Origin of the sequence: Oligoflexus sp., assembly GCF_035638955.1 — a bacterium.
In the GTDB taxonomy this organism is placed as follows: domain Bacteria; phylum Bdellovibrionota_B; class Oligoflexia; order Oligoflexales; family Oligoflexaceae; genus Oligoflexus.
On sequence record NZ_DASQYZ010000245.1, the window covers coordinates 1 to 54,609 of the forward strand.

The 54,609-nt window shown below is 52.4% G+C and carries 41 protein-coding genes; 13 read left to right on the top strand and 28 right to left on the bottom strand.

The features are described 5' to 3' along the window. Positions 1-196: 196 nt before the first annotated feature. The 3 genes from VE954_RS22645 to VE954_RS22655 all read left to right on the top strand — a co-directional run bounded on the left by VE954_RS22645 (position 197) and on the right by VE954_RS22655 (position 2,423). Positions 197-337 (top strand): hypothetical protein, encoded by a 141-nt coding sequence (locus VE954_RS22645; RefSeq protein ID WP_324957054.1) that lies wholly within the window; start codon positions 197-199, stop codon positions 335-337. A 640-nt stretch (positions 338-977) separates the two neighbouring features. After that, positions 978-1,889, top strand: coding sequence for a hypothetical protein (locus VE954_RS22650; protein WP_324957056.1), 912 nt, complete (start codon positions 978-980; stop codon positions 1,887-1,889). Positions 1,890-2,078: 189 nt separating this feature from the next. Then, positions 2,079-2,423, top strand: a complete 345-nt coding sequence (locus tag VE954_RS22655) for a hypothetical protein (RefSeq protein WP_324957058.1) — start codon at positions 2,079-2,081, stop codon at positions 2,421-2,423. A 141-nt stretch (positions 2,424-2,564) separates the two neighbouring features. On the opposite strand, the gene VE954_RS22660 is transcribed toward VE954_RS22655, so the two are convergent. Together VE954_RS22660 and VE954_RS22665 are read right to left on the bottom strand one after the other, a co-directional pair. Beyond that, positions 2,565-5,381, bottom strand: coding sequence for an Hpt domain-containing protein (locus VE954_RS22660; protein ID WP_324957060.1), 2,817 nt, complete (start codon positions 5,379-5,381; stop codon positions 2,565-2,567). Between the two features lie 156 nt (positions 5,382-5,537). Next, a complete protein-coding gene (locus VE954_RS22665; RefSeq protein WP_324957062.1) occupies positions 5,538-7,007 on the bottom strand; it encodes a hypothetical protein in 1,470 nt (489 codons plus the stop codon). Positions 7,008-7,226: 219 nt separating this feature from the next. Between VE954_RS22665 and VE954_RS22670 the strand changes: the two genes are divergently transcribed. Continuing rightward, positions 7,227-8,312 (top strand): hypothetical protein, encoded by a 1,086-nt coding sequence (locus VE954_RS22670; RefSeq protein ID WP_324957064.1) that lies wholly within the window; start codon positions 7,227-7,229, stop codon positions 8,310-8,312. Between the two features lie 60 nt (positions 8,313-8,372). Here the strand turns inward: VE954_RS22670 and VE954_RS22675 are convergent, their stop codons facing one another. Then, the gene (locus VE954_RS22675) at positions 8,373-9,539 is read right to left on the bottom strand and encodes a hypothetical protein (protein WP_324957066.1); all 1,167 of its coding nucleotides are present in this window, start codon (positions 9,537-9,539) and stop codon (positions 8,373-8,375) included. A gap of 260 nt (positions 9,540-9,799) precedes the next feature. After that, positions 9,800-10,657, bottom strand: a complete 858-nt coding sequence (locus tag VE954_RS22680; protein WP_324957068.1) for a trypsin-like serine protease — start codon at positions 10,655-10,657, stop codon at positions 9,800-9,802. 624 nt (positions 10,658-11,281) lie between these two features. Here VE954_RS22680 and VE954_RS22685 point away from each other — a divergent pair. Beyond that, positions 11,282-12,673 carry a hypothetical protein gene (locus VE954_RS22685; protein ID WP_324957070.1) on the top strand — a complete coding sequence of 464 codons (1,392 nt, stop codon included), beginning with the start codon at positions 11,282-11,284 and terminating at the stop codon, positions 12,671-12,673. A gap of 68 nt (positions 12,674-12,741) precedes the next feature. Here VE954_RS22685 and VE954_RS22690 read toward each other — a convergent pair whose 3' ends face one another. Both VE954_RS22690 and VE954_RS22695 read right to left on the bottom strand, forming a co-directional pair. Then, positions 12,742-13,464, bottom strand: coding sequence for a DUF6748 domain-containing protein (locus tag VE954_RS22690; protein ID WP_324957072.1), 723 nt, complete (start codon positions 13,462-13,464; stop codon positions 12,742-12,744). 255 nt (positions 13,465-13,719) lie between these two features. Next, positions 13,720-14,328, bottom strand: a complete 609-nt coding sequence (locus VE954_RS22695) for a hypothetical protein (RefSeq protein WP_324957074.1) — start codon at positions 14,326-14,328, stop codon at positions 13,720-13,722. A gap of 129 nt (positions 14,329-14,457) precedes the next feature. On the opposite strand from VE954_RS22695, the gene VE954_RS22700 reads away from it, so the two are divergent. Beyond that, on the top strand, positions 14,458-14,595 hold the full coding sequence (locus VE954_RS22700) for a hypothetical protein (protein WP_324957075.1): 138 nt from the start codon (positions 14,458-14,460) through the stop codon (positions 14,593-14,595). A gap of 13 nt (positions 14,596-14,608) precedes the next feature. On the opposite strand, the gene VE954_RS22705 is transcribed toward VE954_RS22700, so the two are convergent. The 3 genes from VE954_RS22705 to VE954_RS22715 all read right to left on the bottom strand — a co-directional run bounded on the left by VE954_RS22705 (position 14,609) and on the right by VE954_RS22715 (position 18,803). After that, the gene (locus tag VE954_RS22705; protein WP_324957077.1) at positions 14,609-15,361 is read right to left on the bottom strand and encodes a hypothetical protein; all 753 of its coding nucleotides are present in this window, start codon (positions 15,359-15,361) and stop codon (positions 14,609-14,611) included. Positions 15,362-15,410: 49 nt separating this feature from the next. Next, on the bottom strand, positions 15,411-18,230 hold the full coding sequence (locus tag VE954_RS22710; RefSeq protein ID WP_324957079.1) for a 7TM diverse intracellular signaling domain-containing protein: 2,820 nt from the start codon (positions 18,228-18,230) through the stop codon (positions 15,411-15,413). A 126-nt stretch (positions 18,231-18,356) separates the two neighbouring features. Beyond that, complete coding sequence (locus tag VE954_RS22715) at positions 18,357-18,803, bottom strand: hypothetical protein (protein WP_324957081.1); 447 nt, start codon at positions 18,801-18,803, stop codon at positions 18,357-18,359. A 174-nt stretch (positions 18,804-18,977) separates the two neighbouring features. Between VE954_RS22715 and bla the strand changes: the two genes are divergently transcribed. Further along, positions 18,978-19,964, top strand: coding sequence for a class A beta-lactamase (gene bla / locus VE954_RS22720; RefSeq protein WP_324957083.1), 987 nt, complete (start codon positions 18,978-18,980; stop codon positions 19,962-19,964). Here the strand turns inward: bla and VE954_RS22725 are convergent. The 4 genes from VE954_RS22725 to VE954_RS22740 form a co-directional block, all read right to left on the bottom strand. Further along, positions 19,936-20,661 (bottom strand): formylglycine-generating enzyme family protein, encoded by a 726-nt coding sequence (locus VE954_RS22725; protein ID WP_324957085.1) that lies wholly within the window; start codon positions 20,659-20,661, stop codon positions 19,936-19,938. The two genes, bla and VE954_RS22725, sit on opposite strands and share 29 nt — an antisense overlap. A gap of 35 nt (positions 20,662-20,696) precedes the next feature. Further along, entirely contained in the window at positions 20,697-22,010 is a 1,314-nt protein-coding gene (locus VE954_RS22730) for a sodium:proton antiporter (RefSeq protein ID WP_324957087.1), read from the bottom strand. Positions 22,011-22,082: 72 nt separating this feature from the next. Next, the gene (locus tag VE954_RS22735) at positions 22,083-22,952 is read right to left on the bottom strand and encodes a YsnF/AvaK domain-containing protein (protein WP_324957088.1); all 870 of its coding nucleotides are present in this window, start codon (positions 22,950-22,952) and stop codon (positions 22,083-22,085) included. A gap of 68 nt (positions 22,953-23,020) precedes the next feature. After that, positions 23,021-24,385 (bottom strand): adenylate/guanylate cyclase domain-containing protein, encoded by a 1,365-nt coding sequence (locus VE954_RS22740; protein ID WP_324957090.1) that lies wholly within the window; start codon positions 24,383-24,385, stop codon positions 23,021-23,023. 258 nt (positions 24,386-24,643) lie between these two features. On the opposite strand from VE954_RS22740, the gene VE954_RS22745 reads away from it, so the two are divergent. Continuing rightward, complete coding sequence (locus VE954_RS22745) at positions 24,644-27,481, top strand: hypothetical protein (protein WP_324957092.1); 2,838 nt, start codon at positions 24,644-24,646, stop codon at positions 27,479-27,481. A 147-nt stretch (positions 27,482-27,628) separates the two neighbouring features. Here the strand turns inward: VE954_RS22745 and VE954_RS22750 are convergent, their stop codons facing one another. The 13 genes from VE954_RS22750 to VE954_RS22810 form a co-directional block, all read right to left on the bottom strand. After that, complete coding sequence (locus VE954_RS22750) at positions 27,629-29,059, bottom strand: DUF1554 domain-containing protein (protein WP_324957094.1); 1,431 nt, start codon at positions 29,057-29,059, stop codon at positions 27,629-27,631. Between the two features lie 213 nt (positions 29,060-29,272). Next, positions 29,273-30,112 (bottom strand): hypothetical protein, encoded by an 840-nt coding sequence (locus tag VE954_RS22755; RefSeq protein WP_324957096.1) that lies wholly within the window; start codon positions 30,110-30,112, stop codon positions 29,273-29,275. 31 nt (positions 30,113-30,143) lie between these two features. Continuing rightward, the gene (locus VE954_RS22760; RefSeq protein ID WP_324957099.1) at positions 30,144-31,022 is read right to left on the bottom strand and encodes a hypothetical protein; all 879 of its coding nucleotides are present in this window, start codon (positions 31,020-31,022) and stop codon (positions 30,144-30,146) included. 21 nt (positions 31,023-31,043) lie between these two features. After that, positions 31,044-31,838, bottom strand: a complete 795-nt coding sequence (locus VE954_RS22765; protein WP_324957101.1) for a hypothetical protein — start codon at positions 31,836-31,838, stop codon at positions 31,044-31,046. 279 nt (positions 31,839-32,117) lie between these two features. Further along, a complete protein-coding gene (locus VE954_RS22770) occupies positions 32,118-33,617 on the bottom strand; it encodes a hypothetical protein (RefSeq protein ID WP_324957102.1) in 1,500 nt (499 codons plus the stop codon). 15 nt (positions 33,618-33,632) lie between these two features. After that, entirely contained in the window at positions 33,633-34,283 is a 651-nt protein-coding gene (locus VE954_RS22775; RefSeq protein ID WP_324957104.1) for a hypothetical protein, read from the bottom strand. Beyond that, positions 34,273-35,772, bottom strand: coding sequence for a hypothetical protein (locus tag VE954_RS22780; RefSeq protein ID WP_324957106.1), 1,500 nt, complete (start codon positions 35,770-35,772; stop codon positions 34,273-34,275). Before VE954_RS22780 ends, VE954_RS22775 begins: the two co-directional genes overlap by 11 nt. A gap of 8 nt (positions 35,773-35,780) precedes the next feature. After that, the gene (locus VE954_RS22785) at positions 35,781-37,079 is read right to left on the bottom strand and encodes a hypothetical protein (protein WP_324957108.1); all 1,299 of its coding nucleotides are present in this window, start codon (positions 37,077-37,079) and stop codon (positions 35,781-35,783) included. 295 nt (positions 37,080-37,374) lie between these two features. Further along, positions 37,375-37,821, bottom strand: a complete 447-nt coding sequence (locus VE954_RS22790; protein WP_324957110.1) for a DUF2141 domain-containing protein — start codon at positions 37,819-37,821, stop codon at positions 37,375-37,377. Further along, positions 37,818-38,225 carry a hypothetical protein gene (locus VE954_RS22795; RefSeq protein ID WP_324957112.1) on the bottom strand — a complete coding sequence of 136 codons (408 nt, stop codon included), beginning with the start codon at positions 38,223-38,225 and terminating at the stop codon, positions 37,818-37,820. The genes VE954_RS22790 and VE954_RS22795 overlap by 4 nt, the downstream gene beginning before the upstream one ends. 19 nt (positions 38,226-38,244) lie before the next feature. Next, positions 38,245-39,492 carry a DUF1302 family protein gene (locus VE954_RS22800; protein WP_324957114.1) on the bottom strand — a complete coding sequence of 416 codons (1,248 nt, stop codon included), beginning with the start codon at positions 39,490-39,492 and terminating at the stop codon, positions 38,245-38,247. 9 nt (positions 39,493-39,501) lie between these two features. Then, the gene (locus tag VE954_RS22805) at positions 39,502-40,194 is read right to left on the bottom strand and encodes an outer membrane lipoprotein-sorting protein (protein ID WP_324957116.1); all 693 of its coding nucleotides are present in this window, start codon (positions 40,192-40,194) and stop codon (positions 39,502-39,504) included. Between the two features lie 12 nt (positions 40,195-40,206). Continuing rightward, complete coding sequence (locus VE954_RS22810; RefSeq protein WP_324957118.1) at positions 40,207-46,797, bottom strand: SDR family NAD(P)-dependent oxidoreductase; 6,591 nt, start codon at positions 46,795-46,797, stop codon at positions 40,207-40,209. 292 nt (positions 46,798-47,089) lie between these two features. Here VE954_RS22810 and VE954_RS22815 point away from each other — a divergent pair, with 292 nt between their 5' ends. The 3 genes from VE954_RS22815 to VE954_RS22825 all read left to right on the top strand — a co-directional run bounded on the left by VE954_RS22815 (position 47,090) and on the right by VE954_RS22825 (position 50,744). After that, positions 47,090-47,875 carry an ABC transporter ATP-binding protein gene (locus tag VE954_RS22815; protein ID WP_324957120.1) on the top strand — a complete coding sequence of 262 codons (786 nt, stop codon included), beginning with the start codon at positions 47,090-47,092 and terminating at the stop codon, positions 47,873-47,875. Further along, positions 47,865-49,070 carry an ABC transporter permease gene (locus VE954_RS22820; RefSeq protein WP_324957122.1) on the top strand — a complete coding sequence of 402 codons (1,206 nt, stop codon included), beginning with the start codon at positions 47,865-47,867 and terminating at the stop codon, positions 49,068-49,070. The genes VE954_RS22815 and VE954_RS22820 overlap by 11 nt, the downstream gene beginning before the upstream one ends. 369 nt (positions 49,071-49,439) lie before the next feature. After that, entirely contained in the window at positions 49,440-50,744 is a 1,305-nt protein-coding gene (locus tag VE954_RS22825; RefSeq protein WP_324957124.1) for a hypothetical protein, read from the top strand. An 86-nt stretch (positions 50,745-50,830) separates the two neighbouring features. Here the strand turns inward: VE954_RS22825 and VE954_RS22830 are convergent, their stop codons facing one another. Together VE954_RS22830 and VE954_RS22835 are read right to left on the bottom strand one after the other, a co-directional pair. After that, complete coding sequence (locus VE954_RS22830) at positions 50,831-51,448, bottom strand: hypothetical protein (RefSeq protein ID WP_324957126.1); 618 nt, start codon at positions 51,446-51,448, stop codon at positions 50,831-50,833. A gap of 83 nt (positions 51,449-51,531) precedes the next feature. Continuing rightward, positions 51,532-52,275 carry a hypothetical protein gene (locus tag VE954_RS22835; RefSeq protein ID WP_324957128.1) on the bottom strand — a complete coding sequence of 248 codons (744 nt, stop codon included), beginning with the start codon at positions 52,273-52,275 and terminating at the stop codon, positions 51,532-51,534. Between the two features lie 252 nt (positions 52,276-52,527). Between VE954_RS22835 and VE954_RS22840 the strand changes: the two genes are divergently transcribed. Further along, positions 52,528-52,971 carry a hypothetical protein gene (locus tag VE954_RS22840; protein WP_324957130.1) on the top strand — a complete coding sequence of 148 codons (444 nt, stop codon included), beginning with the start codon at positions 52,528-52,530 and terminating at the stop codon, positions 52,969-52,971. A 351-nt stretch (positions 52,972-53,322) separates the two neighbouring features. Continuing rightward, a partial coding sequence (locus VE954_RS22845; RefSeq protein ID WP_324957132.1) for a hypothetical protein occupies positions 53,323-54,609 on the top strand: 1,287 nt, incomplete at its 3' end.

Sequence of the window (54,609 nt, forward strand, 5' to 3'; positions counted from 1 at the left end):
AAAATGAACTTTTTGCCAAAAAGCGGAGAAGGTTCAACTCTGGTCAGCCTTCCTGCATGAATTTTAAAGCTATCGCAATCCAGTGAAGCAGACCCGCACAAGGCCTGGATTAATTCCTAGGCATTCTTTCCGGGGCCCTGGTCCCTTGGCCGCGTATTACCCTCAGAACCTGTTCATGTCGTCTCGAGACTACGGCATGCTGGTCGCGCGCGAGGAGTTCACCCGATGGCGCCTCGCCAGCGATCGATCAGACGCCTGGCAGATGAAGGTAGCTGCGCCGGTGCTCGACTACACGGTGGTCGCTGGAAACCACTACCAAGTCGTCATCATCAGTTGAGGGCACAGACGTTCCGTCAAGGTCGGCCAAAGCGCTGTCCACTGGAGACAGAACTGACGAGAGTTCGACTTCGCACCAATGAAGTGATTACATCTCTGTCTGACGCGTTCTAACGTCGCGTATCTCAAACTTTTGGCCAGGGAAGCAAAGATGCGTCCCTGGCCTTTTACGTACGTTCAAACATGGTTTTTTGGATCGATCAGGAAAGTTGAAAGATATACATTGATAGCAAAGTCGATGGCGAATCTTGGATAAGATTAAGTAGCACACGACCGCGAGATTGTTATTGGAATAAGGTTGGGCGATATCAGCCAGCATTTACTCTCTGACCTTTATGATTTACTCGATGCAAAACAAAAATAACCATGCTTAAGAAGAGAGCATGGACTGACTCACGGGAAGCTTTCAAAAATATAGATTGTAATTCTCCCCTTCGACAAGATGATAAGGAGTTGGCATTCCAACAAATAAAGAGGAGGAGTCTTACCTGAAGAGGTCTTTGCAGCGTCTGCGTGTAAAATACGGAGTCGGCGTTTCGTGTCTATTTTTATGGCAAATGGGTGACTTTATTTTCAGAGGAACGGGCGCATATGCGTTTTCGAGATCAGGGCTCGATGCACCTCGCCATCAAGTCGAACTCTTGCAAGTTGATGAACTGGATTTGGATCCGGACGGTGTAGCCTATGATATTGTCACAACAGGAAATAGAGCTCTGGTTGGTATACTCTTCGGAAGAGGAGGAATACATTCGCTGGAAGTCTCAAAGGCAGGGAAACTTTCACATCGAGGCTATGGCGCCGCGGGAGATTCTGTTAGGGATATTGTGCAGTCCGAGGACTCGCTTTACATCAGCATGGACTCACTCGTCAGCGGTGGAATAAAAAAATTCAACTCGACAAACCCCGACGCGATTGTGGAAATTGGCGCAAACTCCGAAGTAGGACCCGAAAACAGTCAAGTAGGCGTCGCAGAGGAATTCATTTATGCAGCAAAGTTCGAATATGAGGTCCCAGGTCAGGAACTTCAACGTCTCAATAAAAAAACCCTCACGATCGAGAAAGCTGTCCCCACTGCGGGATACGGCGAAAAGGTTCTGACAAAGGACGGCTATACAATGGTCCTGGAATCTGGCGCGTTCAATGGTATCGAACTTTTCGATGCGACGATGTCCTTAAAAACCAGCCTTGAATACAAGGGGTATCCCTATCGCGCTTCACTCTTTGAAGGGGACCTGTTTGTTAGTACTGATTTCGGAATATATGTATATGACGTCAGTTCCTTACCCGCGATAAATCTTAGGACCGTTATAAGTGTGCCGAACGCCGAGGTTGTTACCGGCATGGCTCGAAGCGGTGATCTCCTTTTTGGCTTAACCTGGGAGGGCAGTTTATATTCATTTCATATGCTTGGCTGGGATAATGTAATTCCGGGAGCGAGTCTTTCATTTCCAATGAATGGCAGTTCACTCGCCCTTTTGAATGACAAGCTGCTGGTCGGAGGATCCGACTCAGGCGAACGAGCCAAGGTTTATTCGGTTGCAATTGAACGATAAGTTGACGAGGTTTCACAACATGAAGCTAGGCTTTCGCCTATGAAAAAGGGCAAAAGCCGAGCTAAGTGATTTTATCGCAGTTTTTCCACAAAACGGCTCGCTCGCTTCTCCTATCTCCCATCCTTTTATTTCTTTGACAACTGGTGAAAACTTTGTTCGCAGATATCGCAAAAGAGTGCGATCCAAAATTTGGTGACAGAAACATTTCCTGGGTATACAACCAAATACAATCTAGCGAACTTAAGAGAAATTTACGTGGAATTCATACGAATTGAATGGGCACGTCGCAGCCTTTATTTTGCGATTTTGGAAATGAGACATTTGTTATTGTTCACTGTTTCTCATCGGGATGAAATTAAAAAAGCCAGGGCGCTGCTGATGCTGGCCCTATCTGATTATGTTGAGGCCATGCGGGAACTGGAGCAAACTGATCCTTTACTTGCCAGAGCTTATGAGGAGCTGGGCAAGGAACTATTCAGTAGTGCCACGGAGCTTTTAGGATCGACAGCTGCGGATCTTAACCCGATATGCTGATGAGCCCGCAGCTGCAGAAAACCTGGCCATAAAGTGGCTCAAGCTTGCTGAAAATTTGAATCTGGGTCTGGAATATCTAGTGACGGATCCGGGTTAATCCTGGTGATGTTCAGGTTTGGTTCCTGTCCATCGGTTCGGCGATTAGGCAGCTCGGGAAACATTCAGAGGCAACCGAACCACAAGGCTGCTTCCCTGACCCATAGGATTGGGGCGGAAATTGACGGTGCCATGCATATCGAGAATTGTGTGCTTCAGAGCGGACATGCCCATGCCCCGTCCGCTGCTGGTCGAAACCTGATCAGCGGTTGATGCACCGTCCATAAAAACAACATCCGCCACGGTCTCATGAGGTTCCGGGACAAACGCCAACCGTTGCGCCAGCTCGCTGAGTTTTTCCAAATCCACCCCAACTCCATCATCACTCAGCTCAATATGCAACGCGTCTGCAGTTTGAAAGGCTTTGATAGAAAGAGCAGCCTGGCGTTTGACATCCCTTCCTCGACGTCGAGGCAGGATATACCCGTGATCCGCACAGTTGGTCATCCCATGCAGAAGCAGGATCTGCACAGCGTCCAACCACTCGCGAGGCCAGTTGCTGACATGATCCTGAACATTCACCTGGGCCAATTCCATGCCGGCACGTTCCAGCATGCTCCGGATGGGAACGATACTGGTGGCAACCAGGTCCACCAGCGATAAGGCACGCGCACCCGCGGCTTCGCTCTGCCTGAAATAGACTTTTTCTATGATCTCACTGTATTCCTGAACCGTGTGCTCGATCTCGCTCAATATCTCGAGAGCTTTGGTCTTTTGTTTGATGCTTCTGGCATCGAGGTCGACCTGATCTTCCATGGCATGCACCAAGGAACTCATTTCCTTAAAGCCCAGCGATCGCGCCATACCTTTCAGAGTATGCAGCTGCCGATACGCCATGGCCAGCTCCCGATTGCCCTCAATTTTCGGCCTCAAACTGGGCAGAATGCCACGAGCCTCATTGACAAAGGACTCTGCTGCCCGAGCGTCGATCTGGAGAATATCAGCCAGCCTTTGTTCCAGGCGCGACGCATGTTCCCGTGCCTGCAGAACCTCATTCTGCAGCTTGAGCTTGGCACTGATGTCACGCACTGTGATCAAAACATTTTGAATGCGATTGTGGTCATCATAAAGGGCCTGCCATTCCAAAGATAATTGCTTGGCGCCGCTTTGAATGGACAGTTCCTGCGGCAGCTGGGACAGGTTCAGTTCCCAGTTCAAAGCGTCCTCTCCCAGGCAAGCGCCTAAAGCCGCTCGGATGATGGCTCTGTCGTCGCCGCTGAGGTCTGCGACTTCCAGGAGGTGAGCGAACATATCCACGGGTTCTTTTTGGGTATCATCCACACCCAGGAGGCGGGCCAGATAGGGTGATAGATCAGCTTCCACCCGCATGCCCGTGCCGATCGAGAGAATCCCCTCTTCGATATGCTCCAGGATCCGATGCACGCGTTCGCGGCTCTTTTTAGCTTTCAAAGTCTGCTTGAGGGCGACCCCCAGGAGCAGAATAACCAGACCGGCCAGAACCATCATCGCGTAAAAAATTCGCTTCATGATCTCGCCGGTGCGCAGTTTCTCCTGTTGGGCTTTATTTTGTTCCGTCAGAAGACTATTCTTTTGCTCCTCGAGCTCGAGTCCCATGGATATTTTCAGTTTGCTCAGTTCCTCGGCCTTCTCAGCGCTTCTGATTTCATCGGCCAGGGCCGTTACGCGCCTGGAATAGTGCAGCGCTTGCGTGATGTTGCCAAGGCCAGCATAGGCATCCACCCGATGCGACTGCAGTCCTTTTTCCCAGGCTATATCCTGCATGGCAAGGGGTTCGGATTCAGCTATCTCCACAGCCTTGAGAGCCTTCTGCCATAACCTGGCCTTGTTGTAACTCGCTGCCAGCAACTTGTATGTATCAGCAATGGCCACCGGATCTTCCTTGGCTGCTTTCATCAGCACAAGGCTCCTGGTATAGGAATCAATAGCCTGGGTTTGCTGATCCAGACGGTACTGTGCGAAACCCAGACCTTTGAGCGCGCGTCCCTGGAGCAAATCAGATTTCAAAGCTTGACCCGCCTCAGCAACTTCGCGAAAAGCTTTTTGAGCGTCCCGATACTTCTTCATATTCATCAGGAGGACGCCATAGTTAAAGCTGGCATCGGCAATGGACCAGCGTAACTTCTTCGCACGAAAAACCTGAAGAGCCTCCTCATAAACCTGCTGACTCTTTTCCCTATCCTCGACATATTCCAGAAACATGGCCACGTGAGTTTTCACCTGGAGGTACTGCATATCATCGCGCGGCACCTTCTGATCAAGCCAGTGCAGCCCTTTTTGGGTCAAGGTCAGCGCTTCGGTCATGGATCCGGCATTATAGGCGTTAAAGGCCCTGCTTATGGCCATGGCAACGGCAAAACGGATGAGGCCCTTTTTTTCGGCCCGATCAATGTATTCATCAAACAGCTTATTATAGGCGTCGGGGTCCGCTTTTCGCTTTTGCAGGGCCATATGATGCTTGGAGAATTCGAGTTGCATCCGTATCTTTTCATTCCCTTGGGAACGGGCCACGTCGATCAACTTATTGATAAAGTCCTCCGTCTGCATCTCAGGCGGCAGGTGCGAGGCATCATCGGTTTTTAGGAAGAGATAGAGCTGGAGCCAACGGGAATCGGCATGATTTCCACCGAGCGATTGAAGCTGAGACAAAGCCTCCGCCTTGGCCAGGCTCGGATCGTCACCTGCTCTCACAGTAAGATCGCGATAGAGTTCCATCCCGGCATCCAATGGTTCTGCGGCCGTCACTTGCCCCAAAACGAAAGACGGCGTTAAACCAAGGATAAGAATCAGAAGGCAAAAACACATGCGGGGCCAGGCCGCGATCGCAACCAATCCAGTTTGCTTTTTGGGTCTGAGCAGGTTCAGCACACTGTTTCTCACCATGTCCCCAGACATCTCTGGGCGGGGTCGGCTGACCCAACCTTGAGTCGGGTAGCCTTGCTGATCCATCGGATCTGATTAGGATAAATTAAGGAACACAGGTGATATGATGGCAATCCTGACAAAACTTTACAGAGATGTATGGACACTATGTGGGGGTTATTGATAAGCGGCGTCAAGAGCCGCCTGGACGTGTGCCGTGACAGACGCGCTATCATAGGTAAAGACGATTTCCGTGCTGGCCGCAAGGCCCGTCTGCAGTCCATTCATAAAATGAGTGCCGACCACCTCACTTTGTTGCCGAGAAAATTGATGCCCCACCAGGGGCTTGAAGGCCGAAGCAATCATATCGTCCAGGAAATCAGTGATTTCAGCATTATTAAATCCAACCTCCGATAAACCTTCCATGGTCGCAACGGTAATATCAGCCATGACGTCACCATAGGCTTCGACGTGCTCCGTGTTGAAGCCTGCCCCATCCATGGACTCGATTGCCGATAGAACGATCTCTTCCATGACAGTTTCTGTTTCCTCGTGACTGACCCCCAGATTGTCCACATGCTGAACGGTTTTTTTCACGATAATCCCGATGACTTCATCCATTTGCTCCAGAGTGAGGCTGCTATGGGCGAGGCTTTCAACCGCACCTCGCACGCAAAATCCGAGGGCTTTTTCAATGTCGGCGGGATCGCTCACGCCGGCCTCTCGTTTCAAAGCGTCAATTGTTCCATGCAAAGCGGCGCCAATCGGTAGACTCAATGCCTCGACCTTGAAGCCAAGTTCATCAAATCGACTCAGAGCGGCAAAGATAACGTGGGCTATGCTATCGTCGATTTCCTCCAGGGAAAATCCGGCATCATCCAAAGACCCAACTGCACCATAAAGCAGGTCATCGATCACAAGGCTATATTCCGTGGCCTTATTGGTGGACCGTGCCAAAGGACTCTCCGCAAGACCTTGGATCGTTCCACTCACAATCGCCACCAGGATGTCACGGCCATTGCTTGGGGTCAGGACCCCTGCATCATCAAGTCCACCAATCGCCGCAGACGCGATCGTCCTTGCCCCCTCGGCCATCGATTGAATACTATAACCCGCTTCATCGAGATGCTGCATGGCACCCTCGGCCAGCAGGTAGAGCATGGTTCCAAGACCGACACTATCCAGATGGTCGGTGCGATTTTCCAGCGATTCCATGATGCTGGCCACGATCTCTTCCAGCACCTTGTTCACCTGCCGCTGATGGACATTCTCCAATTCATCCAGAGCACCCAATGCACCTTCGACCAGTTCATCGGCAAATTCTTCAATACGATCTTCGTAGGTTTCCGCATTGGTCACACCGGCAAGACGAAGCTCGATTTTGGCAATTTCCAGGGCCCCTGCGGCACGAGTTGCAACCATGCGAGCCTGCTCCTCGGTCAAGGGCGTGCGATGAACAAGGTTTTCGTTCAACTCATTGACGATTTCAATCGCAAGGGAATTGGGATTGATGTTAGCCGGAGCGCTGATACCGTCCGATCCAGACGTCCGTTTGGTATCCTCGCCCCCCGAGTCCTGGCACCCGGGACTGATCATGCCGACACAAGCCATAAAACCTAAGGCGACAAGCTGGGGCAAGGTTCGCATGGTGCCATCCTCTTGATTTGAATACTTATAACCTAGCGTATTTTTTAAATATTTCAAATCACATTCACCGCAGGCTGGGCCGGCACCCTCACCATCTTTTAAAAACTCAGTAATAAATATAAATAAGTCAAAAGAATTAAGATTTTAGAAATTGAACTGGCCGGCCAACCAGTTATCTTAGGGAATATTAACAATACCTAAGAAGAGTGAAGGGAATTGATGATGCGTGCACGCTTAACATCAGCAGCTTTAGCGGGTCTCATAGTGACCTCGTTCCAGGCCAAGGCGGATTTTTTGCCACCGAATGACCTGTGGAAAGAAGATGGTCTTCTACGCGCAGCAGGCATCACTCAAGACGATTTCAACGAGGCTATTGATGCCGCCGAAGCTTATTACAAACCCATCGTGGCCAGCTTTGGCGGAACTTTGAAAGTGAACCGTTTGTGGTCCGATAGCACGGTGAATGCAAGCGCCATGCAGTCGGGTTCCAGTTGGCAGGTGAACATGTACGGTGGCTTGGCCCGCCGTCCCGAAATCACACGCGATGGCTTTGCGCTTGTGCTCTGTCATGAAATTGGCCATCACCTCGGCGGCTATCCTTATGCCTCATCATGGGCGGCCAACGAAGGCGCTTCGGATTACTTTGCCACGCTCTCCTGCGGACGCAATCTATGGAAGGACGATCTGGAGCTGAACGCCACTTACCGCGATACGGTGGAAGCGATTCCCAAGGCTCTTTGTGATAAGGCCTGGGCCAGTGAAGATGATCAGAACCTTTGCTATCGCATGACCGCCGGTGGTCATTCGCTGGCGAACCTGTTGGCCGCTCTCGGCGGAACCCGGGCTGATTTCTCGACGCCTGATAAAAGTGTGGTGAAGAAGACCAATAACTCCCATCCCGCTGGGCAGTGCCGACTGGATACCTATACAGCAGGCGCCATCTGTACCAAGGATTGGGACGTTAAGGTGATTCCAGGTCGGGATCTTGGCAGTCAACGCAACAGCAAGGATGCTGAGCAGGATGCCGTAAGCTACACATGTAATCAGTCAGAAGGTTTAACCTATGGGTACCGTCCCCTGTGCTGGTTCAAGCCTTATTTGACTGCGGAAAATCCAACACCGACACCAACACCGACTCCGACGCCAACACCAACTCCTACGCCGACACCAACTCCGACACCAACTCCGACACCAACTCCGACGCCGACGCCGACGCCGACGCCGACGCCGAATCCTACTCCAGAACCCTGTCCTTATCCATGGCCATGGAGTGTCATTCTCTGTCGCACAATTCAAACACGCTAATTTAATCTCCTGCGGATCAAAGGTCATCCTCGACCAGGGGGTGACCTTTTCCTTTTCCAACTAATAACCGGCCGGCAGCACGAAACCACCCAACGTCGTATACCAATTCACGGGACTTTCGGGGTCTTCATCATCCTCTTTCCAGGCAAACTGATCTTCCAGATAGCTGCGATCGAAAAGGGTAATGCCATCCTTGATCCCGCGATCGGGGCGATTCACTCCCCACGAGTTTTTAACGATGATGTGATCCAGCGTTCCCAGGAGGGCCTGCTCCTGCAGTTCCTCGCTCACATCACCGCGGCCAATGAATCCTAGTCCGGGCACATCCTTCACCGTGTAATCCTCGAGCACAGTCAGGTGTCCTCCCTGTTTCCCGACTCCCTTTTCGCGTAAAAGATCGCCTTTAAAGGTCCCATCATGATTATCCAGCCCATTGAAATCGATCATCAGCCGCATCACCACCGGCTGCCGATCATTCAGTGCACGGAATACGCGCGTCCAAAGCATCCGACGCGCGTCATGGACATTGGCGCCGATGACCGCACCTTCTCCAAAAACCCGTGGGAACGAAACTTCTGTCCACGCAAACCGTGATCGCTGATCCAAAAGGTCCCGCAACGTCAAAGGCTGACCACTGGGGAGATAAGTTATAATCTTCTGATTGGCAGGCAGAGCCCTCGTCTCCGCTTCAGCCATATTGGAACCAAAGGCTTCGTCCAGCACCTGACGGATCAACTCGGGTGTGCGCGTCGCAGGATCCTGCAGAGCACCCGCTGTCAGCTGTTCATTGATGTAAGTCATCGCCTGTTTCTGTCGCAAAGACATTTCCACAGCGGTTTCCTCGCCGATAAAATCACCTTCACTGACGAAACCGCGCTTCAGTATGATGGAGCGTGCCGCCGCCCAGCTGCCGCCGATGGTAATCTCGTCCAGAACAGAGTTTCTGATGAGCTGATCATGGAAGTACCACCAGGTCCAGTAGGATTCCGAAACATCGAGCGTTTCGTTCTGATAACTTAGAGCCATTGATTCCATCCAAGTGGAGGCCGCATACAGCCAACAGTTTCCAATCGATTGCCTCTTGGCAATCGTATGCGAGATATCGGTGACAAGCGGGGACGACGTCGCAATCTTCGGCTGGGAACTGGGTCCACAGGAAGTCAGACCGCCGACGCCTAACGTGATTCCCAAACATAAATTCAATCCATGGGGCATCCATCGATTCATATGAGATCTCCTTGACAGCATCAGCTGCAAAATAACAGCACACGCAGATTTGCAGAAACTGTTCCTAAACAGCAACAGAACGAAGGCTCACAGAACAGAAAGTGAGCAGACCCAAATGCCACTTATTATGCGTGCGATTTTGTGCAAATGGGGAAGCTTGTTGCGTTGGCGTGGGATGAAACATCCAGGAGGCATCTGCATAAAAAAACAGGCCCGCTTGAAGCAAGCGGGCCTGACTTCGAGGTATGGATGAGCTGGTATTATTGCACTTGAACGTTGGTCAAAGTCGTCATGAGAAATTGTTTGTTGGACTCTTCATTGAGGTCCACGTAATTGGAAATTTTCACAGTCACGGACTCACCGTTTTCAAGAGCCCGACCTAGTGCTCCACCCGCGGTCACAGCCGCCAAAGCACCGTTGATCAGCATGGGTCCACCGGAATCACCTGATCCGCTGGCAGCGTCCTGACCTTGAGGTTTTTCGGCGTCGCTTGCGGTCGGCACGCCTTCGAAGCGAATCATACCGTTACTCACGGCAGAAATCTCGTTGACACCCTTGCGCTTGATACCGGAGCCTGCTGTCCCTGTCTGCTGACCAGAGGAATCATAACGATAATCATTCACGCCATAACCCACGATGGTAAACTTCTGCCCCACATTGGGTGTATTGGGATAGAGTTTGGTCGTCGCGGGTGCTGAATACCGAGGAAACGTCACGACTGCAAGATCATGATTGCTGAGTCGTCCGGGAACTACGGTATAACCCTGATGATGCTCCAGATCGATAGCCACAACTTTTTCTGTCGTGCCATCGGCCAATTTTTTCTTAAACGTCATCGACGATGCCGTGTGACCGGCCTTAAGAATATCGTAAACACAGTGGGCGGCTGTCACCACCTGCGCATCGTTCACAAAGGTTCCCGTACAAATCGAATGACTGGCACCGACGCTGAACTGGAGCAGAATCACAGACGGAAACTCGCGCGACGCTTGCAGACCGTTGGTAACTTTGGTTTCACTGGATTCCTGCATTTCATCATTTTGACCGCAGGCAAAAAGACTGAACAACAGGGTGGAAGCGAATACGTGAGCGGCTCTGTGTTTCCAGATTTTCAGCATCGAAGCTCCTTTTCTGCTAGTGAAAAAACTGTAGCCGATCACTGGCTGGGCAGCCAGTTAAAAATTCAATAATGAGAAATTTATTTTTTTTGTTTTTCGTATTCAGGATGTTACAACCCTTGGCGCTGTTATGTATACGCGCTTAAGGTACAAGGATGGGCTGAGACCATGGAAGGAGCTGATCGCGGCGTACGAGTGTTACGCGAGCGCCACAAACCCTACGCTGGAGCCAGATCAGGGCCCTGGCCAGACGTATGCGGCTCCCCAGGAAGCTTCTGCAAAGCATCCAAATTGCCGGGTCGAGCCAGGGCCTCACTCAATTTGAACCTGCACGTTCATCTTTTGACTCTCGATGGGCTTTAACAGGTCGCCTGTCAGCGGAAGGCCAGGAAGTGTATCTGAAAAATGAGAGCGAGGACAGCGACCTTGTTTTGTCGCACATAAAAATAGCGTCCATGAGTCGCCGCGCGTATGGAGACACCCTCGTATCTAGCCTACAAGCCATCAAAAGCCATCGCGCAGAGATTCAAACGGTCGAAATGAGTGCTAGCCTTGATAAGATCTCGTTTGATGTAACATCCACCTGGGGTTCGGATGCTGATTCCGTGAAAAGAGAGATCGAACGTGTGGTGGGAAGCGTTACCCACTCTGGCGCAGGAAAAACCGGACGCGGCACGTGGTTACTCCTACCTGGTTAATGGTGGATACGTCGGCTGCGGTGTCCCTGTCACGGTCATGAAGCGAGCCGTGTTGTCGAAAAGCCTCGTGCCGGCTTCAGTCATTGCCACATTCATTCCCATGGCCGGTGAGGATATTTTCAACAGTGGCACGCAGCTACCCGAGCGAAACAGCGACAATGCCTTGCTGATACCGTCCATGAATATTTTCGAAACCAAACGCGGCAACAAGGTCATCAATTTCAATTGCCTCTCCTGTCACGGCGAATCCATCGACGGGAATTTCATAGTCGGGCTTGGCAACCGAACACGCGACTTTACGCAGGAGATCAGTCGATTCGCCAAAGTCCTTCCCCTCCTGGCTTGGACTGCGGAGGAACGGGAAGAAGTCAGAGCCTTTCAACGAGCTACCGAAACGATCAGCCCTTACATTCAAACGAACACCGTTGGCGTAAATCCCGCCATCAACCTCACATATGCACTCTTTTCACAGCGCCATGCCGAAGATTACACCTGGAGCGAAACGCCGACTCTTGAGCCGCCGGCGACCATCTTCCCGCCCGTCGATGTTCCTCCCTGGTGGCGCATGGGAAGAAAGTCGTCCATGTTCTATAGTGGCGAATTTCGTCATAGCCATCATCGCATCATGATGCTGGCCTCGACTCTCTGTGTCGAGAATCAAAAGGAAATGCGGGCTCTGGAAAAGCCTTTTTACGACGTGGAAGCTTTCGGCAAGAGTCTGAGAGCGCCGCGATACCCGGCACCCATAGTCAGGGAAACTGCCGAGCGCGGACGGCTCGTCTTCAATCAGAATTGCAGCAGCTGTCATGGTACCTATGGTGAAAACGGTTCCTATCCGGACCGGATCGTGCCCATCGAGGTCGTGGGAACCGACCCCTGGTTGATGGAACATCAGACAGGCATCGAGACCCAACGGTTCTGGGAATCGGGTGAGGAAGCTTCGCAGGCGCTCTATGGGGAGAAATTCGGATTTCATGCTTTGCGCGGTTATAGTGCGCCACCTCTCGATGGCATCTGGTCAACCGCCCCTTTCTTCCACAATGGGTCGGTGCCGAACCTGGAAGCGGTGCTCAATTCAAGCTCACGTCCGACGTATTGGTGGAAAAGCAATACCCATCAAAGTCAGGATTACGACGTGGCTCAAGTCGGTGTGAAATTCGAGCTTTTGAATTATGGCTATTATCAGGGTTTTCCTTTCACACGTCGATATATCTATGACACGACCTTGCCAGGATACGGCAATCAAGGGCATACCTTCGGCGATCACCTCACCCATGACGAGCGGTCGGCTGTTATTGAATATCTGAAAACACTCTGAACTCTGGCAAAGGACTGGCGTCCAAGGGGGTATGATTCCCCTTGAACGGCATGGCTCCTGCGATTGATTTATTCGACTTCAAGAGCAGGTGTGGGGAGTTCCACTTTTTTCGTCACCTGGCTGTAAAGCGAGCTCACCGAGAACAGCAGTTCATAGCCGCCTGGGAATTCGACTGTACCATCCGCAAAGGCGCCGCCCAGAATCATCTGCGGCGAGTGCAGAAGTTTTTCAGGCACTTGCAGGGGTAGGGCGCTGGTGTCGAATTGGTCAAAGCTCACGACCTTCCTGGTATTGAGCACCGAACCCAACAGGTTAGGACATGGAGCGGTTACGCAGTCGATGGGCGGAGTGTGTTTGGAAGCTTTGATGAAGGTGACCTTTTTGGGATCAGCCCACAGCGAACCTTTGCGATGAGCATAAACTTCCGAAATTTTCAGGGTGGTTGCAATACCGGGGGCCGTCGGACGCCTGATCCAACCTTTGACGATCGTACCGCCGTTCAAGTGGCTCTCAATGAGTTTCTCAATTTCCGGACCAAAATCCGCAACGTCGAGGTTGCTGACGTAGATGGGTCGCGTCGCGGGGTCAGCATTCAAAGGACGGAGAAAGTAGCCGCCACACATGGGATAAGCGCAGAGACGACGGTCTCTTTCTATAGTTCCATAGGGCACTTCGGATGGTCGAATCACCGTGGGCAAGTCCCCAGCGTCCACGGAATCTTGAGCGAGAGACATCCAGGACGAGCACAAGGAGATGGCCAAAACCAAAGTGTTCTTCAGAAATTTTGACATACGAGCCTCGAGTCTTGTAGGGCAAAAGTACGTCTTGGATCATTCCAAGCCTTCTCTTGCAGCTGGTTGAGTGAAACTAAAGTTCAAACGTGCGAGCTTTTCAATTGAGGAGACGTACGCGTTGAAAAATTTTTTGCATGTCCAAAAAATAATTGTGCTGTCCGAAAATCCAGACAAAAGGTCCCCAGGCGAGGGTTTCGGCTGATCAAAACCAAAACTTGCGCGGCGACTCTTTCTACTTCGAAAATTGATCCCCTAGCGAGCCGTACAGGCAGGCATGCTCAGGTTTTTTGCGTCTCTTATGAAATAGACTATGGCCTTGGACGGACCGCCCTTGGTTTCGATGACACGAAATATTCTTTCCCTGGCTTGATTAGCTACCCGGGCGTATTCACCTTGAAGTCGAGGATTTTCCGTTGTCAGAAATTTTGTGAACCAGTCTTGCCCATCCGTCACCTTATAAATCTCGACATTAAAAACACTTTTGCTGTTCAGGTAGCGCAGAATTTCATCGGCTCGTTTATCAGCCAATTTGCGTTCGCCGTCTGATAGCTTTTTGTCGTGACCTAATGGATAAAATTGATCCGGCCAAGCGAGGACCACCACACGATAGATAAATTTATCCGATTTCACGAGGGGAACGACGGAATCGAGCTTCGCTTTGTGCTCAGAGTTTAACCCATAGGCGCCCGTATCATAGCTGAAGCTGACGGTTTCTTTTTCGAGACAGCCCAAAATCACGTCGATGAGCTCAAAGGCCGCGATGTCCTTGGGAATCTTGCTCAGGGGTTCTTCTGCGTAGACACTTTTACCGACAACAAGCGAAATGAGTGTGGAACCGAGCTGGAGTTTGAAATGCTGCATGGTGCAAACTCCTCATCCTAGATAAATTGCAACCGATGTATTTCTTCCCGATGTTTTCCAAAAAAGCAACTCAATCATCGGCGATTTCCGATTCATGCAACAAGGATCGAAAATGGCGGTTTGGAGTCGATGAGAATAGTTCGAAAACGGCGGATCGAAGCAGAAGGACATCGCATTCTCATACGCATGGAGCTGCCACTCGGCGCCAGCAGAAGTGAACTCGTGGGCCACAGCGATGAAAGCCCGATCGACGAACTGAAGAAGTAATAGGATAAATCCGTCACTCAACAGCCTGGAGCTGCAGTTCAGGATCCGACCCTGCCCGCAAGCTGATACCCTGTTTAACACTCAAGGCATTCCTCAGGGGATGAAACACCAGATGGAGAGGCGTGACTTGTTCATGAGGGATAATGCCCTCCATAAGAAAAGCGGCATCCTCCCTATCTTTCGCTGGAAGGCTTGTGATGGCAGCTCGGCATTCCGCTTCCGATAGCTTAAGCACGTTGTTCAGCACATTGGAAAACCAATAGCGCTTGCAAATCCTGTAGCGGTTCAATTGCGAAGCTTTGAAACTATCCAGATAAACCTCATTACGGATCAACTGAGCCTCTTCTTCGGCGAAGTACACGAGATAGGCAAGACCCGTCTTCGCATCGGGTTCTTCGCGATAGGCCTTGCTGAGGAAAGCCTCGCTCCCGAGGACCATACGGGCGCTTTTGCAAGCCCGATCCTCGTAAAAACTTGTCACGCGGGAAACCTTCAAACCATCGAACTTAATTCGACTCTTGAAGTGGGTGCTGGTGGTGGTCGAATCGGATTTCAGGCAAGCCGTTTCAAAGGTACCGGCCGTGACGAACCAGCTCAAAGGAGCCTCGCCCGCGTGCCAGACAGCTGCTGGTTGCAGAGCAAGAGGCGACCCGGTCTCGGTTTCAATTTCAGTTTCGGGGGCCTCCTCATCGGCATCCTTGTCACCACAGCCGGCAAGAGACACGTACAGGCCGCATAGGAGCGCAAGACCAGATCTGGACTTCAAAATTCACCTCAAGTGCAAAAGGGGATGCGATCCTTGGAATCGCTTATGATCAGGCTATTTCCCGCCAAACAAATTGGGTCAAGACCTTGAACTTCACCCGAATCATAAAGTGAAAATCATGGCAGCCTGGATGCTGCAGCGAAGGTTTATCAAGAACCACCTTGAATTCTGAATCCATGTCTTCAAGCTGAATGCGCACTGCATCCATGCCAACGCCTCGGCCGGACATCAGCGTGACGTTCTCATAGGTGGAAAAACCGGGCAAAAAAATCAGCTCCGCCAGCGCCTCGGGGTTAAGGGCAGAATCATCATCAATCAAGCCACGGGCTAAAGCGAGCTCGCGAATCTTCGCCAGATTCAATCCCCGCCCATCGTCTCTATAGTGGATGATAAGGTCATTGTAAACTTTGTGCTGCACAATGGAAATCGTCCCTGCCAAGGCTTTACCCAGTTTTCGGCGCTCATCCTTGGTTTCGATTCCATGCGACATGGTATTGCTCAGAAGGTGTCCAAAAATTTCCTGCAGCGTGCTGTGATAAGCCTTAGGTATGAGCGTTCGCTCTCCCTTGAAGATCACATTCGGCGACGACTTGCCGAGATCGATAGCCAGCTGACTTAAATTTTGCAGATGATGACTCAGAATCGATTGAAGTTCAGTGCCGAAGAGATAGTTCAGGCGCTGGTAGATATGCCGGAATTGGGGCTGGATCTGGTCGGGCAGCAGATTCTTGACGATCTTTTCCAAGTGAAGGATGACCTCTTCCAGAGGTTTGACAGGAGCACGCACCTCATCCGCATCGGTATTCTCACGGCCGAGCTTGTTGAAATAAATCTCGCCGTAAAGGTCCAGGAGCCTCTGTAAGGACTGAAAAGCACTGCTCTTCGCTCCCGCCCTGTGCAGATCAGATTCCACCTCATGAATCGCCTGGGCCAGGGTCATGAGTCCACAAACGCGGGTTTCTCCCTTGAGGGTATGCAGGGCGGCGAGAGTGCGTCGCTGCAAATCCAGACTCTGCTCCCAGTCCTTATTTTGGACCGTGGCCAGCAGGGCACGACCACGCTTTTGCAAGTCCGGGAAAAAACGGCCCTGGCTTGATACCAGCTCACTGATAATGTTTTTCTCGAGGTCCTGCCGATCGGATAGCTCACGGAGGCGCTGGATATGCGTGACATCGCGCAGGGTCACCAGGATCTTTTCGACAATATCGCCTTCATCCAGCATCGGCGACCAATCGAACTCAAAACTCAAGAGTTCTCCCTTGGGTGTCCGGAGGCTGGCCTCGCGCGGAAGACTCTCGGAATTCAATTCAAACGACAGGCTCGACGAACCCAGGGTCATATCCAAAAACCCTTTGACCTGATTCAAACGGTCGCCAGAGATATCGAATTTGGCGAAGATATGGGCTAGCGGGTCCTTGCCGCGCAGGTCGGTCTCGTTCATCATCTGATGCAGATGGTTCGAGTATTCCGGCTGGATCGCCGGTTTCTGATCAACCGCTTCAATCACGAAGATTCCTTGATTGATGGTATGCAGGATGGATTGAATGTCCCGGGTACGGTCTGCGACCAGTAGATCCAGCTCGCGAATATGGGTTTCCCGCTCGATAATCATGGTTTCCTGCAATTCCACACGTTTTTTCTCGGCCACCAGGACTTCCCGCTGCAGCTGATGCTTTTCCTGGTTGATCAGCGCCACGCGCTGGGTCAAGGCAAACGAAAGCAGAATGAATTCACACGTGGCACCGATCGGCTGGGCCCAGTTCGAATAAAAATTGACGAACATGATGCCGCCGTTAGCCAGAACATTGATGGACGTGCCGACCAGCAGGAAGGACCAGGCCGCAACATAGACTTTGGCTGGTTTGAATTCCCGGATGAGATAGACGCCAGCCGACAGCAGGAAGAAGGAGCAGACGATATTGTTAAAGAGGGTGAAAGGGTGCGACATCACATTAAAGGTCAAGCCGTTTAATGCGTTCATTGCGGTTATAATCTGCCAGCCGATGAGAAAGCGGTTGAATCGAGGCATCCGTTCCTTCATTTCGAGGAAGGAACGCGCGAAGCTGATGGCACTCATAACACAGCAATCAATCGTCAGATAGAGGCCCGAGCCAGCCAGGAAATGGTCAAATTCTTTCGGGAAGAAAACCTGTTGCAAAATACCCTGGAAATTGCTGGTGAAAACCGTAAAGCAAAAGATGTAGAGCACATAGTAGAGGTAGGCTTTTGACCGGAAATTCAAATAGACAAACAAGTTATAGAAGAACATCACGGCGCCGATGCCGATGATGGAACCCAGCATGGTATCGTCCTCGGCCTGCAGCGTGACGAATCTTTTGGGGCTCCAGATGGAAAGGTTGAACTGCAAGGAACTCGTGGTATGGAGTTTGAAATAAAGCTCGCTGGTCCCGGGCGGCAGCCTGACGATATAAATGGGATAACGATAGGGAATCTTGCGCTGCACGAAAGGCACCTTATCGCCCAGCGTCTCCTCCAGAAAGGTCCCATCCTCATTCGGCTGATAGAGCGTCAAGGCGTCGATAGCCGCATACTTGTTGAGTATGTAAAATTCCTGGGTTTCAGGGGACGGGTTATGCAAACTGATTCGGGCCCAATAGATGGAGCGATCGAAATAGCCAAAGTTCGGCACGGATTTGGTTTGCCGAACGGCCTGGGCGAAGGCATCCGCTCTGAGAAGATCCTGCAACGTTTCCTTGGGGTCGAGACGTTTCAGGGTATAAAGGTAGGGGCCAAGATGATCGCCGTTGGCGTCCAGCGAAACCGTGAGCGCTTCTTCTGCAGCCTTCAGTGATATTGGCAAACACAAGAGGCTCAGGCATAGAAGCCAGAGTTTGTGACTGAATTTCATCACGGCTCCCAGGATTTTTTTATGGCATTGGTAGCCTCCATTATTTCATAGATGCCGGGGAACGGCATCCTTGTTCTTGCCAATAGGCCTTTGTCTCTTGGATTGCGGGTATCGTTTCTGAGGGGATTATTTTAAGGCTTCGACCATGGCGGAAGCCGCAAGCACAGCGGTATCGATGCCATCCGCCGTTGCATCCGCGACATCAAAAGGCCACTTGCTGTCTCTCAGAGTCTCTGTATGGAGGGGAACGGCCATAGGCACAGAAGCGGCTGTAAGTCGCTGCAGAGTCACACCTCGCTTGGACGACTGAGCGAGCGCACCATGGCATATCGAGCACGTGTTCGTATAAGCAGTCCTGGCCTCAGAAATTTCCAAGGACGTCGGCGCCACGCGAGCTGTCTCTCGATTCGGTTTGACTTCCGGTTTAACTTCAGGCTTGACGGAATCCGATGACTCGGCTTTCGGCTGGACCAAGGGTTCGCTTCGCCCTTGAATCGTGGCACGCGCGCTCGGGCGCGTTCCGCACCCCAGGGTAAGACAAAGGACTTGCAGGAGAAAAATCCAAGTGCGCATCCAGAGCCTTTCCAATCATTATTCAAGAAAAGCGCTCTACGTATCGGATATTTTACGAAAAACTTTAGCCAAAGTTCTCCCGATGGTCGGGTCCCGGCTTGAGAATCCAGCCCCCTTCCTTTACAATGAGCGCATTTCAGCCTCACCGTAATTTTTAACAGACAAGGAGTGCTCATGATCACGAATTTTCTCGTTCTCGCAGCTGTGGCAAGCAGTGGAACTTTCGCCTCGCGGGACGGTCTGCATAAAGAGCTCAAAAACCTGTCCACGGCATCTGAAGGGAAAGTCGGAGTCTGCGCCCTGGACGCCTTGGACGTCGACCCAGTCTGCGTTCACGGCACGGAACCCTTTGCCTTGCAAAGCGTCGTCAAACTTATCGTATCGGCTGCCGTGCTCGACGCCGTGGACGCCGGCACCATCAAGTGGGATGAAACCATCCTCGTCAAACCAGAGGACGCCAGCCCGGGTCCCAGAGACTTTGCCGATCTTGTGCGCAAACAGGGTCAGTATCCCGCCACCGTCGAGGAACTGATCAGGCGATCCATCGTGGACAGCGACAGCACCTCGGTCGATGTTCTCATCAAGCGCCTGGGTGGGGTCGTTTCCGTCCAGGCGTTTTTGAAGAAAAAGCAGATCACAGGCATCCGTGTGGATCGCATGGAAAGGGATCTTCAGGCTGAATTCTCGGGCTTGTCGTGGCAGCCTTCTTATGCCGATCCGGGTCTCTTTAAGGCTGCGGTGGAAGCCGTGGCTGCCGACAAACGCCAGAAGGCTCTGGAAGCGTATCTGAAAGATCCGCGTGACACATCAACGCCGGTCGCGATGGTAAAATTTTTGAAAGGATTGGCATCCGGTCAAATCCTCTCAGAGACATCGACGAAAAAATTGATGTCCATTCTGGAAAAGACGGCGACCGGCAAGGATCGGCTGCGAGGCGGACTCCCCAAATCATGGCGGATCGGGCATAAAACCGGCACAAGCGCCAGCTACAAGGGTCGCACAGCGACGACGAATGATGTTGGAATTCTGACCGCGCCTGACGGAGGCACGGTCGCGATTGCCGTCTTTGTTTCTGATTCCATGCGTAACGATCAAGAACGAGCAGCCGTGATTGCCAAAGCCTCGCAGATCGTCACGAGCGCCTATCAGGGTCGCAAGTAGCAGGCGAAGTCCTGCTCACTGCCTTGGTAATGCGAAAGCCAAGGTCGTCAATCTTATAGGTCGGGTGGCTTCGGCGACGATTGGAAGCCAGACACCCTCTTTCTTGATCATTCCAGCCACCGCCGCGAAAGACCCGATAGGATCCGTAAACCTCTTTATCATAGAGGTCTTCGCACCACTCCCAGACATTCCCGAGCATATCGTAGGTGCCCCAGCTATTCGGTTTCTTGAGACCAACGTCCTGGGTGCTGCCTGCAGAATTCGCTGCATACCAGGCGATTTCATCAATGTCTCCGTATCTGACCTTGCCAGTATCGGCGCGGCACGCATACTCCCACTGGGCTTCAGTTGGGAGACAAAATCCATTTGCAGTTTCATCTCGATCCGCGCCCTCGCCGTTCAAGAGGTAACAGGGTCGCAGCCCCAATTTTACAGACAACTGGTTACAGAACTCAACAGCATCAAACCACGAGACGGTCTCCACAGGTCTTTTGGCGCCTTTGAAGCTGGAAGGATTGTTCTGGAGAACGAACAGATACACCTCCTGAGTCACAGGAAACTTGGAAATAAGAAAAGGATTCATCTCGACGAGCCATTTCGTTTTCTTTCTGTCGTCACGCAGTTCTATTTCCCCACGAGGCATTTCCAGCATGAGTCCATCAAGCACAGTTGAAATTTGGGTATTCTCTCGGTCCATATCTTCCTTTCAACCCCCTCCATCTCGCAGCGCACTTACGCTTCCGCCGGCGCTATTCCCTTTGTCGTACCCTTTCGGCGTTTTTCATAAAGATTCATGAGGGGCGTAACAGATACTCCATGGGCAAACAGTGAGAATACAATGGAACAGAATAGGATGGAAAAAATATTCAGGGCTACACCCTTATCCAGCCCTTTGTTGACCGCATAAAAGTAGTAGTAAAGTGAACCGACTCCACGCACACCAAACCACAGTATATAAGTCGTTTGCACAGAATTCAGGAGTTTCATGCGCCCTACGGATAGCCAGGCAGAAATCGGCCGAATGATGAAGAGAAGGGCCAGGGCAAAGACTATGGATTGCCAGTTAAAATAGGAAAATCGAAAGAGCGAGCCGAGCAGGATAACGACGAGGATCTCGAAAATACGTTCGAGCTGCTTATTAAAGCCAAGCACGGCATGGGGGATATAGGCAGAAGCCGTCGTCTCATCCGTGGCAGCCTTCTCAACATTACGGGTCAGTTCACGTTGAGAGATTTTCTTTTTTTCCAGACTTCTCAGGGCGAATCCAGCTGCAAATACGGCCAGGAATCCATAGGCTTGAAACGCGACAGCTGTTCCATAGGACATGGCAATCAATCCAAGAGCTAAAAATTCGTCGGCATCGATCTGCTCCTTATGGTGACTTCGCAGATAGAGCACGATCTGCCCGACGATCCGCCCGAGGATAAAACCAATGGCCAATCCGCCGACACTGGCCCACAGAACGTCGACCAGAACCCAGCGCGTGCCGAAGTCGCCCAAATTATGCAGGGCCAGGAGCCCGAGACCAAGCATGACAAACGGAAACGCCGTCCCATCATTCAAACACCCTTCTCCGGTCAGTGTAAAGCGGAGCCGATCGCTATCATGGGCTTTTTCAACCTGGACATCCGAAGCCAGGACAGGATCGGTGGGCGAAAGGATACCCCCAAGAAGGATGGCAGCCCCCCAGGATAAGGAGAGAAAAAAATTGCCCGTCAGGCTGATGAGCCCAACACTGACTATCATCCCTATGACGGCCAAACTCAGCGGCCCTTTCCAGAGACGCGATGTGGACCGCCAGTGCAGCTTGAGCCCCGCCGTGAAAAGGGAGCTAACAACGGCAATCTCGGTCAGATGTTCCAACCATTTTGCGTGCTCAAACGCATCCAAATTCAACAGTTCGAGACCGTAAGGTCCTGCACCGATGCCGATAAGAAAATAGACGATACCCGCCGTCAGCGGCACTCTTTTCATAAATGAGGTGCTGAACGCAGCGACGAGGAGAACGACGCCCCAGAAAATAAACCAGCGCATGACTTCTTGCATGAGAGACTCCGATATAAACACGCTCAGGGAAAAAGAGCTGCTTCCCAGCTCCTTTTACCTATTTTTTATGGCTTAGACTGCGGGGTGATTCTCGTTAGGATGGGCACCAGATTTGCGAGGTATTTCCAGCTTGTCCGTTTTAATTTTAACTCGTCCTTGCGATTCCAAACGTGACTCCTCATGACTCACATCAACCGAGAACTTATCATTTTCCGTGACACTCTGTTTGGAAACACGCACCTCTTCACTCGGCACAACCTTTTTTTCAATATGAATCTGCTCTTCACTCACAGGAATTCGGATTTCCTGATTGTGTTCAGCATGACGACGTGCGCCTTCGACCCGACCATCCCGATCCACCCCCTCAGGCGGCAGACGCTCCACCACAATTTCTTCGCGGCTGACGGGGACCTGAACCGTTTTCATTTCTGTCACGATCTCCTTGCGAACACTCACCTCTGATTGCACACGTTCGACGTGCACGTCCAGAATTTCTTCGTGCAGATTCATGACCTGGTCCGATGCCGAAACATTGTGCGTTCCAGATGCTTGGGGAACATACTCGCGTTCATACAGGCGAATGCTTGGATCGTCCACCGATCCACCCATGCGACTCATAATGTCCCGACAGCGGATCGGGTTATCACAATTCTCAACAACGACAAGGTGTTGTCGCCTGTTATTCTCATCCTGTGGAGTCTCATCCGTGCCAAAAAGACGACTGAAAAAACCGTCAATTTCTGACCGTTTGGGATCAGCATGGGCTTTGGATTGGTTTTCCGTTGAGGCTTTGGGCTTGGGGTCGTGGGCAGAGGCGTCCTCCAAATCATGTCTGGTGATTCGGATCCTGGAAAAACCAGACTGGTAGAGGTGATCAGCTGCCTTCTGCGCATCCGTAAACGTGGGAAAAGTGCCGACTACCGTTCTGCTGTTCGTTTCCATACATACCCTCTTGGCTTATATGACGTGCCTTCGTAGATAGAGGGTATGTTTGCAAAATTTAATCCAATTTATTGAGCCATCGCGATTTCGGCGGCGGACTCCGAAAAACGGTCCCGTATGTCGGTACCAAAAGTCTTGCCGTAAAGGTCAAAGAACGCGGCATTCGGCTGAAGTCCCTGGCGATCCAGCGACAGTTCCGCCCGTATCCCTTTCACAAAAAACATCTTCACAAGGCCAACATTCCTGGCATTGATCTCGCCCCGCGGCTCCAATCGGAAAAAATCCCTGACGCGTTCAGCGGTGGACTCGGAGATGTTGATTTCGTCGACCTCGCCCGAGGATTCCATACGACTGGCCAAATTCACCGAATTGCCAAAAACATCATACACATACTTTTTCGCGCCCACGACGCCCGCCATCACCGAACCGGAGTTCATGCCGAGCCGCATTTTCCAGTGAAAGCCCTGGCCATTGGCCCGATTGTGCTGGATTCGGCTGTGAATCACGCCCTGCATCTCCAACGCCGCCAGCACCGAATCCACGGCATGGGACTGATTCAGCTCCGGGATGCCCCCAGCGTACATGTAGGAATCGCCGATGGTCTTGAGCTTTTCCAGGCCGTGGCGTTCCATGATGCCATCGAAAATCTGGAAGATCTGATGCAGCTCCTCGATGAGCTGCTCCGGGGCCAAGCTTTCCGAGATCCTGGTGAAGCCAGCGAAGTCTGTGAAGACGATGGTCACCGACTCGTATTTTCTGGGCAGAACGTAGCCGGTCTGCTCCAATTCATCCGCGATGGATGAGGGTAGGATATTGAGGAGGAGCTTTTCGATAGTCCGTGACTTGTCCCAGCTTCGGTACCTGATCTTGTTCATGATGTAGATGAGGCTCGATACGATGACCAGGGCGGAGACCAGATCATTCAAACTGTATTGCAGCGATGCGCTGTGGTCACCGAGGCCCACGAAGAGCCAGGATGCAAAGAGGCTTACGACCGAAGTCGCAACAATGGTGCCATGCAGCCAAACGGGTAAGGGAAGGATAGGCAGCATCATGAGAACCATAAAATAGCCGCCCATGTATTCCGGACTGATCCGCGTCAATCCTGTGATGACGGCGGTGGAGATTTGCACGTAGGCAATTATGAGGGCGCCACAGATCAAAGCACGATAGCGATGACTCATAAACCGATAGGCAAGGCCGACCATCAGGGACGTGACGGTTAAGCCAGCCCTGAGATAAGGTAGAGCGCGAAGTTCAGGAAACAGTTTGGAATCGGTCACGATATAGGGCAGGAAGATAAATGAGCAAAGCAGGACGGCCAGAGGCATCATGCTCGCGCATTGGGCTTCCAGCTCTTCGATATAGCTGGCTCCATGCTTGAGTCGCGGACGGAACAGTTTAAAATTTCGGCGCAAGGAGTCGAAAAGCATGTGCTGTCATCCAAGGCAATCCTGAGAAGTACCTTGATTTTATCATAGTTCTGATGACGCGTGGGACTGCAACGCCTTTTGCACGGTGGCTGGCCACTGGTCCAAATATTACAGGAAAGCAATCATTGAAATTCACCATATTTAAGGTGGGTTTGAACCCATTTAGGGATTATCGAAGAAATTTCAAAAAATAGCTTAATCTCTGACCCCTAGGACCGAACTCACTTAGTGACGGAAAACTTTGAGTCAGAGAAATCCATGCAAACTTTGTCAATGTACCTGTCGATCCTTTCTTTGAGTATGAGTGTCGGCGCTTGTTTCAAGATGCCCATTCAATCCAAAGGCAGTGTTTCCGTCCTCGACGGGTCGGCTCGCCCCCTGGAGGCGACGCAGGTCTCTGACGTTAAATCCATGGCTACGATCGACCCGGCCGCGAAAACTGCGCAAATGATCGCGGCCCCGACCTCAGGCGATCTCTCGGGCTCGAGTGTGACATTCCCTCCCGGTGCCCTTGGCATCAGCACAGATATGATTATTGAAAAAGCTTCGGACTTCTCGCAAACCACCCTTTTCCAGGAATTGGACCTGGATCAGGACGTGAATGTCACATCGGTCGGCTCCGGTCTGATCATTCGTCCCACAGAATCGGCATCTCTGACTATGCCCATGGTCATCAATATGCCCATTCCCGTAGCAGCCTCGCTCCAATTGCAGTCGAATCAAAATCTCACGGTATTTTACAAGCAATTCGTGGGTGACAGCCTCATATCCGGGGTGATTCCGGGTCAGAACATCACCGTGAACGCCGATGGAACATGCTCATTTGAAGGTTATTTTGGTGTGTATTGGGTCGCTCTCGTCTCGGTTCCGATTGTCACAGCAAAAACAGTGAAGACGGAAGAACCGATCATCAATGCTCAGAACGTGTCCGTTGTCGATGTCAAAGGCGTTGTGTCGGAAACATCCATTCTCGTGACCATGGTGATTCCAGAAGTGAGCTGGCAGGTACCCGCCATCAGTCTGGACGCCATCAGCCGCAAAGTCACTTTGAAATCAAACCCATTGAACAATGCCGTAATCAAAGCCTGCAAAGCCGATTTTTTTACCAGCACCAGTGCATTTTCGGGTTGGACGGTTGAGGCCGGCGCCACGGCCAGCGCCACGCATCTGATTACCAAAAAGGAAGCTCACAAGCTCCTTGGCCGGTTTCGCTGTCTGGATGTCCAGGGCCGCAGCACCGTGTCTTCCTGGTCGCCAGCCATCGCTATTCCAGCCCTCGAACTGCCCACGTGGGCAGTCGCCAGTCTGAATCCAATAATTGCGAGGCAGGGTGATATCGTGAGTATCACCGGTACAAATTTTCGCACCGGAATCAAGCTCGCCTATATCGGTCGCGAAATGACCAAAGTCACCATCAAGTCGGATACGCTCCTGACAGTCGTTATGGATGATGCTCCGCGTCGGGGCGTGGGCAAACTGGCTTTGACTCAGGATGGTGTCGAGCGCTCCTTGAATCTCGCCTATGCGGGCACAAGCTCCGACTTTCCATTGATGACAGCAGCGGTGAGCGATGTCTGCGCGGGTCAGAGATTCTATGATGCCAATGGTGACCTTCTCGAAGGCACTAAAAATTGTTCGGGAGTTTCGGGGATTCCTGTCTGTACAGGTGACGGGCAAATCAATTGCGCCACGTCCGCATCCTATCCTGCAGCTCTTTTATCGGGGCTCGCAGCAAAAGTTGTCAGTGGTCAAACCGTGGCTGGAATCACCGGCACCGCCGCAGCCGAATCCCACACCAACTGCGTGGCTGACGGCGCCTTGGGTTGCTTGACCACACCGGCTTATCCCGCCGCGGCCGCAACAGGTCTCCCGAGCAAAGTCAGAGCCGGGGCAACAGTGGCTGGAATCGCAGGAAATGTGGCCTTGCCTGCCAAGACTCATGTTTATTCGGGCGTCGCCTATGGAGTGGGTGGAAACGCTTTAATAGGTCAATTGATCCTTCCTTCTCCTTCTCTCGTTGCTGCTTCTTTCGGTGCCTATGGTATCGGTGGGACGGGCTCGACCCCCACGTTGGCCGACTGCAGCAGCAACAATACCATGGGCTGTATCACAACCAGCAGCTGGCGATCTGCTGACTGGAGCACCATCATCGCAGGGAATATCAAGTCTGGAGCCACGGTTGCGGGTGTCACAGGGCAATATCCTTCTGGTGCTTATCCTTTAAACGGTAGCACCGGGATCAATGATCTGACATATGCGACGCTTCATGCACAATTGAAGAGTCCAGCCGCGTTTGAATGGTTCGACTCCACCGGCGCGACTTACTCGGCTACAGGTGATCCCGATATCAATGGGGCTTATATCATGGGCGGCGTTGATATTTATGGGACCACCGGTTCCATCGGTAACTGTACCGCTGATGGCCAGACCGGTTGCATGACAACATCCACCTATCGTTCGGTGAATATCGCCGCGCTCTCGCCTTGGGATATCCGTGCGGGAAAATACGCGGGAGGGCTCGCTGGTCAACTGCCGGCCAGCTGCCAGAATCGTATCAATTCGACCTTGTTTAACATGGATGGAGCTGCGGTCAATGCCGCCGTTACCTCGGGATCGAGCCTTGACCGTTGGGATACCATTGATGATCTGAACGGGAATATGGATATGCTGCCAACTGCGTTCATCAATATGTTTGGACCAGATAGTTTCTGTAGCGCATCAGCAGGAACCTGGACTGACGTGACAGGTGATGGCACCTGTGATTCCACTGTCGACGACTGCGTTTTCTATGACCGAATCACCCAGGTTTATTGGTCCGAATCCTATCCAGCTCTCTCGGCAGCACCGGCGATAACAGGCTCAACCTGGTCAGCAGCTGTGACCCGCTGTGAGAACCTCACCTTTGGCAGTTTTAACGACTGGCGTTTGCCAACCCAGCATGATCTGACTCAAGGTATGCTGCATGGATTGCGCGATCTTGGTTTTAAGGGTGGGGGGATAGGGATTAGCTCGAATAACAGTTACTTCATCACCAATGTGGATGATCACTATTTTTGGTCATCGACTACGGCTTCAACCTCTTCAATTTCAGCCTAGCGGCATATGGCCGATGGGACCACGGGCATTGCCCTAAAGACATCGACCATCACGAGTGCAGCGAATCACACGGTGCTCTGTGTGCGCCCGTAAAATCTCCAAGGAATAGTAACCATCCGCAGCACCTTGCGGATGGCTTCAAAGAAATTACTGCTCGACACAAAGAAGACGAGAGTCGACATTGCAAGCTGTCGGGGCATTGGCAAGAATTTTGTTTGATGTCGAATCCTGCCGACCGCGCTCGCCGTTGTCTCCGGAATTTGCGCTGGTCCAATTGAGGCAGTTGTTGCTTCCAGCCGTCCAGTCTCCTGCCGCAGCGAATCCAGTCCAAAAATAGTTGGTTGTCTGAGCCAGCATGCTCTGCAATGGAAACGCGAAAATGCCAGCGGCGTTCGTCGTGCCGATGGTCCCGCCTTCCACCAGTGTGTAAGTCGTATTCGGTTTCAAGACCCAATCCGTATGTTCCGATGTGCCGGCGCCGCAGTTGGCTGTTGTACAGGCAACTCTCACGCCCGATTGCACCAGGAACGCCTTCCAAGTCGATGTCCCATCCGGCTTGGACGCATCTGACGTGCAAAACGAATCAGCACCGGAAATTCCTTGCAGGTTGCCCGCAAAGCTATCCATGCTGGTCAGAAACATACGGCGATCGCGATTGGCTGTCGCAGTTGCGAGTTTGGTATAGGCTCTGGCCTTTTTCGACTCGTCCTCGATCAGAACATTGAAATAGTAAGTCGTCTCAGCGGTGAGTCCGGTGACTGCAAACGAATTGACATCGGCCGTCCAGTCCAAGATGGTGGTTCCGTTGGCAAGGGCCGTCTCAAGAGTTGAGATATTATCGGTGGCTGATTGCACAACTTTGTATTTGATTTTGGTCTGCGAGGTGGCATCATCCACAGCTTTTTCCCAGGAAAGGACCAGCGAAGTCGCGGTGATCGACCCGGCTGCCAGGGTATAAACCTTGGACTCCGTATAGGGGGCTTCAGCATCATAGGCTTTGAATCCTGATGGAACCTCGTTACCAATAAAGGCTGCCGTATAAGCTCCCGAGCTTACGACCGGGATGGCAGGCAAGGTGTCATCGGTCGACCAGGTCAGCTGGCTGGAAAGATAGGCGATAAGGCTTTCGTTCTTCAGTTTGCTGATGACACCAATATTGTCCTTCGTGGGATCAACCGCGAGGCCTGCCACGGCATTGATGGCGATCGTCAAAGTACCCGGCGAGGCGAGCTGCACGGGGTTGCCTGTCGCGTCTGTGACGCTCAGCTCGACACCTGCAGGAGAAGCCATGACCACACCCGACGAGAATACGGTCGCCAACTCTGTCGGCTGTTCGGTGATCGCTTTCACCTCGACAGCCGTTCCAATCGCAAGGGTACCTGCAGGAAAAGCCGCCTGCGTTCCTTTCATCGCCCCTTCTGTGATGGCAACTGTCACGGTTTCCGCCAGATCATCGGCCGTAATCGTCTGTTTCGAGGTCTGCGTGCTGGCAGCCGACGATCCTCCTCCACTCGATTTTCCACAGCCTATAGGTAGTAATATGGATGCAGTCACGAGAGCCTTGTGCCAATGAAACATAAATGTGCCTCAGTACGGGGTTTAAGGACAAATCGCCCAGTATGGCATCGGTAACTTCAGGTTGCCGTTGAATTTTGAAGATGGGGAAAAGTCCAAGATCGTGGACGATGTCTGGTATCCTGGTGGGTTCGGGAGCAGGCGTTAGGCCGATTCATGTCAGAGCGTTTTCCGGCTAGGGACCGGAAAACGCCTCGCGGGTCATGATTGAGAAACTTACTGCTTCAAGCCGTTATACATGCTATCGGCAGCGTGCTGAGCAATCTCCTGAATGGATTTCGTAGCCGTCGCTGGGAAACCCTGATTGCTAAGCACAAAGTGCAGAACGGTGACAATCACGGCTCCACCTTTGCCATCGTTAAAAGACACATTCAGCATGACCGAACGACTGTAGCTCTGGTTACCTGGATCATTCAGATGCTCCACTCCGAAGCCCATTTCTTCATTGCCCAGCTGGACCTGATACAGGTTATACTGGGTTTTCCGCTGACTATTCAGCGTCAACCCCTGCGCCCCTTTGATGACAAGGTCATAATTCAAATCAGCCGACCAAAGATGCAGCTCCGAATCCAGAGTATCGGCGCGGCGAGCGGACCCCGCTGTTAAATCAATGACGTCGCTGGAATAATTTTTTGCGATATATTCATAGAGCGGCCGTGATTTCACATCAAAAGGTCGAAGGGGCACACGGAAACTCCAAGCGACTAAAAATTCCGAACGGTCGCCTTCGGTCTCGTGCTGAGCCTGAAGAAGCTTCAACTGATAGGTGCCCGGAGCCTGAGCCAGGGCTTCGGCACGGAAATCGATAAAGTCCTTCGTGGGTTTGCCACCTCGACAGAAAAAATCCAACTCCTGCTTGACGTCGGAACGAAGCTTCAGATTGCCGACGTTATCGCAATAAAGTTTGGGATAATCCGCATTGGCGGGATTAGCGGCAGCTGATCCATCCGAGCTGTTTGCTGCCAAAGCCTCCGACGGCGATGGGGCGCTTGCCGTTTTACCACAGTGACTGACACCGACTGCGATCAGAACTACCAGAGCCTGCGATGTTTTCATGTTCGTTCACCTTGTGTGCGATGAGTTGAAATCAAGGAACGGATTTGCTGACAAGATGCTCCTGGAGCATTTTAGCAACAGCACCGTTCAATCCTGTTAACGTGACTTTCATGCGTTCGAGGTCAATACGGTTCTTGATCACAAAATTGTTAAGGAACAGAATGTACGATTGGCCGTCTTCAGCCTTGATGCCTATCGTCAGCCCGTGAGCCTTGTGATAGTACTCATTGGTCTCGACGTCCAAAAGATGCTCAGCTGAGACGGCAATGTCCTTATTCGTTTCAACCGGCAAATAAGTATTGAATTCCGTGCGCCGAATATCGTGGATACTTGCTCCGTTGGCAAACCTCAGGTCATAGTTCAGAACGATCTCTTCCACGCTGCCCTTGCCAGGGAATGGCTTGCGTGAATCCACCTTGACGTAAAGTTCCGAGCTGCCTTCCTTGATGCCGGGCGCAAAAACGTCATGAGGCTTAAGACCCGCAAAGAGTGTGGGGCTTGCCAAAGGCGCTTTGATGGCATAAATCAAGGCCAGTTCCGTGACGAAGTTATCGCTGGTCGAGAATTTGAGGACCTTGACCTCAGGCGTGCCGGTACCGACGTAAGCTTTGGCAAGGGCTTCCTTGAAAGCTGGGGTCGTCGCCGAACCGTTGCAGATTAATTTAAACTCCTCGCTGAAATCAGCTTTCTTGGACGCGGATGTGACCTTGGGTCCTTCCTCGCAAAGCACCTGCTCGGCGCCGCGAGTATCCGGTGCTTCCACGACCACGGCTGTCCGGGTCTCTACGGGAGTGACCACTGATGCTGAGGTATCGATAGCAGCACCTTTGAATTTGCCAGCTTCCGGTGCACAGGCTCCGATCACGAGGAGGCCGCCTGAGAGAAAGAATGTTGCCGTCTTGATTGTCATAACTGCTCCTGGTGTTGCCGATTACTTGCTCTGGGCTGCATGCAGAGATTTTGCGTCAGCTGCGATAAAAGCTGAGAAAGCCTCCACCGAGTTTTCATGGTTGTCGCGGCTGTTCATCACGAAGCTCATCACCGTCACAGTGATGGAACCCGTGGGGTTAGCCGGATCGCGCATGACGCCACGGACGACAACTGCCTTTTTAAACTGCTCGCTCGGTGCCCGGAGGGTCCGCACGGCGGCAAAGAAATCAAAGTTATTGGGATGCATGCGATAGAGCTTCAAATCGTGCACGGAAATATCATCGAATTCTTCGCCGGCGTCGACAACGGTCCGCTGCTCCACCGTGAATGCTGTCTCTGCATCACCGCTGTTGAGCACAGGTGCGGCGAACTTCGGTGTGATGGTCAACGGTTCCACGGAATAGGACGTGGGCACGTACTGTTCCTCACCCAGAAGGTTTTGGGCCGGAGGCTTGGGAATTTTCAAGGCATAGGCCACAGTGATCTGACTGGTCAGGTTAACTGTATCTTCGGCGATCAGTATGTTTTGTATCACGGGCTCGCCCACGCCTGTATACGCAGAGGCAAGCAGCGTCGTCAGGAGCGGAGCCGGAGTCAGGTTGGGGCAAATCAGGTTGGCCTCATCCTTGAAACTCTGTTTGGTGATGGCAAAGACATTTTTAAAGCCGAGACAAAAATTCTCGGGCGTCAGAGCCAGGACATTTTTCGGGGGAAGGATGCTATGCACACTCCCACTCTGGGCCAGAACCGTGGCCGGCAAAGCCCAGAACAGCAACCGAACCCAACGCGTGCTCATGTTTAACCCCTGCATTAAAGTTGATAGTCTTAAGGAGCAACTCCCATGCCGCCTGACCCAGTTGATATTCCATGCAGTTGGGCCGGGTCCAGTCTGGTCAGTCGATTTCGTGTTTTTAGTCTAAAGTTATGATTTTTAAGGATAATTAGAAGCATGACATGTAGGGATTGCGATTCTGGCCAGAATTGATTTTTAAGCCATGATTTCAAGCTTTGGAAACAAAAGAATCGGCGGCACAGTTCTGTATTGCCAGAACTGTGCCGCCTTGAGTAGGGGCCATTAAACTTTGCGGCGCATGGCTCGCATCGAGGGCAAACCGCTGCCGCTGGTATCGACGTCCAGAGCATGCAGAATGCCCGCGTAGATTTCCTTCTCTGTCATTTCACGCCCAGATTCAGGGTCCCCGGTTTCGGGGTTGAAACCATAGGTTTTCAAGGTTTTAAGATCCACCCCTCCGAGGACGCGGCCGCCGTTGACCATGGGTGAGATGATGACGACTCCATTGTTCACATCATGACCGCTGGGAAATTCCCGCAGATTTTCCTTGCGGGTTTTATCGCGGCCAAAATCGGTGGCGATATAAATCATGGAGTGGTCCCAGTAACTTTCGCCGTTTTGATATTCGGTCACTTTTAAAAGCGTAATGAGGCGGTCCATCGTATCCAGGATCCGATGCCAAAGCACGGCTTGCGTGGAGCGATGGGCATTGTGCGAATAGTCGAACGCAGTCGGCGTGTTGGTGAGCAAAGGATTGTCTTCATCCTTGCCATCGATGGTCACATTCATGCCGAGACCAAACGTGGCCGTGCAGGTCAGGCCTTGCGTGACGCTCAGATAGGCCAGCAGAGCCTGGGTCTGCAAAGGATCAGGACCGATGTCAGGAAAAACTTCGCGCAGAATTTCACCATCGCGGTTGGGATTCAGGCCGAAGTTTTTAAAGGGCAGGTCCTTGCTGTCTTCAAAGGGATTGAGTCGATTGATGGCATCAGCCTGCTCGAAACGTCCCTGCTGCGCGCGAAACTTCATCCAGTCCTGGATCAAAGGATTCGCACCAAACGTTTGGTAAAAGGCTGACTGGGGCTCCAGCTTTTGATCCCTGAGCTGACGGGCCATGGCCATGAGCGCATCATCCGGAACACCCTGAATGCCTTTGTAACCATGGAGAGAAAATGGGAAAAAGGCCGGGTCCGGGACGGGCTCCGCCATGGCAAAACCTGGCAAGCTACGATCGCGGCCATGCTCGGCATAACCAACGGTGGCCATGTTGATGTTCGGCAGCAAAAGCCCTTGGCCGTACTGGGCAGCGACAGCTTCCTGCAGCGTGCGGCCGTTCCAGGCATCATGTCCGGTAACACTGCGACGCTGGGCCTCAGGATGGGCGACCGCAGTGCCGGTGCAGGTCGCCACCATGATATCGTTTTTATATTTGCTTAAAAAGCGGGACTGCACGGCTTTCACGGGAAACGGCAGCGCTCCAATTGCGTCAGAGGCCATGTCCACGGCACGCAGTTCCGTGCCATCAATTGACTTCACCAAAAGGTCGGGAAACACGTTGAGCGTGCTGGCATCCTTGACCTCGGACGCGCGTCGGGCCAGGAAACAATCATTGATCGAGGCACCGCCCATCGCAGTGAAGACGAATAGGAATTTGCGAGGACCGGCCGAAGCTCCGGATGCCAGTCCACTGGTTGGGACAGACTGGGCTTTTAAACAGCCGTTCAAAAGAGGTGAGCCCATGAGCATTTGCAGCACCTTGCGACGGTTCATTGCGGTTTTCATGCGTCTCCCCCCTGTTCAATAAAATGTGGCTTCCACGCTGGTTAACACCGCGTAGCAGCTCAAGGTCATCCAATTCCGAGCCGCCCCGATCGATTGCTGAGCGTAGATGGCTTCATAAAATTGCAGCAGATTTTCCAATTCCGTGGCGCTGGCATCACGCAGGAAAGCTCTTTGATAAAGCGTATGGATGGCCGTCACGACAGCCTCGGATTTGACCAGCCGACCATCGGTGCTCAATTCCACATCTTTGAAAATAACCGCTCGCCCTGGATTGACGAGATCGAGTTGGGCGCGTTGCATGCAAGCCGACAGCACCAGACGATCCAGCGACATGGCCGAAGTCGCACTGACCTGCTCCGGGTGACGATACTGGGCGTTGCCATAAGCATTCATGCTGCCAAGGCTGACCTTATGAACAAGGTCGGCGCAAGGCAATCGCCCCAATTCCAGACACATGCCCTGCGGGTCGAGAACCAGGATCTTGGCAAGATTGTTGCGCAAAAGATCGGCGCGCATGCGTTTGACCTGAGCTTTGGGTGACGCCGTCAGTGGCAAGGATTGTTCTATTTTTGCCGCTTCCGATCCGCCTGTTAACGACTTTGATTTTTGGCAACCCGAAGTGATGATCACAAGGACCATCAGAAGGGCCTGGGTGTTAGGGAACACTGTACGCCTCCGTTTTAATCAGGTCATGCAGCATGGCTTTGACGTTATAGTTATGAACTGTTTTAAAGTCGGTCCAGAGTTTGACGAACTCGTGATTTTCTTCCGAGCGCGGCTCGTGCCCGATCAAAAAGCGCCAGTAGTCGCGCACGGTATTGGCGGCGAAGAGATCATTGTCCACCACGGCCTGGGCCCATTCCCGAAGATTTTCCACCCGCCGACCAAAAATGTAGCCAGCCTCCGGCATGTTTTTGATGCCAGGAAATTGCTGATCGAGATAGTCCATGCGTGGAAGGGAATAGGATAAGGGCGTGAGGTTTTTCTCATCCCCCAGGTTGGCGAGGTTTTGCAAGGCGGTGGCATTCTGTCCTTGGAGTACCGCGGCGGTTCCGGTCAAGCCATTGTAGTTGCGGAAAGGATAGGCCAAGGGATCGATCGCGGCATGACATTGGGCGCATTCCGGACGGGTGACGCCTTTGGAATCATAGTCTGCAAATTGGCTCATAAAAGGATCAGGCGTCGTCAGCCCCTGCATGTTCACCAGAGAAAGACCCAGATAGGCGTTGAAGGCCTGTGCGACCAGAACGCGGGCGATGCCGGTATAATTCAGATAGAAGCTCAAGTTCCAAAACGAAGTCAAGAGCCCCACACGCTTGTCCGGCTGCATTACCTGGCCATCCAACAGACGCTGGGGCGTGATCTTGGTATAGGTAACCGTGGATCCGTTTTCGGTGCGTGTCACCGTATAATTTGCCAACAGTTGATCACGAGCATCGTGACCATCAATCTGCGAATAAACGAACAGATTAAAGTCCGCATAATAATCGACGATCGGAATAACCCCGGCATCCTCGCCCGATTTCACCGAACCCACAGGACGTATTTTGTATTGTCCAATCTGCCAGACGATACCATCCTTGCCGCGCCAGTGAACGCTTTCCAAACAATCATCAAGCAGATCATCCAGAGCTTTATCCTGGCGTTCACGAGAGAGTGCGCGGAAACTCTTGTAGTCGTCATAGTCCGGATTTTCTCCGCAGACATCCAGCCAGATTTTTTTATAGACATAGGCCGGATCACGTTGGCAGAGGTTCCAGGAGCCGTTAATCAAACTCGCAAAGGACTGATTTTGGCATCCACTCACGGTGGGACGACTCTGATCATTACCGGGCAGATGCCCCGCTTCGATTTCCTTGAGGTTGGTAAAACCATCCTGATCACAATCCTCCTGACCAACTGCTTCAATCGCACCGCGCATATCCGCAAACGTGCTGGGAAATTCGGAGCTCGTCTTGGCCATGCCCTGCTTCACGCACCCGCCGAAGGGATTCAGTGCTGGAGGCTGAGCCATGTGGCAGTAGCTGCAGCTGATTGTCGAACCGGAACACGAGGGACTGTTTGGAAATGCCTTGCAAAATAGGTCTGTGGCCCAGGGTTTGGCTGATGCCTGCCCGCTGATGAGAAACATGACGAGAATGATAAGATGCCGCATGGAGTCCCTCATTCCGGAAAGCCAGCCTGCGACCAGGCTGAGAAAAGTTTTTTGGGTTCGTTGGCCAGCGCGCCCGAGGGTGGCATCGCACCGCTCAGAACCCGACCGATAAGGCCCTTAAGTTCAGACGCGGACTTCACTTGAGCATAGGTGCTGAGATCCAGCCTTGGATTGTTATTGGCCCTATGGCAGCTGCTGCAATGTTCTGCAATCAGCGGCTTAATATCCTTGGTGTAAGTCACGTTGTTGACGGGGACTCCAGCCGGGCCTTTATAAACGCCTGCAAAGTAGCGAAGCTCCTCATCACCCACATTGGTGATGATGCCGGAAAAGGCCCGCTGACCGTTATCAATGTAATATTCCGTCCAAAGATGAAAGCCCAGCGCCAGCGTTTCAGCATCTGAACCGAAGCGATTGGTCACGCGATAGGCCACATCACCTTTAAACAGGCCTATGTGCGTCAGCCGCTCGGTTGGAACCTTTTCCACCAGAATGCTGCCTGTATAGACTTTGCCGACCGTCAGAACCGGATTATCCGTGGCTGTAACGGTGGCTTGGATATTTTTGAAGAAGCGGTACTCACCCAGTTCCTTGGTGTAACGGGCGGCATCGGCGATAGGCGAAATCGCGGGGGCGACCGGTGGATTGAATTTCACCTCGGTATGAAAGCCATCCCGATCGTTCACCAGATGATCCGAGGCACGAATGGTACAAACAATGCCCTTCCAGTCCTTGGCAAAGTTGGAGTTGTTAGGCACGGTATAATTGGTCACAGCGCCTTTGAATTTTTTGGTGAGATCCAGAGCCCGCTGATTGATAGGCTCGATATCCGTGAGAGTCCCATAAACGGAGGTGCCATTTGAATTTTGATGGGATACTGCCACATCGAGGGTGGTTTCCAGCAGCGTTCCATGCAGATCGAGAACCGACGTAATATCGACGTTGGCTACCGCGAATCCAGCATTGATCACCCGCGTATAGGTCTCATTCATACTCGTGGTAAAAGTCTTGGCATTGGAATCTGCGAAGTCCGGTATTCCGCATTGCGGAAGGACTATGTTCAGATCCTCGGTATCCTCTCCCAGGTCCACCGTACGCGTGGTGCTGGTGCCGGCCACCTCTTCCTGGGTGAGAGGATCGACATACTGATCCAGCTTATTCAAAGCTTCGATGTCGAGGGCCGATTTGGGTTCCGATGTCGTGGTCTGGCTGGCCTGATTCTTTTTCTTAGTGCAGCTCGTCCAGCTGACACTGATTCCGAGTGCCAACAAAACACTCCAACGAACATGTGACGCCCAGCGTTGCATGATGAATCTCCCAGTTAATAGCCTTATGGGGTACATTGCAAAAGACCGACCAAAATTCATCGAATTTTTCGCGTGTAAATAATTGTTTTTACTTGTGTTTTTGAGACCCGATCGGAAGACTGAGGACAGAAATCTGGCAATCGATTTGCCTGGTCTTGCTTTTCTTTTATGATTATGAAGGCTTACAGAAAACTGGGCGGCTAAATTGAGGAGAAGAACGCAGAGGAAAAGATTCCCAGAGAAAAACTCTGGGAACCCTGCACACAAGCGTAGCGAAAAGCGGGGGGGCTTTTCGTTATTTCAACCGTATCGTTAGGGTCGTCTCGGCATTCTTAATCTCAAAACGGGCGTCCTGAAATGAAGCCGGTCCCATGGTACCGCGTACGTTATTGGAGAAGCCGTAGTCTTCGGAAGGAATGCCCATGATATTGGTATTCAAGGAACCATTTCCATCCGCATCGTGAAAGGCTTTGATTGCATAGGTTCCAAACGGTACATCGCGAAAATAAATATCAACCTTGTCACCTTTGATCGCAATGCTTTCGCCGCGATAACGGGCTTGATGCAAAGGTCCTTTATCAAATTCTTCGGCAGATTTTTCCAAAGCCAATTTCACCTGACCCTGTGGATTCTTGATACCCTCCACGATTACATGCAGAGTTCCCAGCTGAACACCCTGAGCGATCATGGTGCTGGGTCCCATGGTGAACATGAACGCAAGGGCCTGGACAAAGGTCTTCATGATGGTCTCCCTGGTTGGTTTGGGGTCAGTAAGCTACCGGCATAACCACGAGGTTCATTGATGTAGTTAGCGCTCTGTGGTCGGCCATAGGTTTCGTTGAATAGATTCAGGCTCCGGGGATGCTTGTAGATAAAACGCATCCAACGCAGATGAGCTGGCGAACGAACAAACTGCATCATGGCTTTTTCGCTTTCCCAGTAGCTCACAAGCAGAATCGAAAAGGGACTGCTGACGCCTGGCAGAATCAGAGTGCGGCCCGGCGCATTCCGAGTGGCTCCAATAAAACTGAAGACATTGAGCCACATAAAGGCAAAGCCTCGCAGGTTGCGACAGGAGAGTCCTATCACCAACCCCAGGTGCTGCGCCTTCTCCAAATCAGGCCTCTGAACCAGTTTCTCGCTCATGTGTGCTTGCTCCACTTGGTTACCAGGAAAACGTGCAGCGTAAAGCCAGCGTTTCCTTGTTATTGAGTAGAAGCTTGGGACTGGTGGTCGCCGCTTCTGTCTTCTGGTACTCAGACCCAATACTGATTCTATCACTCACGGGGCTGGAAACGATCAGGCGCAGCATGCGATCCTTGTTATCAAGGCCCTGCAGAAAAAAGATCTGCGGCTCCAAGAGGGACTTCAAAAGGCTCAGGTTCGCGCTCACAGCCAACCACGTGAGAAAAGTCTGGTCCCGCTCCGTATCTGTCTCCGTCCAGGCGCCTTTCGAATAGGCTTCGGGTAATGTTTCCCACCAATCATTGTGCAGTTCGACGCCCAGCGTCTGGAGGCCATCGTCGGATGTATAGGTCAAACCCATAATGCTTTGCCCTAGATTGGTCCGTTCGACTTCAGCCGCGATGCTGGTGGCCGGAAAGTTCCGGTGCCAGGCAAGATCCGCACGCACCAGCCAGCTTGCTTCCGCATAAGACAGACTCAAGCCGCTCGTCTCCACCATTTCCTCCTCAATCATGATGTCGGTTTCCCCTGAGAAGGCCTGAAAGCGATAAGCAGGTTCACGGGGATGATGGCGAAAATAATAGAGACGGCTATCCACTCCGCCTAAAAACATCCCAAGTCGTCCGCCGTATTCACTATCACGCCCCACTTCATACTGCCGATCATCAGCAATTTTGTAATCACCGACACGGTCCGGCTGTCGACTTTTCACAGCCCACGGCACCGCGATCAGCTGGACATCAAGGGGTCCGGATCGCCACTCGCCGAGCAGCATGGGACTGCTTTGTTTCGCGCCCGCATCGTAAAATCCACGCAGATACCCGACATCACGCGGATTGACGACATCCAGAATCGGCAGCAAAAGATTTTCACCCCAACTGATTTCCTGCCAACCCACGTTGAGCTTAAAGTCCCCCCAGGGCTTTTCCACAAATGCGATCAGCTTTTCCACATTGTCATGATCCGGCTGATCCCAGGTTTCGGCCTCTTCACTATCGACGATGAGCCGATACTGAAGGTGAAACCGTGTGGCCCTGGCATCACGCGTCAGACTCCAGACATGCTTTTCGTGGAAGAAAATCTGCCCATGCTGGGTGCTGCCATCGGCCATATCATGAGCATACTCCACCCCCAAATCGCGACCGTTGCGCTCATGGACGCCGGGCAAGGCGAAGGCCGGTGCCGCAAGGAGCAAAGCGAGGATCCATCCTCGGATGAGGCAGCTCATGGCGTCCTCTTACTGCAGATTGTTCTGCGAAAATTGCGTGGATGAAAAATCCGCCTGCTGCATCTCGAGAATACGCAGTACGGAATAGTCCTCCTTGCGATCGGCATTCTCTATGATGATGCGGGTCGGACGGACATTGCCTGCCATGCTCTTGTAATCAGTGAATTCAACCCGCTTCAGCACCTTGCCCTGCAGCGAAAGGTATTCGCCACGAAGAGGCCGTGAGTTGCTTTTGTCAATCCACACCCGGATGCCATCATAGGTCAGGCCGCGACGTTCCGCTTTCAAAAGAAGCACCCATTCCTTGTCGGTTTGGGATTCCAAGGAAGGCTTATAATCCCCCACCCAGGTCATGCGGCTGATATCACCGTTGGCGGCCTGTCCTGTTAACTTTTGGTTCAAGGTCACGCGCAGGGAGCGCTTGATATTCGGCACGAAGGCCCACATATCCTCATGCAGCATCAGAAAATTCTTACCCACTTCCCTTGGCGGATCCAGGGTTCGAATCAATGAGCTTTCCTTGCCACCCACCTTAATTTCATAGCGAAAGCGACTCTCATCCGACGATTCCACAGAAACTTCCATACGATATGATTCTGATGGGGCTCGAATTTCATCCGCTTTCTTTAAAATCTCATCAGCCGATTGACCCATCAGGGAGCTTGACCAGATCATTAGAGCGAGAACGTGTAGGACGCGCATGGCAAACTCCTTTCAGATAACAGTTTTTAAAGTTGAAATTTCCACATGCTCAATCAGCGCTTCCATGATCTCAGCCGGCAATTCGCTCGCCACTTTTTCACCCTGGTTTCCCGTGCGCGTCCAGATCGTCTGATGATCGGCGCTGGCCAGTTTCTCCGTGTGGCCACCGGGCGTCACCTTATGAAAGTCAAACTGCAGGTCCACTCCATTTTGATAAACAGCCTTGATAGCCATGGTCACCAGGACATCATCGAACGGCATCGCTTCCCGCAGATGCTGAATGCGACTGCGCACACAGGTGAGTTCACCCGCCTCGCCGATCCCGCGATAAAGCTGCGGGGCCAGCCTATGGAAATAACTATCACGCAGCTTGCCCATCCAAATCGAATAGTTGCCAAAGTAAAGGTTGCCCACAAGATTGGCATCAAAGAGGCCCGTTTCAAAAACCTTCTGAGAAACACGGATCGCTGTATTCGGTCCTTCTTGAGCTTGGAACAAAGTCTGTCCTTTTTCAAGGCTTCGATAGGGCTCCGGCGCCGGAATATAGCTGTTAGGCCTATCATTACGAGCGATCATGCTCGCGATAAAGTCACGATACTCGGGCGGAAACTCCGCAGGACGTACAATGCCGTGATCCAGAATTTCCACCCAGGTGAAACCCATCTGTCCCGTGGCAATGCGTTCTTCGATTCCATTTTCGCCAAGCGAAACCCAATCGAAGTTCAGCGTGGCGGATGATTGACAGGTTCCACCGACCTGGCCACACCACATGCGAGCTTCCACCACGCGGTCACGGTTTCGGCATTCACCCAGGACCTCGATCGAGGCCCAGTTGGTGACCTGTCCCCAGCGTCCGGTTTCCGTGAGGGCACGGATGGTATCGAGCACTGGCAGCGATGACATCTCTCGCGATTGACCCATCCAGTTAAAGAAGTGCGCGAAGTAAATCGAACGGTTCAGGTTGGCAAATGTTTTGAAGTCCGGCACAAAGCGATGGACAAACACGGCCTGATCCTGGGGACCATTGGGCTCGGCACCGATCACAAGGCGCTGGGCGAGGCCGCGGTAAGGAACCAAGAGAGGGCTGTTTTCAACAAGAGCGACTTCGGATTGAATCAGATCCATGGCCTTGGGCAGATGGGCTTTCTTCTCCAGGAACTGGAGGCGATAGTTCACCATCCTTTCCAAAACCCGACCTTCGGCATTGAAAACCGTAATGGTTGCGCTATAGGATTTTTCATCCACACGATGCACATCCGTCCAACACAGGCGCTCCACTTCACTGTTGTAGCCACGATGCAGTTCCAATCGGGCAATTTCGATCGGCAGACACTGATTCTGTGGGATGATAATCTGCGCGGATTGCAGCAGCGCATCACGGAAGTAAGGGTCGCCGAGTTTATGCGCGCTCAAATCATTGGCGTTGGTCTGAGCCAGGAACAACGTCCGACCTTCGTTTTCATTGTCGGATTCCAGATGATGCAGGCTCTGGATGCGTTGAAATTTTGGGCCCTGGAAAAGGATACTGCCATAAAGCTGTTTCATCGGATCGACAGCGAGGCGCGTTTCCGTGACGGGAATGCCTTCAATCATGGCCGGTGTCGCGGCCTGCAGGACAAATTCAGCCGCGAAATGATCCACTTTGTAACCGCTGAGTGCCGTGCGGATACCGGCTCGAACGCGAATGGTATCCTCCTCATCTGTCTGTTCCAGGACTTCAGCATAAATCTCGATGGTACAACCTTGTTGGCCCACCGTGATGGGGCGGGTCAACTGGATGTTTTCCAAAACAAGGCTGTCACCCAGGTCCTTTTGCAGCGAGACGATTTGAGCCATCGCTTCCAGCCCATGAACCGTTGGCAGCAGATAAGCGCCCTTATAATTATGATCGAGCAGGTAGGCATGCTCAGCATAATTCAAGTGAACTCGAGCTATGGATTCAACACCGGGCTGATGATGCAAAACGTCCTTGGCAAAGTTCAGAGCGAGATTCTGGTTGGAAGCGTTGGCTTCGATACGGGACCCTATCGCTCCAAGGCGCGAGGCAATCACGGTCTGTTGATCATGACTTTCCCCACGGATCAGCTGCATAAAGCGCTGGACGCCTTGTTCTGGGTTAATGGAACTGATGCCTTTGGTTTCCAGGTTTTTGTCGCTGCCCATACGAGCGCCCATGCCGACCTCTGACCAGACGCTGTAGGCCAGGGTTTGGGTTTGGGTCGTAGGGCTCTGCTGCTGATAACGACGAATCATAAGATCCAATGTTTCATTGGCGAAACCATACCAGGCGTTGCCAGGCATGCCCGTGACACCGATCACTGAGGTGAAACCAACCAGCATCTTCAGGGATGTTCCGTCTAACGCGTCCAGCAGGTTGCGCAGGCCAAGAATTTTGGGTGCCATTTCCTTTTCTGCATCCTGAGCCTTGACTGTTGAAACCGGACGCGGCTGGTTGCTGCCAGCACCGTGAATCAAAGCTGCCGGTTCGCCGAGTTCGCTGCGAATGCGCGTCATCAGATCGCTGACGTCATCGGCTTTGGTTATATTGCAGGCATAATACGCAGCGTCCAGGCCAGCGTCTCGATAGGACTGCAAGGTTTTTTGAATCGGATCTTCGGAGTCCTGGACCAGGGGCGAGGATCCAATCAGGGCCATGCGAACACCAAAGTCCTTGGCCAAGGCCAGGGCGCAGGCTGCCGTGATACCTTTGGCACCGCCTGTGACCAGGACCACATCGCCTGCCTTCAGAGTTTCCGAGCGAGTCTGATAGTGATGGGGTTGATCGATGTTGAAGCCGGGAAGGCGTCGTTCACCCTCGACATCATAGCCGGCCACAACCAGCGAACCTTCTGCATCTTTTTCAGACGCCATGATGGTCATCAAAGAAGTGGCATTCTGGAGCCAAGCCTGTGGCACGGAAAGACAGCGGATATTGAGGTCAGGTCTTTCATGGGCAAGACTTTGCGCGAAGGCCTTGCTGCTGATGACCTGCTCACTGCCGGGGCTGCGTGCGAAGATACCGTCGTCGCCTTGCACAAAGATCAAGGTTTGACCTTTTTTCCAACTCTGGCGGCCGACGTGGGCCAGCAAAGCGATGGATTCATTCAAAGCTTGATCTGTGCTTTCGGTTGACGTCGGCAGAAGGATAATGTGAACGTCAGCCTGTTCCGAAAGTTCGGCTCCCTGGTTCTTGAGTTCATCTTTCCAGATCTCGATCAAGGAGTCGTTGATACTTGATGCCATGCAGGCGACTTGTGCCTGATCCCAGCTGCCCGATGGCAGTTGCGACGTTTTTTCAAAGACTTCCGTATAGTTTCTGACCCAGGGTTCCTTATTTTTCCCCAGGCTGGTTTCGGCAATGGAACTGGCTTTTTTGGGTGCTTCGATCGCAGACGCAGACGTTGAGGCGACGCGCTTCTCGCCCGATCCGATTTTGCTGCGGATGGCGTCTGCAATTTCCTGAATGCTGGCGTTGGCAAGAGGAATCGAATCCAATTCACCGGCGATTCCGTAATGCATGGAAACGTTGGCCAACAATTCGCTAGCCTTGATGGAGTCCATATTCAGGTCATCCAGCAGGCGCAATTCAACTTTCAGCGTACTGCGTTCGAAACCGGTCAAGGCCGTGATGGTACCAAAGATAACGTCTTCCACAGACGCGTTCGCGGGAGCAGCGACAGTCGGGGTTGCGATCGGAGCTGGCGCCTGGAGGGTTGGGGTCACAGGCGCTGATGCTTTGATCGTCATTGGCGCGCTGCGGTCTCGAGCAAACACCAAGGGCTTCTCTGTTGGACTTTGAATAAAATGTTTTTCTTCCGGTCGTGTGAAGGGGCGAAGATAGCGTGCCTGATAAAGCTCGTCCCAACGAATGGCCGCGCCTTTGGTAAAGGCCACAGCCAGAGCCATCTTAAGGTCGGCGTCATAACCTGGGCGTGATTCGGTTGGCAAACAGAGCGTAGACCCTGGCATACGTTTCACCAGGCCCGAGAGAATCTGTGAGGGACCCACTTCGATGATCAGGTCGCATTCGGCCCGCATCGAGGCTGCGAGTGCGATGAAGTCAACCTGCTGCAGAATCTGCTCGCTCAGATAGTCCTTAAGATCAGCACCTGCTGTCCAGGCTGTTCCGTCTGTACCACGGAAAAATTTGAGGCTTGGTTGTTTGAATGACACCGTGTCCAACGCCAGGGCAAACGAGGCGGCCGCGTCTTCCATAAAGTTGGAGTGAAAGGCGTTGGAAACCGGCAGAAATCCACCCTGGATGCCTTGAGTTTTGGCCAGGTCCAGAAGGGTTTGCAGAGCTTCAGGATCTCCCGATAAAACGGTTTGATCCGGCGCATTGCGGTTGGCAATGCACGTATTGCCTGCAGCAGCTTCCATCAATGCAATGGCTGCCGTGGCATCACAATTTAAATGAATCATGGACCCGGGTCGATCGGCACGATGAGCCATCAGCTGACCACGAATCGCCGCGAGTTTCATCAGGGTTTCAAAATCAAAGGCCTTGCCAGCATAAAGTGCGCTCAGCTCGCCCAGGCTATGTCCACCCACAGCGGTCGGATTGAGGCCAAGCTTTTGCAACCACTCGAACCAGATGACGTTGGTCAACGAGATGGCAGGTTGAGCCAGCTCAGTGCGGGACAGCAGGCGGTTGGCTTCGTCCACAGAAGCGCTGAATTCGCCGAACAAAGCGGATGCGAGTTTGATATCACTCGTCGCCTGCGTTACGGTTTCAGCTTTCTCCAAGCGGGATTGTGCCCAGCTATGGCGCTGCATGAGCTTACGACCCATATTGATCTTTTGCGCGCCTTGGCCCGGGAAAAGAAAGCCGATCCTGGGAGCTTTCGTGCTATGGCCCAGACTGATGGAAATGGGGCCTTCACTCTGCTGACGACTGCTTTGCAGCTCCATGGGCTGATCCATCCAACCCAGGAGTTTGTTCAAAGCCAGGAAAGCTTCTTCAGGCTTTGTCACAACAAGTGTGGCCCGATACGGTTCATGATTCTGCACAAAGCGCGCGGCGTCCTGAGCCAGATCACCAAGTTCAGCGCGGCTGATGCGACGGACATAAGACAGCACCTGCTGCAATTTCTTTTGCAGGAGCGGCTGCGATGCGGCGGAGTAGACAAGGACTTCCGCCTTGTCATGCGAGCTCAGCATGAGGCGTTCGTCGAGGCGCGGACGCAGATGCGCGGCAGGAACGCCATAACTTTCCAGTGCCGTATGCGTATTGATTCCACCAAAACCCATGGCGGAAACACCGGCCCGCATCACATGCTCTTCAGGGAATTGTTGACCTTCGATCAAAGGACGGAAGGCTTTAGCTTTTTCCTGGAAGAGGTCATTGGGCTCTTCAACTCCAGCCATGGGCGGCTGCACCCGCTGATTGACAGCGATAGTGGTCTTGATAAAGGCACCGATACCGGCTGCGGCTTTGGTATGACCCACGATCGATTTCAATGAGGTCAGACCAATCTTTTTTTCCGGAGTCTTGTCACCCAGAACTTCAACCAGGGCGGAGATTTCCACCCTGTCCCCAACCGTGGTCCCCGTGCCGTGACCTTCAATGAAGTCACAGCTTTCAAGGCCAAAACCAGCCATTTCATAGGCTTTGCTGATGGCTGACGCCTGACCTTGGATCGATGGAGCGGTCATGCCGCCCTTGCCATCAGACGAAATACCCCAGCCTTTCAGCACCGCATAAATCCGATCGCCGTCGCGTTCAGCATCTTCCAAACGTTTCAGCACCACGAATCCGCAGCCTTCACCCGGGATGAAGCCGTTGGCGCGTTTATCATAAACCCGCATTTCATCGGGCGTCAAAGCTCCGGTCTTGGCAAAACCTATCAGCTCAAAGGTATCAAGGCTGATATCGATGCCGCCGGCAATAGCCACATCCAGATCACCACTGACAAGGCTGCGTGCGGCGTTGATGACAGCCAGGAGCGACGATGAGCACGCTCCATCCACCGTATAACCACCACCATGAAGATCAAGAAAATTACAGATACGACCGGCGATGGTATTGGACAGCGCACCGGCGAGAGTGTCTTCATTCACGGTTGGAAAAACAGATTTGAAGGCTTCCTCGACCGTTTGGAGATAAGCATCCAGGTCAGCCCCTTCCATGCCTCTGGTCGCTGCTGTTTCACGCAGCACGCGTTCCACGTACGGCCAGCGCATGCGCATGGCATTGGTTCGGGTCCATTCGCCGGTCAGAGTATTACCGAGGACCACACCGGTTTGCAGCTTTTGCAAAGTAGCGAGATCGAGGCCGGCATCATCCAAAGCCTTGAGCGCCACATCCAAAGCCAGCCAATGCACGATATCCGTACTCTCAAACGTCTGCTTGGGAATGCGGCGGCCTTTCCAATCAAATTCAAAGCCATCCATGACAGCGGCTTCGGTCCCGTAAGTTTTATCGGGCATGGCGCGATCAAGACTATGATACTGGTCCAGAGGCAAACGCTCGTCCGGCATGCGGCGGAACTGTTGACGCTTGGACAGGATATTCTCCCAGAATTCCACAAGAGTCTGGGCGCCGGGATACCAGCACGACATTCCTATGATGGCTATACCCTCGCCTTGCGCTTGCTTCTTCATATCGATCGCTCCTTGTGTGCTTTCTAGCGACTGCTTTGAGGTAAAGAGAGCAAGACGTGAGCCAGCGCTCCAACCTCAGGAAAATACTTGCCTCCATGGGTTTGAGGTGACTGCCAAGGAATATGTGCAAAGGCGATAGTTTTCCAATCATTGTGGGCGTTAACAGACGTGCAAGACGGCAGATCATGATTTGGGTCGTGTTAGACATCAGTATCCTGAGGCATCCATTGCCGGATTCGGAAAAAGTGGAAATTGATTGTCGAGGATTTTTTGAAGGACGGAAGGCTTTGCGGTGGAAGGCATTCGGCTTTTTCACGGATCCAACTTTGGGATCAATCTTTGCACGCAAGGACTGGACCATACGAAATTGAGTCGCGAGGAACATATGCTTTATGTAGGACAGCAGCTCTCGTTTGCCTATGGACGGGACCACAAGGATCAGGTGTTAAATAGTGTCGACGTTGAAATCACGCGTGGTGAAGGCATTTGTTTAACCGGGCCCTCGGGTTCAGGCAAATCCACCCTGCTCCATCTTCTGGGTCTCATTGAAGCACCCCAGGATGGTCAGCTCTTGTTTCTGGGCAAGCCGGTTCATCTTATGAAAGAGGACGAGCTGAACGACCTGAGGCGTTTTCATATCGGATTCGTCTTTCAGGACTTTCAGTTGATTGATGTCCTTTCGGTCGAGGAAAACGTGGAATTCTTTCTGACCCGTCAGCAGATTCCCAAAACATTGCGCAAGGAACGTGTGGAACAGGCTCTTCAGGACCTTGGTCTATGGGAGCATCGCTTCAAACGGCCCCATGAGCTCAGTGGCGGTCAAAAGCAACGGGTGGCCGTAGCCCGGGCTCTTGCCAAACATCCCTTGGTGGTCGTCGCCGATGAACCCACGGCCAGTCTTGATAGTAAAACAGGCCGTCAGCTGATGGAAAATTTAAAAGCGATTCAGGAACAGCGCGGTGTAACGCTCATTCTCGCCTCCCATGATCCTATGGTGCTGGAATTCGGGCTGCGGGAGATCCGCTTGCGCGATGGTCGTCTCAACCCACCGAACAAGGGGACTCGTTATGTTGGCTAAGTTTGCCCTGCGCAATATCCGTCGGAATCAAAGACGATCCCTGGTGGCCCTCGGCACGATCGCCGTTGGAGTTTTTGGTTTGCTCTTCCTTCAAGGATTTTTTTCCGGGCTGATTGCTCTGCATAAGGAAAACTCGATCCATTCGCGCTTCGGTCACGGCCAGATCATGACCAAGGGTTATTGGGGGCAGGCCTTTGAAAAGCCATGGGAGCATTGGCTGAAGGACCCCGAAGCTATCATGCAGTATCTGCGGCAGCAGCCCCACGTTCAAGCTGTGTTTCCTCGCGTGCAGTTTTTTGCATTGCTGAGCAATGGGCGCATGAACGTGGCGGGTCGTGGGCAAGGTGTGGTAGGGGCCGAGGAGAAGAATTTTTTTAACAAGATGAATTTCATTGAAGGCGGCGCCATTGGCGGCCAGCGCGATGGAATGGTTCTGGGTGTTGGTCTGGCCCGCGCCTTGGGCGTGAAGGTGGGCGATAACCTCACCGTCATGGGTCAAACGATTGATGGCACCATCAATGCCATCGATGCCCGCGTCACCGGAATTTTTCAGGTGGGTATGAAGGAGGCTGATGACACCCTCTTTCAGGTGCAGCTGAGTGAAGCGCAGATCCTGCTCAACACCCAGAGTGTCGAGTCCATCACCATAGGCCTGGACGATGAAGCCCATTGGGAATCTCTGAGCCAGGGCCTCGGATCGACGTTTCCTGATTATGAGGCGTTATCCATTTATGTCCTGGACCAGGTGTGGGCGGAGAACGGTCAGCTTTTTCTCACGGCCCTTTTGAATATCTTTCGTCTCGTGTTTCTCGGCATGATCATGCTGGCCATTTATAACAGCGCTTCGAACACAGTCCTTGAACGCAAGCGCGAACTCGGCATGCTAAGGGCCAATGGTGAATCACCACAGGATTTAATTCAGCTGCTGGTTTTGGAGGGACTCTATCTGGCTTTGGCCGGAGCCACTTTGGGTATTATCATGACGTTGGTGGTTCATATCCTATCAGGTCACGGGATCCCGATGCCGCCTACGCCTGGCACCAATCGCCTCCTTCCTGTACGCCTGCATCTGGAAAGCAGTTCGATCGCCATGGCTCTGCTGCTGGGTGTGCTGACGTCGACGGCGGCAACCTTTCTTTCAACGCTGCAAGTTTTGAGGCTTTCGATCGTACAGGCCATACGGGCCGCGGCATGAATTCTGCAGAGTAAGGATCAGAGCTCAGCTCTGATTCCTCTCGATCCCGATAAAGTTAACGTAAATCCGCATGGTACAAGGCTTCGCTAAACAAACACCCCATAAAACACCTTTTATATCAGTTGATCGCAGGCAAGGGCGATGATTCCTGACCATGAATGCCTCTCTGTTAATTTTTGGGCCTCTCTATTATATAATAATATTAATGACTTACATAAACTCCACAAAAGTTCTCTGGTTAAGCTGACCACATTTTCACACGTTGATCTGGGGGCTAAGTGACGAAGATCGTGCAAAACCAGCGGCGGCCTCGCGCTTGCAATATCTCAAGTACGCAAGCAATCAAGCACACACGAGGGAGTTCAACGTATGGCTAGCAAATGGTCTTTGGATCTCTTAAACAAGGCCTGCACAGCGGTTGAAGAAGAAAAATCCCGTGCCTTGGCTGAACAGGATCCCAAACTCGTCCTGGAGGAGTTTCTGCAAAAGGTCATGGATGAACCTCGTGAAGAGGATCCTGTGCATGATGCCTATCGTATATATTACGGCATCGCATGTATCGCGATGCTGGCTGATTCATCCGCGTCGTCGCAAACGATCGTGCCCAAGTTGGAGCGCATTATCAAAAGCCTTTTGCTGCGCAACAAGGTTAAGCCACGCAAGAGTCAGCTCGGTCATGTTTATCGTCAGGTGGCCGAAGTTCTCGGCTACTACTATTGTCAGAAGGGTGACCTTGATGCCGCCATGTGGGAAGTCTCGATCGGTCATACCCTGGCTCAAGGCAGCAGTCAAAAGCCAGGCGAAATCAGTCAGTTCACTTACGCGCATCTGGCGTTAAATAATGGTTCGGCCATGCTCTCCTGTTCGCTCTTCCGCCAGATCAAGGAAGGGACCCAAAGTAAATTCTGGTATCAGGCGGCTCTGGTCGGTGAGATTAAATCCTTACGATTGGCAGGACATCGAGCCACGATTCCAGTCCTGCTGAAAGAACTGAATACACTGGAACTGAACGAACGCGTCAAGGAACATGCGCTTTGGGAAAATATGATGCATGACATGCCCGAGGATCTGGACGCCTGGATTCTGGCCCAGGACGAGGACAACATGCGCCCGTCTCTGGCCGTACGACTGGCCCTGTGGCTTTATGCCCAGTCCAATCCTACCGCGCATCTTGATACGATTAAAAAATTGCGCAAGCATCGCAGCTTCTTCAAAAGGCTGGTGCTGGATCAAAAAACCAAGGTCGCGGTTCGTGCCTGGGAAATGATTGATAGCCTTTATGACAGTTCGGTACCATTTGAGGTGCGTCTGCGCCAGGCCAGTACCGTCATGGAAATGATCAGCAAAATGTATATCGATGCCCGCTGCATGACCCTCGTGGCACTGCACCGCTGGGTGATGCGCAACAGCCAAAGTCATCTAAGTCTTTTAGTGGAAGAGGAATATCGATCCCTGAGTTTGCGCCTGAGCCAGGGCATGCAGTCGGATGTACTGAATCTGATGGAAAACGTCGCCAAGGGCCGCCGGATTCTGCAGGATATTTTTCCGCTCGTTTATACTCTGAGCGCACCGTCACCTTCAATCAATCGCACCGTGGGCCTGCAAGCTGAACTTGTCCAGGCCGGCGATGAGATTCATGTGAATGATCTCTTCAATCTGAGTTTAGGTGCTTGATTCTCAAGAGCGCACATCCAGAGGACGGTTGCTTGCGAGAAGCAACCGCAAGATGGCCCTTTCATAGACTTAAAGAATGGGCCTATTTAAACGATGGGAGTGCGATTGGCATCATCGAGGCCTCCACCCATGAAAGCGTCCCTTTCTCTGGGTTTGCGGGTGTCTGTGCCTTCTATGACATTGCTGGACTCTTCGCCCGTCATGGAAATGTCCTGAGCCCCACTCGCTTCAAGTATGTCTTTCGCACGTTTGGCCCATTCACGGTTATCGGAATGGACTGACATCAGCATGCCACCGTCCTTAACCAGGCCTTCATAGCGCTTGGCCTCGTATTCAGGAATTCCCATTCCAATCAAGGCGCCGGTAATGCCACCCAAAGCACCTCCAGCACCTGCCCCCGCCAGGGCAGCGAGTATGGGTCCGGCTGCGATAAAAGGTCCAACTCCAGGAATAGCCAGGCTGCCTATTCCTACCAACCATCCCAGCGTACCTCCGAGCACGGCTCCCGTCGCAGCACCAGTGGTTGCTCCTTCTGGGGCTTTGGTTTCCTTTTCGACGGCAAAATCCTTGGTTCCCTGGTTGTCAGGGAAGAGAACTGAGATGTCTTCGTTCCGGAAGCCTGCGGCACTCAGAGCGTCAACGGTCCTCTCCAAAGTTCCATGTTCGCGAAAAATTCCATAAACTGAGATATTTTTGTTAGCCATGGATCGTCCTCCTCTGAACGGTAATGTTCACTTGGACCTTAGTCGATTATGGACTGAGAAGGAATATTAAGTTCTCGTTTCAGTCAACGGATCGGCTGGACTCCTATAAGGCCATCGTTCAATCGGTAAAATACTCCATAATTATTGTCGGCCTCCTGATCACTTGTGACGGAAAGGCGCAGATCGTTCCATTTCGTCTCAGATTCCAGTAGGCCTTGGCTCTCCCAGAGTTCCAGTCCCGATCCAAAGACTAAGGCGCGGCGCGCTGAAAAACCTTGCTTGATACTTCCATCTTGCACAAGCACGCTGATGTCCCTGCCGTGATTCGGATCCACGATAAGAAACGCTTTGAGCACTCTTGATTCTGCATTCAGAAATCCGCTCAGACCTGCGAAACTGAGTCCTGTCCCCAGGAACGCATCGTTTTGGTAACGGATCGGACGATAGTCCTTGCCCTCGTTATTATCCCAGAATTGTTGATCTTCAACCTGATAGGAAAAAGCAAAAGCTTCAACGGGACCGATCACGGCAAAGGTCCATGCTTCAAATCCGTCTCTGGCTGGCGCCAGGTAAGTCGCTGGCACCGTTTGCCAGGTTTGGCTCCATGGGGACTTATAAACGACTTCGACCACTTTTCGGAATGCGATATTTTCGACCTCGACAACCCCTGAAAGACCCTCACGCCTATAGCAACCACTTACGGGTGGGCACTGAATGCTCTGGGCCCAAGCCAAACGCACCTCGTCAGCAGCCAGAGCCTCAGAACCATCGGTGAAACTCAGGGATACGAGACAGAACATCATCCCTGTGGAAAGTCTTGTGAGCATAATTATCTCCATGTGTGTTTGGCCTGACTCGACGAGACGGCTGTGATTCTCTGTCATCCGAATTCAACGGCTTGTCAAGTGACAGTGGGCCCGGCCTGATTTTTAGCACGCGCTTAAGCCCATAAATTACCCATGTTTCCAATATGGAAACAAAATTATGCAAAACAGCGTCTTCACCGTTGGTCCACGTGATGGCCTATCGTATTCAGAAGGAGTTAAACAGCCCGTTGATATCACTGAAAGGAAACTCCAATGAAGACCTTTGCTCGCCTTCTGCCCCTGATCGCCATCCTGAGCGGCGCCACGACTGCCACTGCTGCCGAATACACTTCATTCCGACATCCGGCGAATCAATTGAGCCGACAATTTATTGATGGTTCATGCCTGTATAAAATTATCTACGGCAACTATGGAAGCACGCCCTACGCGACGGTTCACCTCTACGGCGGCAAATGCGGGACAGGCGAAAAACAACCGTATGTCGTGGTCGATTATGAACCGAATTCTCTCAACTCAGGTTCGGGAGACCCAATTGGTGGCAAGGATGTCTGTGGATCTTATATCGCATTCCAAGCCACAGGTGCCAGCGGCCACATTGCAACGAGAATGTGGGTCTATTTTCCTGTTACGAACAGCTGGAAACTTTTTGCACCTGACGGCGAGCGCCCCACCGTGCCTGCCAGTCCTTACTGCTGATGGCCACCAGGGATCGAGCGCTGGCTCGGTCCCGGTCACACGGATCGTCTTTTCTTTTCGCGGATTCATGCAGCTCGGCCGGGGACCATCTTAACATCACCCGCGCTAGGGGGAACAAATCCCCGGGCATATATGACGTAGAATGGATCGCTGCCGGGCCTTTGGGTCACTTTCTCGCAACCGGATGTCATGCCGGCAAGTGGGTATAAATATCGAGAAAACATGAGGGATGGATGCAGCAAAAACCTCGAAATGCCGTCTTCATCGTGGACTGGCAGCGAGCTTCCTAAACAGGATCGGTTCGATTATAGTGCCCCCGTTCGTATCCCTTAACGAGGTTAATCCAAACCCATGCTGCTCAATTTCATTCGATGCCTTTCCATGCTGGTACTGGGCGTTGGCCTTTCTGGTTGTCATGACCAGTTTCGAGGCGAATGGCAGCAGGCTGCGCGAGTCTGCGGCCTTGCTCCTGAAAGCATCACGAAGGACGAGGTCCTGGTGCAGCTGCAAACCCCGGATGGCCAAAGCCTGGAGCCGGAGCATCTGCTGACGATCCGCAGTCGTTTTTTAGAGGCCGAGCGCAATGCGAGCGAAATAACCCTGAGTCCAGGGGGATGTGCCCATGTCCCCTTGCGCAACGGAGTCCTTCAGGTAGTCTCGGGGACGTTTGGCTGGAGTCTGGCTGAACCTTTGCAGCCCACCAACGGCGACCGCCTCCTGCAGAAGCGTCTGATCCCTTCGCCTCAAGCCGAGGCCGAACTCCAATGTCCGGAAGAAGGTTTTTTCGCCAACGACAGCCTGGACTCGCCCCTGCGCTGGAGCAGTACGGGATCGCTTCAGCCCTTTCATTTGGAGCTGATCGCGGAAGACGAGGCTGTGGGCACGAGCGTAAGGCTCTTCGAGAAACCCTATGGAGAAAACCTGCCGGCTTCGCCCGTCATCCTTGATACGCGGGTGCTGGCCGAGGGCCGATATCTTGTGAAGCTTAATTTCAGCAGCAGCACAGAGGGGTGGGATCAGCCGCGTCTCGCGCCTGCAAAAAAAGCCAGTTGCCCTTTGACAGTTCTGCATCATGCGCCTTTGGTCGGAGGTTGGGACTCTCTCTCACTGACGCAAGCTTTACCTGTGTATGCGAAAAACTCGATCCTTCCCTGGCATAGCTCAGGTCCCGAGAGTCAACTGCTCGTCTGCCGGGAAAAGAGAGGCGCGGATCAGGATATGATCAGCAGCCCTCGCCTTGATGATGACCAATGTCCCGCTCAGGATCTGTGCAAGGATCCTCATAATTTTGAAGCCGTGACAAAAGTGGTGGCGGACGCAGCCGGTGTTTTCGACTATTTTTTAATTGTGAAAAATAAGGCGGGCATCCGCTCAGGCCCACGCTGTCGGACCATCGTTGTCAGCGACAGCAAACCGAAGCTGGTCGTGAACTGGAAAAATCCAGATTGGAATCGCACCCTCACTCATATGCAGCTGCCGCATGCGACGGTCAGCCTTACGTTGAACGCCTTGCATGCACAGCTCGATGATCGCGAACTTTCGGACCGACTGGAGTGCCGTGTCGATTTCATTCGTGCGGATCAATCCGTTCTCCCGGGCAAGGATCTTCTCTGTCTCAGCGGACGGTGCGAAGGCCGC

What these genes read in the sequence shown, in the direction of transcription:
- VE954_RS22645 (WP_324957054.1), top strand. Translation starts at nt 197, where the DNA reads ATGCTGGTCGCGCGCGAGGAGTTCACCCGATGGCGCCTCGCCAGCGAT.
- VE954_RS22680 (WP_324957068.1), bottom strand. Translation starts at nt 10,657, where the DNA reads ATGCTGAAAATCTGGAAACACAGAGCCGCTCACGTATTCGCTTCCACC.
- VE954_RS22660 (WP_324957060.1), bottom strand. Translation starts at nt 5,381, where the DNA reads ATGGTGAGAAACAGTGTGCTGAACCTGCTCAGACCCAAAAAGCAAACT.
- VE954_RS22790 (WP_324957110.1), bottom strand. Translation starts at nt 37,821, where the DNA reads ATGAAGACCTTTGTCCAGGCCCTTGCGTTCATGTTCACCATGGGACCC.
- VE954_RS22800 (WP_324957114.1), bottom strand. Translation starts at nt 39,492, where the DNA reads ATGAGCTGCCTCATCCGAGGATGGATCCTCGCTTTGCTCCTTGCGGCA.
- VE954_RS22740 (WP_324957090.1), bottom strand. Translation starts at nt 24,385, where the DNA reads ATGCTTTTCGACTCCTTGCGCCGAAATTTTAAACTGTTCCGTCCGCGA.
- VE954_RS22675 (WP_324957066.1), bottom strand. Translation starts at nt 9,539, where the DNA reads ATGAATCGATGGATGCCCCATGGATTGAATTTATGTTTGGGAATCACG.
- VE954_RS22745 (WP_324957092.1), top strand. Translation starts at nt 24,644, where the DNA reads ATGCAAACTTTGTCAATGTACCTGTCGATCCTTTCTTTGAGTATGAGT.
- VE954_RS22750 (WP_324957094.1), bottom strand. Translation starts at nt 29,059, where the DNA reads ATGTTTCATTGGCACAAGGCTCTCGTGACTGCATCCATATTACTACCT.
- VE954_RS22765 (WP_324957101.1), bottom strand. Translation starts at nt 31,838, where the DNA reads ATGAGCACGCGTTGGGTTCGGTTGCTGTTCTGGGCTTTGCCGGCCACG.
- VE954_RS22715 (WP_324957081.1), bottom strand. Translation starts at nt 18,803, where the DNA reads ATGCGCACTTGGATTTTTCTCCTGCAAGTCCTTTGTCTTACCCTGGGG.
- VE954_RS22710 (WP_324957079.1), bottom strand. Translation starts at nt 18,230, where the DNA reads ATGAAATTCAGTCACAAACTCTGGCTTCTATGCCTGAGCCTCTTGTGT.
- VE954_RS22820 (WP_324957122.1), top strand. Translation starts at nt 47,865, where the DNA reads ATGTTGGCTAAGTTTGCCCTGCGCAATATCCGTCGGAATCAAAGACGA.
- VE954_RS22805 (WP_324957116.1), bottom strand. Translation starts at nt 40,194, where the DNA reads ATGCGCGTCCTACACGTTCTCGCTCTAATGATCTGGTCAAGCTCCCTG.
- VE954_RS22735 (WP_324957088.1), bottom strand. Translation starts at nt 22,952, where the DNA reads ATGGAAACGAACAGCAGAACGGTAGTCGGCACTTTTCCCACGTTTACG.
- VE954_RS22755 (WP_324957096.1), bottom strand. Translation starts at nt 30,112, where the DNA reads ATGAAAACATCGCAGGCTCTGGTAGTTCTGATCGCAGTCGGTGTCAGT.
- VE954_RS22760 (WP_324957099.1), bottom strand. Translation starts at nt 31,022, where the DNA reads ATGACAATCAAGACGGCAACATTCTTTCTCTCAGGCGGCCTCCTCGTG.
- VE954_RS22795 (WP_324957112.1), bottom strand. Translation starts at nt 38,225, where the DNA reads ATGAGCGAGAAACTGGTTCAGAGGCCTGATTTGGAGAAGGCGCAGCAC.
- VE954_RS22730 (WP_324957087.1), bottom strand. Translation starts at nt 22,010, where the DNA reads ATGCAAGAAGTCATGCGCTGGTTTATTTTCTGGGGCGTCGTTCTCCTC.
- VE954_RS22700 (WP_324957075.1), top strand. Translation starts at nt 14,458, where the DNA reads ATGAGAATAGTTCGAAAACGGCGGATCGAAGCAGAAGGACATCGCATT.
- VE954_RS22785 (WP_324957108.1), bottom strand. Translation starts at nt 37,079, where the DNA reads ATGCAACGCTGGGCGTCACATGTTCGTTGGAGTGTTTTGTTGGCACTC.
- VE954_RS22780 (WP_324957106.1), bottom strand. Translation starts at nt 35,772, where the DNA reads ATGCGGCATCTTATCATTCTCGTCATGTTTCTCATCAGCGGGCAGGCA.
- VE954_RS22835 (WP_324957128.1), bottom strand. Translation starts at nt 52,275, where the DNA reads ATGCTCACAAGACTTTCCACAGGGATGATGTTCTGTCTCGTATCCCTG.
- VE954_RS22695 (WP_324957074.1), bottom strand. Translation starts at nt 14,328, where the DNA reads ATGCAGCATTTCAAACTCCAGCTCGGTTCCACACTCATTTCGCTTGTT.
- VE954_RS22670 (WP_324957064.1), top strand. Translation starts at nt 7,227, where the DNA reads ATGATGCGTGCACGCTTAACATCAGCAGCTTTAGCGGGTCTCATAGTG.
- VE954_RS22725 (WP_324957085.1), bottom strand. Translation starts at nt 20,661, where the DNA reads ATGGACCGAGAGAATACCCAAATTTCAACTGTGCTTGATGGACTCATG.
- VE954_RS22770 (WP_324957102.1), bottom strand. Translation starts at nt 33,617, where the DNA reads ATGAAAACCGCAATGAACCGTCGCAAGGTGCTGCAAATGCTCATGGGC.
- VE954_RS22665 (WP_324957062.1), bottom strand. Translation starts at nt 7,007, where the DNA reads ATGCGAACCTTGCCCCAGCTTGTCGCCTTAGGTTTTATGGCTTGTGTC.
- bla (WP_324957083.1), top strand. Translation starts at nt 18,978, where the DNA reads ATGATCACGAATTTTCTCGTTCTCGCAGCTGTGGCAAGCAGTGGAACT.
- VE954_RS22830 (WP_324957126.1), bottom strand. Translation starts at nt 51,448, where the DNA reads ATGGCTAACAAAAATATCTCAGTTTATGGAATTTTTCGCGAACATGGA.
- VE954_RS22840 (WP_324957130.1), top strand. Translation starts at nt 52,528, where the DNA reads ATGAAGACCTTTGCTCGCCTTCTGCCCCTGATCGCCATCCTGAGCGGC.
- VE954_RS22690 (WP_324957072.1), bottom strand. Translation starts at nt 13,464, where the DNA reads ATGTCAAAATTTCTGAAGAACACTTTGGTTTTGGCCATCTCCTTGTGC.
- VE954_RS22810 (WP_324957118.1), bottom strand. Translation starts at nt 46,797, where the DNA reads ATGAAGAAGCAAGCGCAAGGCGAGGGTATAGCCATCATAGGAATGTCG.
- VE954_RS22825 (WP_324957124.1), top strand. Translation starts at nt 49,440, where the DNA reads ATGGCTAGCAAATGGTCTTTGGATCTCTTAAACAAGGCCTGCACAGCG.